General features: G+C 71.3%; 50 protein-coding genes and 6 pseudogenes (2 of these 56 only partly in view). 28 read left to right on the top strand and 28 right to left on the bottom strand.

What is annotated here, in order from left to right:
* The 3 genes in view from ACMTAK_RS04415 to ACMTAK_RS04425 are tightly spaced (each overlapping or abutting the next) and all read left to right on the top strand, a layout consistent with a single transcriptional unit that may run on beyond the window.
* A protein-coding gene (locus ACMTAK_RS04415; protein ID WP_413804906.1) for an MBL fold metallo-hydrolase crosses the window boundary here: on the top strand, positions 1–82 show its 3' portion. The gene continues 1,022 nt to the left of window position 1, outside the view; only the last 82 of its 1,104 coding nucleotides appear in the window; the start codon falls outside the window, past its left edge; the stop codon is at positions 80–82.
* The gene (locus ACMTAK_RS04420) at positions 79–642 is read left to right on the top strand and encodes an ester cyclase (RefSeq protein ID WP_413804907.1); all 564 of its coding nucleotides are present in this window, start codon (positions 79–81) and stop codon (positions 640–642) included. Before ACMTAK_RS04415 ends, ACMTAK_RS04420 begins: the two co-directional genes overlap by 4 nt.
* Positions 639–1,427, top strand: coding sequence for an MBL fold metallo-hydrolase (locus ACMTAK_RS04425; protein WP_413804908.1), 789 nt, complete (start codon positions 639–641; stop codon positions 1,425–1,427). The genes ACMTAK_RS04420 and ACMTAK_RS04425 overlap by 4 nt, the downstream gene beginning before the upstream one ends.
* 65 nt (positions 1,428–1,492) lie before the next feature.
* Here the strand turns inward: ACMTAK_RS04425 and ACMTAK_RS04430 are convergent, their stop codons facing one another.
* Positions 1,493–2,185 carry an SDR family NAD(P)-dependent oxidoreductase gene (locus ACMTAK_RS04430; RefSeq protein WP_413804909.1) on the bottom strand — a complete coding sequence of 231 codons (693 nt, stop codon included), beginning with the start codon at positions 2,183–2,185 and terminating at the stop codon, positions 1,493–1,495.
* Positions 2,182–3,078 (bottom strand): NAD(P)H-binding protein, encoded by an 897-nt coding sequence (locus tag ACMTAK_RS04435; RefSeq protein ID WP_413804910.1) that lies wholly within the window; start codon positions 3,076–3,078, stop codon positions 2,182–2,184. Before ACMTAK_RS04435 ends, ACMTAK_RS04430 begins: the two co-directional genes overlap by 4 nt.
* Positions 3,079–3,146: 68 nt before the next feature.
* Here ACMTAK_RS04435 and ACMTAK_RS04440 point away from each other — a divergent pair, with 68 nt between their 5' ends.
* Entirely contained in the window at positions 3,147–3,959 is an 813-nt protein-coding gene (locus ACMTAK_RS04440) for a LysR family transcriptional regulator (RefSeq protein ID WP_413804911.1), read from the top strand.
* Positions 3,960–4,000: 41 nt separating this feature from the next.
* Here the strand turns inward: ACMTAK_RS04440 and ACMTAK_RS04445 are convergent, their stop codons facing one another.
* The 5 genes from ACMTAK_RS04445 to ACMTAK_RS04465 form a co-directional block, all read right to left on the bottom strand.
* Positions 4,001–4,777: an FAD binding domain-containing protein gene (locus ACMTAK_RS04445; protein WP_413804912.1), complete on the bottom strand. Its 777-nt coding sequence runs from the start codon at positions 4,775–4,777 to the stop codon at positions 4,001–4,003.
* A gap of 124 nt (positions 4,778–4,901) precedes the next feature.
* Complete coding sequence (locus tag ACMTAK_RS04450) at positions 4,902–6,329, bottom strand: Nramp family divalent metal transporter (RefSeq protein WP_413804913.1); 1,428 nt, start codon at positions 6,327–6,329, stop codon at positions 4,902–4,904.
* Positions 6,330–6,452: 123 nt separating this feature from the next.
* Complete coding sequence (locus ACMTAK_RS04455) at positions 6,453–7,406, bottom strand: phosphoglycerate dehydrogenase (protein WP_413804914.1); 954 nt, start codon at positions 7,404–7,406, stop codon at positions 6,453–6,455.
* Complete coding sequence (locus tag ACMTAK_RS04460; protein WP_413804915.1) at positions 7,406–8,191, bottom strand: HpcH/HpaI aldolase family protein; 786 nt, start codon at positions 8,189–8,191, stop codon at positions 7,406–7,408. Before ACMTAK_RS04460 ends, ACMTAK_RS04455 begins: the two co-directional genes overlap by 1 nt.
* 40 nt (positions 8,192–8,231) lie before the next feature.
* On the bottom strand, positions 8,232–9,212 hold the full coding sequence (locus ACMTAK_RS04465; RefSeq protein ID WP_413812797.1) for an aldo/keto reductase: 981 nt from the start codon (positions 9,210–9,212) through the stop codon (positions 8,232–8,234).
* Positions 9,213–9,709: 497 nt separating this feature from the next.
* On the opposite strand from ACMTAK_RS04465, the gene pdxA reads away from it, so the two are divergent.
* Positions 9,710–10,723 carry a 4-hydroxythreonine-4-phosphate dehydrogenase PdxA gene (gene pdxA / locus ACMTAK_RS04470; RefSeq protein WP_413804916.1) on the top strand — a complete coding sequence of 338 codons (1,014 nt, stop codon included), beginning with the start codon at positions 9,710–9,712 and terminating at the stop codon, positions 10,721–10,723.
* 52 nt (positions 10,724–10,775) lie between these two features.
* Here pdxA and ACMTAK_RS04475 read toward each other — a convergent pair whose 3' ends face one another.
* Positions 10,776–11,513 carry an SDR family oxidoreductase gene (locus tag ACMTAK_RS04475; RefSeq protein WP_413804917.1) on the bottom strand — a complete coding sequence of 246 codons (738 nt, stop codon included), beginning with the start codon at positions 11,511–11,513 and terminating at the stop codon, positions 10,776–10,778.
* A gap of 143 nt (positions 11,514–11,656) precedes the next feature.
* On the opposite strand from ACMTAK_RS04475, the gene ACMTAK_RS04480 reads away from it, so the two are divergent.
* Entirely contained in the window at positions 11,657–12,229 is a 573-nt protein-coding gene (locus tag ACMTAK_RS04480; protein ID WP_413804918.1) for a TetR/AcrR family transcriptional regulator, read from the top strand.
* Between the two features lie 83 nt (positions 12,230–12,312).
* Here the strand turns inward: ACMTAK_RS04480 and ACMTAK_RS04485 are convergent, their stop codons facing one another.
* The 4 genes from ACMTAK_RS04485 to ACMTAK_RS04500 form a co-directional block, all read right to left on the bottom strand.
* Entirely contained in the window at positions 12,313–12,528 is a 216-nt protein-coding gene (locus tag ACMTAK_RS04485; protein ID WP_413804919.1) for a hypothetical protein, read from the bottom strand.
* Positions 12,529–12,680: 152 nt separating this feature from the next.
* Positions 12,681–14,975, bottom strand: a complete 2,295-nt coding sequence (gene secD / locus ACMTAK_RS04490; RefSeq protein ID WP_413812798.1) for a protein translocase subunit SecD — start codon at positions 14,973–14,975, stop codon at positions 12,681–12,683.
* 613 nt (positions 14,976–15,588) lie between these two features.
* On the bottom strand, positions 15,589–16,308 hold the full coding sequence (locus ACMTAK_RS04495; protein ID WP_413804920.1) for a response regulator: 720 nt from the start codon (positions 16,306–16,308) through the stop codon (positions 15,589–15,591).
* Between the two features lie 2 nt (positions 16,309–16,310).
* Positions 16,311–17,273 carry a HAMP domain-containing sensor histidine kinase gene (locus ACMTAK_RS04500; protein WP_413804921.1) on the bottom strand — a complete coding sequence of 321 codons (963 nt, stop codon included), beginning with the start codon at positions 17,271–17,273 and terminating at the stop codon, positions 16,311–16,313.
* A 376-nt stretch (positions 17,274–17,649) separates the two neighbouring features.
* Between ACMTAK_RS04500 and ACMTAK_RS04505 the strand changes: the two genes are divergently transcribed.
* The 4 genes from ACMTAK_RS04505 (at position 17,650) to ACMTAK_RS04520 (ending at position 19,792) form a co-directional block, all read left to right on the top strand.
* The gene (locus tag ACMTAK_RS04505) at positions 17,650–17,979 is read left to right on the top strand and encodes a TraR/DksA family transcriptional regulator (protein WP_413804922.1); all 330 of its coding nucleotides are present in this window, start codon (positions 17,650–17,652) and stop codon (positions 17,977–17,979) included.
* A gap of 49 nt (positions 17,980–18,028) precedes the next feature.
* The gene (locus ACMTAK_RS04510) at positions 18,029–18,397 is read left to right on the top strand and encodes a TraR/DksA family transcriptional regulator (protein WP_413804923.1); all 369 of its coding nucleotides are present in this window, start codon (positions 18,029–18,031) and stop codon (positions 18,395–18,397) included.
* Complete coding sequence (locus tag ACMTAK_RS04515) at positions 18,394–19,068, top strand: rod shape-determining protein (protein WP_413804924.1); 675 nt, start codon at positions 18,394–18,396, stop codon at positions 19,066–19,068. Before ACMTAK_RS04510 ends, ACMTAK_RS04515 begins: the two co-directional genes overlap by 4 nt.
* A gap of 85 nt (positions 19,069–19,153) precedes the next feature.
* Positions 19,154–19,792, top strand: a complete 639-nt coding sequence (locus ACMTAK_RS04520; RefSeq protein WP_413804925.1) for an Rv1733c family protein — start codon at positions 19,154–19,156, stop codon at positions 19,790–19,792.
* An 81-nt stretch (positions 19,793–19,873) separates the two neighbouring features.
* On the opposite strand, the gene ACMTAK_RS04525 is transcribed toward ACMTAK_RS04520, so the two are convergent.
* A complete protein-coding gene (locus tag ACMTAK_RS04525) occupies positions 19,874–22,225 on the bottom strand; it encodes a collagenase (protein WP_413804926.1) in 2,352 nt (783 codons plus the stop codon).
* Positions 22,226–22,407: 182 nt separating this feature from the next.
* On the opposite strand from ACMTAK_RS04525, the pseudogene ACMTAK_RS04530 reads away from it, so the two are divergent.
* Positions 22,408–22,805: pseudogene (locus tag ACMTAK_RS04530) on the top strand (hypothetical protein); the annotation flags it as partial.
* A 145-nt stretch (positions 22,806–22,950) separates the two neighbouring features.
* Positions 22,951–23,637: a GntR family transcriptional regulator gene (locus ACMTAK_RS04535; protein ID WP_413812799.1), complete on the top strand. Its 687-nt coding sequence runs from the start codon at positions 22,951–22,953 to the stop codon at positions 23,635–23,637.
* 75 nt (positions 23,638–23,712) lie between these two features.
* Here the strand turns inward: ACMTAK_RS04535 and ACMTAK_RS04540 are convergent, their stop codons facing one another.
* Together ACMTAK_RS04540 and ACMTAK_RS04545 are read right to left on the bottom strand one after the other, a co-directional pair.
* Positions 23,713–25,338, bottom strand: a complete 1,626-nt coding sequence (locus tag ACMTAK_RS04540; RefSeq protein WP_413804927.1) for a DHA2 family efflux MFS transporter permease subunit — start codon at positions 25,336–25,338, stop codon at positions 23,713–23,715.
* A 351-nt stretch (positions 25,339–25,689) separates the two neighbouring features.
* On the bottom strand, positions 25,690–26,613 hold the full coding sequence (locus tag ACMTAK_RS04545; protein WP_413804928.1) for an SDR family oxidoreductase: 924 nt from the start codon (positions 26,611–26,613) through the stop codon (positions 25,690–25,692).
* Positions 26,614–26,700: 87 nt separating this feature from the next.
* On the opposite strand from ACMTAK_RS04545, the gene ACMTAK_RS04550 reads away from it, so the two are divergent.
* From ACMTAK_RS04550 to ACMTAK_RS04575, 6 genes and pseudogenes are all read left to right on the top strand, one after another.
* Positions 26,701–27,267: a TetR/AcrR family transcriptional regulator gene (locus tag ACMTAK_RS04550; protein ID WP_413804929.1), complete on the top strand. Its 567-nt coding sequence runs from the start codon at positions 26,701–26,703 to the stop codon at positions 27,265–27,267.
* Positions 27,268–27,768: 501 nt separating this feature from the next.
* Positions 27,769–31,542: pseudogene (locus ACMTAK_RS04555) on the top strand (condensation domain-containing protein); the annotation flags it as partial.
* Positions 31,543–31,699: 157 nt separating this feature from the next.
* Positions 31,700–33,436 (top strand): alpha/beta fold hydrolase, encoded by a 1,737-nt coding sequence (locus tag ACMTAK_RS04560; RefSeq protein WP_413804930.1) that lies wholly within the window; start codon positions 31,700–31,702, stop codon positions 33,434–33,436.
* Positions 33,433–34,611 carry an FAD-dependent monooxygenase gene (locus ACMTAK_RS04565; RefSeq protein ID WP_413804931.1) on the top strand — a complete coding sequence of 393 codons (1,179 nt, stop codon included), beginning with the start codon at positions 33,433–33,435 and terminating at the stop codon, positions 34,609–34,611. The genes ACMTAK_RS04560 and ACMTAK_RS04565 overlap by 4 nt, the downstream gene beginning before the upstream one ends.
* Entirely contained in the window at positions 34,604–36,403 is a 1,800-nt protein-coding gene (locus ACMTAK_RS04570; protein WP_413804932.1) for an amino acid adenylation domain-containing protein, read from the top strand. The genes ACMTAK_RS04565 and ACMTAK_RS04570 overlap by 8 nt, the downstream gene beginning before the upstream one ends.
* Positions 36,404–36,471: 68 nt before the next feature.
* Positions 36,472–37,179 carry a thioesterase II family protein gene (locus ACMTAK_RS04575; protein WP_413804933.1) on the top strand — a complete coding sequence of 236 codons (708 nt, stop codon included), beginning with the start codon at positions 36,472–36,474 and terminating at the stop codon, positions 37,177–37,179.
* Between the two features lie 390 nt (positions 37,180–37,569).
* Here the strand turns inward: ACMTAK_RS04575 and ACMTAK_RS04580 are convergent.
* Positions 37,570–37,677 (bottom strand): annotated as a pseudogene (locus ACMTAK_RS04580) (helix-turn-helix domain-containing protein); the annotation flags it as partial.
* A 154-nt stretch (positions 37,678–37,831) separates the two neighbouring features.
* Here ACMTAK_RS04580 and ACMTAK_RS04585 point away from each other — a divergent pair.
* The 3 genes from ACMTAK_RS04585 to ACMTAK_RS04595 all read left to right on the top strand — a co-directional run bounded on the left by ACMTAK_RS04585 (position 37,832) and on the right by ACMTAK_RS04595 (position 41,107).
* Positions 37,832–39,184 (top strand): PucR family transcriptional regulator, encoded by a 1,353-nt coding sequence (locus ACMTAK_RS04585; RefSeq protein WP_413804934.1) that lies wholly within the window; start codon positions 37,832–37,834, stop codon positions 39,182–39,184.
* A gap of 175 nt (positions 39,185–39,359) precedes the next feature.
* Positions 39,360–39,854 (top strand): flavin reductase family protein, encoded by a 495-nt coding sequence (locus tag ACMTAK_RS04590; protein ID WP_413804935.1) that lies wholly within the window; start codon positions 39,360–39,362, stop codon positions 39,852–39,854.
* Positions 39,855–39,898: 44 nt separating this feature from the next.
* Positions 39,899–41,107 carry an acyl-CoA dehydrogenase family protein gene (locus ACMTAK_RS04595; RefSeq protein WP_413804936.1) on the top strand — a complete coding sequence of 403 codons (1,209 nt, stop codon included), beginning with the start codon at positions 39,899–39,901 and terminating at the stop codon, positions 41,105–41,107.
* 87 nt (positions 41,108–41,194) lie between these two features.
* On the opposite strand, the gene ACMTAK_RS04600 is transcribed toward ACMTAK_RS04595, so the two are convergent.
* From ACMTAK_RS04600 to ACMTAK_RS04620, 5 genes are read right to left on the bottom strand one after another with little or no spacing between them, the layout of a single operon-like run.
* Positions 41,195–42,433 (bottom strand): DUF3500 domain-containing protein, encoded by a 1,239-nt coding sequence (locus ACMTAK_RS04600; protein WP_413804937.1) that lies wholly within the window; start codon positions 42,431–42,433, stop codon positions 41,195–41,197.
* 8 nt (positions 42,434–42,441) lie between these two features.
* Positions 42,442–42,933, bottom strand: coding sequence for a nuclear transport factor 2 family protein (locus ACMTAK_RS04605; protein WP_413804938.1), 492 nt, complete (start codon positions 42,931–42,933; stop codon positions 42,442–42,444).
* On the bottom strand, positions 42,930–43,682 hold the full coding sequence (locus tag ACMTAK_RS04610) for an HpcH/HpaI aldolase family protein (protein WP_413804939.1): 753 nt from the start codon (positions 43,680–43,682) through the stop codon (positions 42,930–42,932). Before ACMTAK_RS04610 ends, ACMTAK_RS04605 begins: the two co-directional genes overlap by 4 nt.
* Entirely contained in the window at positions 43,679–44,527 is an 849-nt protein-coding gene (locus ACMTAK_RS04615; RefSeq protein WP_413804940.1) for a cupin domain-containing protein, read from the bottom strand. The genes ACMTAK_RS04610 and ACMTAK_RS04615 overlap by 4 nt, the downstream gene beginning before the upstream one ends.
* A complete protein-coding gene (locus ACMTAK_RS04620; RefSeq protein ID WP_413804941.1) occupies positions 44,524–45,003 on the bottom strand; it encodes a MarR family winged helix-turn-helix transcriptional regulator in 480 nt (159 codons plus the stop codon). The genes ACMTAK_RS04615 and ACMTAK_RS04620 overlap by 4 nt, the downstream gene beginning before the upstream one ends.
* A 140-nt stretch (positions 45,004–45,143) precedes the next feature.
* On the opposite strand from ACMTAK_RS04620, the gene ACMTAK_RS04625 reads away from it, so the two are divergent.
* On the top strand, positions 45,144–46,079 hold the full coding sequence (locus ACMTAK_RS04625) for an NADP-dependent oxidoreductase (RefSeq protein ID WP_413804942.1): 936 nt from the start codon (positions 45,144–45,146) through the stop codon (positions 46,077–46,079).
* Between the two features lie 58 nt (positions 46,080–46,137).
* Here ACMTAK_RS04625 and ACMTAK_RS04630 read toward each other — a convergent pair.
* The 7 genes and pseudogenes from ACMTAK_RS04630 to ACMTAK_RS04660 all read right to left on the bottom strand — a co-directional run.
* Positions 46,138–46,498: pseudogene (locus tag ACMTAK_RS04630) on the bottom strand (LLM class flavin-dependent oxidoreductase); the annotation flags it as partial.
* A pseudogene (locus ACMTAK_RS04635) lies at positions 46,468–46,937 on the bottom strand (LLM class flavin-dependent oxidoreductase); the annotation flags it as partial. The pseudogenes ACMTAK_RS04630 and ACMTAK_RS04635, both read right to left, overlap by 31 nt.
* Positions 46,934–48,310, bottom strand: a complete 1,377-nt coding sequence (locus tag ACMTAK_RS04640; protein ID WP_413804943.1) for an NtaA/DmoA family FMN-dependent monooxygenase — start codon at positions 48,308–48,310, stop codon at positions 46,934–46,936. The gene ACMTAK_RS04640 and the pseudogene ACMTAK_RS04635, both read right to left, overlap by 4 nt.
* 19 nt (positions 48,311–48,329) lie before the next feature.
* Positions 48,330–49,538, bottom strand: coding sequence for an LLM class flavin-dependent oxidoreductase (locus tag ACMTAK_RS04645; RefSeq protein WP_413804944.1), 1,209 nt, complete (start codon positions 49,536–49,538; stop codon positions 48,330–48,332).
* A 77-nt stretch (positions 49,539–49,615) separates the two neighbouring features.
* A complete protein-coding gene (locus ACMTAK_RS04650; protein ID WP_317259499.1) occupies positions 49,616–49,723 on the bottom strand; it encodes a putative leader peptide in 108 nt (35 codons plus the stop codon).
* Between the two features lie 236 nt (positions 49,724–49,959).
* Positions 49,960–50,405: pseudogene (locus ACMTAK_RS04655) on the bottom strand (ATP-binding cassette domain-containing protein); the annotation flags it as partial.
* A gap of 673 nt (positions 50,406–51,078) precedes the next feature.
* Positions 51,079–51,963, bottom strand: a complete 885-nt coding sequence (locus ACMTAK_RS04660; RefSeq protein ID WP_413804945.1) for a LysR family transcriptional regulator — start codon at positions 51,961–51,963, stop codon at positions 51,079–51,081.
* Between the two features lie 97 nt (positions 51,964–52,060).
* Here ACMTAK_RS04660 and ACMTAK_RS04665 point away from each other — a divergent pair, with 97 nt between their 5' ends.
* The 6 genes from ACMTAK_RS04665 to ACMTAK_RS04690 form a co-directional block, all read left to right on the top strand.
* Positions 52,061–52,222, top strand: a complete 162-nt coding sequence (locus ACMTAK_RS04665) for a hypothetical protein (protein ID WP_413804946.1) — start codon at positions 52,061–52,063, stop codon at positions 52,220–52,222.
* 183 nt (positions 52,223–52,405) lie between these two features.
* Entirely contained in the window at positions 52,406–53,149 is a 744-nt protein-coding gene (locus ACMTAK_RS04670; RefSeq protein WP_413804947.1) for an alpha/beta hydrolase, read from the top strand.
* Positions 53,146–53,997: a sulfurtransferase gene (locus tag ACMTAK_RS04675; protein ID WP_413804948.1), complete on the top strand. Its 852-nt coding sequence runs from the start codon at positions 53,146–53,148 to the stop codon at positions 53,995–53,997. The genes ACMTAK_RS04670 and ACMTAK_RS04675 overlap by 4 nt, the downstream gene beginning before the upstream one ends.
* A 50-nt stretch (positions 53,998–54,047) precedes the next feature.
* A complete protein-coding gene (locus tag ACMTAK_RS04680; protein ID WP_413804949.1) occupies positions 54,048–54,983 on the top strand; it encodes an ABC transporter permease in 936 nt (311 codons plus the stop codon).
* On the top strand, positions 54,980–55,726 hold the full coding sequence (locus tag ACMTAK_RS04685; protein WP_413804950.1) for an ABC transporter ATP-binding protein: 747 nt from the start codon (positions 54,980–54,982) through the stop codon (positions 55,724–55,726). The genes ACMTAK_RS04680 and ACMTAK_RS04685 overlap by 4 nt, the downstream gene beginning before the upstream one ends.
* Positions 55,723–55,989, top strand: the start of a protein-coding gene (locus tag ACMTAK_RS04690) for an ABC transporter substrate-binding protein (protein WP_413804951.1). The gene runs 762 nt beyond the window's last position; only the first 267 of its 1,029 coding nucleotides appear in the window; the start codon lies at positions 55,723–55,725; its stop codon lies off the right edge, out of view. The genes ACMTAK_RS04685 and ACMTAK_RS04690 overlap by 4 nt, the downstream gene beginning before the upstream one ends.

Raw genomic sequence — 55,989 nt, forward strand, 5'->3', positions numbered from 1 at the left:
CCCCTCCAGCGAACTGACCGCCGCCTGGACCAACCCCGGCACCAGGCCCACCTTCACCCACAAGGCAGTGACCCACCGATGACCACCGTGATCAGCGACGAGATCCTCGCGGCCCGCCAGAAGCTGGTCCTGGACCACTTCCACGACGAGGTCCGCCAGGAGTGGGACGACGTCCTGGCCACCTTCCCGCATCCGCGCTACGAACTCATCCCCACGATGACGGTCCACGACGGCGACGCGGCCGTGCGCGGCTACTACCGCGACAGCCGCCGCGCCTTCCCCGACCAGGACCACGAGATCATCGCCCTGCGCCACAGCGGCGACGCCGTGATCGTCGAATTCTGGCTGCTGGGCACGCACCTCGGCCCGCTCGGCGCGATCCCGGCCACCGGAAACCGCTTCCGTGTCCGCATGACCGCGTACTTCATCTTCGGCGACGGCGGGGACGGGGCTGAGAACCTCGTCTGCGAGCGGATCTACTTCGACAGCCTCACACTGCTGAAACAGCTGATCGGCGGCCTGAACCCGCGCAACCCGCGCAACTGGCTCCTGGCCGTCCGCTGTCTGCGCGGACTCCTCAAGGAAACCGGCGGCGCCCCACACCCCGCCCTCGTCAACACGCCGAAGGCCGACCTGTCGTGAAGGTCCACCACCTCAACTGCGGCACCATGCGTCTGCGCGGCGGACCGCGGCTGGTCTGCCACGTCCTCCTTCTCGAGACGGACGCACAGGGACTCGTGCTCGTCGACTCCGGCTTCGGTCTCATGGACATCGCCAGCCATGGCCGCCGCGTGGGCCCGGCCCGCCACTACGTCAAACCGGCCCTGGACCCCGAAGAAACCGCCGCCCACCAGGTCGAACGGCTCGGCTTCCGCCGCGACGACGTCCGCCACATCGTCCTCACCCACTTCGACGCCGACCATATCGGTGGCCTCGCCGACTTTCCGCACGCCGGCGTCCACGTCACCGCGGCCGAGGCACACGGCGCCATCCACGCCCCCTCCTGGCGCGAACGCCTCCGCTTCCGCCCCGCCCAGTGGGCCCACGGCCCGAGCATCGTCGAACACAGCCCGGACGGCGAGGCGTGGCGCGGGTTCGCCGCCGCCAAGGAGCTCGACTCCGTGGCGCCCGGCGTCGTCCTGGTCTCCCTCCCCGGCCACACCCGCGGCCACGCCTGCGTCGCGGTCGACACCGGCACCCACTGGATCCTGCACGCCGGCGACGCCTTCTACCACCCCGGCACCCTCGACGGCCGCGCCCCCGTGCCCGCTGCCCTCCGCGCCATGGAAGCGGCCGTCGCGTACGACCTGAAACAGGTCCGCGCCAACCACGCCCGCCTCGGCGAACTGCACCGGCGCGCGGAACCCGACCTGACGATCATCTGCGCCCACGACCCGGCCCTGTACGAGAGGATGCGGGCCGGTTGAGGGAAGAGCCCGGGTGCCGCCGCACCCCGGGTGCGGCGGCTACTACCCGGAGGCTACTACCCGGGCTACCAGGGCACGAGCTGGTCCTGGTGGTTGAGGAATTTCAGGCCCGGTTCGCCGCTGTGGCGGTCGATCGTGTCCACCACGCCCGGGATGGACTGGTCGATGGTCAGCGGTGCGTCCGGCCCGCCGAGTTCGGTGCGGACGTGGCCGGGGCACATCAGCAGCAGCGTGTGCGCGGCTTCGGCGTACCGGGCGGCGTAGCTGCGCATCAGCTGGTTCAGGGCGGACTTGCTGGCGCGGTAGACGTCCTGGCCGCCCTTGGTGTTCAGGCCGAGGCTGCCCTGGCGCGAGGACATGACGCCGATGGTCCCGGTCGGGGCGACCAGCGAGCGGAGGGATTCGACCACGCGCATCGGGCTGAGTGCGTTGGTGACCATGACCTCGGTGAACATCTCCGTCGGTACGTCGCCGATCGGTACGTTGCCCCGGGTGATGGCGGCGTTGACGAACAGCAGGTCCAGCGTGCGCTCCGCCAGGCGCTCGCGCAGCGCGGCGACCTCGTCCGGCTTCGTCATGTCCACCGACTCGACCGTGACCCGGCCCCCGGATGCCTCGGCCAGGTCGTGGAGTCCGGTGCGCCGCTCGCCCCGGACCGTACCGATGACGTTCCAGCCGCGGTGCGCGTACTCGGTGGCGAGGCCGAGTCCGAGGGTGCGGGACGCGCCGACGATGAGAGCGGTCTTGGGGGCGCTCACGCCTGGACCGCCGGCTTGAGGACCTCTTCGCACCACTGGCGGAAGGTCGTCGGACTGGCGGTCCGAGGGGTGCGCCGCACGCCCGCGTCGATGCCCTCGTCCTTGGAGCGCATCATGTCGACGTAGCCCTGCACGAGCGCCTCCCCCATGCCGCGTCCGGTGAGTGCGGCGCGCAGGTCCTCCAGCGACTGCCGCCGGTAGCGGATCGAGCGGCCGAGCACCTCGGACATGATGCGCGCCATGTCGTTCGCCGAAAGGTCCTCGGGGCCCAGCACCGGGACCTCGCCCGTGCCCGACCACGAGCGGTCGAGCAGCAGCCCGGCGGCGGCCGCGGCGATGTCTCCGGTGGCGGCCGTCGGTGCCCCGCGGTCGGCGGCGGCGGTGTCGGTGAACACGCCGTCGTCGCGGATCGAGGCCACCTGCCGCAGCAGGTTGTCCATGAAGCTGGGGCAGGCGAGCGCCCGGTAGGCCACGCCCGTCCCCGCGATGAGGTCGTCCATGGCCAGCGAGGCCGTCACATGCCCGGCGCGGCCGGCGGCGGGTGTGCCGCGGCCGAGCGCCGAGACGCCGACGACGTGTCCGACCCCGTGGACCGTGAACGCCTTCGCGGCGGCGCGTGTGAACCCGGAGTAGACGGCGTCCAGACTCGGCGCCCGCGGGTGTGGCGGGGCCAGCCAGAAGACGGCGTCCGCACCGGCGAAGGCCCGGTCGACGACCTCGGCGTCACCGTGCGAGCCGGTGACGACGTCGACGCGGTCGCGGACGGCGTCGGGGAGCTTCCCCGGGTCGCGCACGATGACCCGCAGCTCTTCGCCGCGCTTGGGGGCCTCGTTGAGCAGGATTCCCATGACCCGGCTGCCGATCTGGCCGGTGGGAGCGGTAATAACGATCATGTTATGAGTCTCGGGGCGGGCGCCCCGTAGCGTCCAATACCTTCTCCGGCAATTGATACCTTAAGGGCATGGATCTCGATCTGCGCAAGCTCCGCTATTTCGCCGCGGTGGCCGAGCACCGGCACTTCGGCCGGGCCGCGGAGCAGCTCTTCATCGCCCAACCGGTCCTCAGCCGCCAAATCAAGGCTTTCGAGCAGGAGTTGGAGTGCGCCCTGCTCGTACGGACCACTCGCAGCGTGGAGCTGACCCCCGCCGGGAAACAGCTCCACGAGGAGGCGCAGCGGATCCTCGGGACGGTCGCCGCGGCGGTGCGGCGCGTACACGACGCCGAACGGGGTGCCCAGCGCCTCGTTGTCGCCTTCTCCCCCGGGCTGCGTGTGTCGGCCGCGATCCGGGCCTTCACATCGCGCCACCCGGACGTCGAGACCGACGTCGTCCCCGCCCACTGGTGGCAACCGGACGCGCCGCTCCGGGACGGCCGGGCCCAGGTCGCATACCTGCGACAGCCCTTCGACGACTCGGGGTTGCGTACCATCCCCATCGGGCACGAGCCCAGGGTCGCCTGCATGCCCGCGACGCATCCGCTGGCGCGCCGCGAGAAGCTCATCTGCGCCGACCTCGACGGCGAGAAGATGATCACCGCGACGACACGGCCGATGTCCTCGATCGAGGAGAAGTTCGAGCTCATCGCCGCCGGGCACGGTATCGCGCTCGTCTCCATGAGCGCCGCGCGCTCCTACTCCCGCCCCGACCTCGTCCACCTCCCCGTCACGGACGCCCCAGGGGCCGAGACCTGCCTGGCCGTCGCCGCGGACGGGCGCGAGAAGCAACCGCTGCGCGACTTCCTGGAGATCGCCACCGCGACGCTGCGGCGCGCCTGAGCGGACTTCGTCTCACCCGCCCCGGCGCCGGAACTCGGTCATCAGCTGATCCGCCACCACACGCGGCGGCAGGTCCAGGGCCTGGGCGGCCGATTCCCATCGGAGGCCGCCGTGGTCGGGCCCACGCCGCTCATCACCACGACCATGGCCATCTTGCGGCCTCTGCGGTCGGCCACTTCGCCGAAGAGCGCGCCACCGGCGGGACGCATGACCACGGTGACGGCGAACGAGCCGAACACCGCGGCCATCCCGAGTGTCGGATTGGACGTGCTCAGGGCTCTGGGGGTCTTCACCGGCCCGGACGGCGCCTGCCCGGATGTCGGCTTCGGTGACGGCGTCCGCGGCAGCTCCGGGGGGACACCCGCGCCGAGCGGGTCCCGCTCCACACGGCGCTGCGTCACGGTCGCGCCGATGTGCAGGGCCGGCCCGGACCGGTTCAGCGCGCCGAGCTCTTCGACGGAGTTGATGTCGATCAGCGTGTCGGGGCGGGCGAGCCGCAGGGCGAGCACCGGTGTCAGCGACTGCCCGCCCGCGATGACCTTGCCGCCCCCGCGGGTCTCCGCCAGTTCGGCGATCGCGTCGGAGAGGCGCGAGGGACGAACGTAGCCGCACCATCGCGTACGCCTTGCGGCCAGCTCGATCCCCGGGCAGAGCGGTGCGTCCCGGACTCTGCCGTCGGCGAGTTCCACCTCGTCCGGGCGGACGTCCAGCAAGGTGGCATCGGCGGCCTTGACGGTCTCGGCGGGCTTCTCACCGGCTTCGACCAGCGCGCTGGTCCAGGACCCTGTTTGCCTCGGCGTGGGAAAGCGGCAGTTCACCACCGACGCCCCGCCATGTCCGCCCGGTGTCGCCGCCTCCGTGGACAGGCGGGCACCGGCATGGCGGGGCGCAGGGGACGGCGATGTGCGGTGCCGGGCGGCACGAGCACATCCCGCCGCCGGTTCAGCTCCCGGGCGTGAGCTCGAGCGTGTCGAGCACCCCGTACACCCCGAGGAAGGCGATCGCCACACTGCTCATGACGAGGGCGGCGGTCAGCCAGGGGTTGGCGCGGAAGCGGGGCGGGACACCGGTGTAGCGCAGGCGCCAGACCGCGACGACGACCGCGAGCAGGAAGATGCCACCACCGATGCCGCCGATCTGCACCATCAGGACCGGGGACTGGACCCACAGGAAGATGCACATCCACACCGGGGGCAGACAGCAGGTGAGGATGCGGATGGTGCGCGTGCGCGAGCGCATGTCGTGCCAGTCGACCACCCCGAGCAGCCCGAGGGTGTTGGTCCACAGGCGGGGAACGCTGGCCGACGAGGCGACGGTGACCGAGAAGAGGACGGCGATCGCGCCGCCCAGGAACAGGTACTCCGCCCAGGGGCCCAGCGTGTCGGTGTAGATGTGCGACAGCGTGGTGATCATGTCGTTGCCCTCGGGCACCAGGCCCTGCGGATGGAGCACCGAGGCGCCGATCACGTAGAAGGACAGGGTGCAGATGGTGCACACGACCCAGGAGACGCCCACGTCGAGCCGCATGACCTTGAGCCAGCCCTCGGCCCGCCGGGCGCGCTGCTCGCTGCCGTCGTCGGGCCCGGTCCAGCGGGCGTAGCCCTTCTCCAGACACCAGTAGGTGTACGTCGTCATCTCGTCGGCGCCGACGCCGGTGATACCGAACATGGCGAGCGCGATGCCGACCGTGCCCGCGGGGATCTGGAAGCTCAGCCCGTCGGCGAACTGCTCGGGGCCGTACCCGAAGGCCGTGAACGGCAGGGCGAGGGCCAGGCCGAAGGTGATGATCGTCTTGAGGGTGATGCCGACGATCTCGACCCGCTCGACGACGGGATACTTGCCCGTCTGCAGGATGAGGATGGCGGCACCGGTCACGATGAGGGCCCAGATCGTCAGCGACGATGTGCTCAGCGAGGCCCCGTGGATCGGCAGCAGGATCGAGCAGGCGGCCGCGGTGCCGCCGATGATGCCGCCGCGCTGGAACATCTTGGCGAAGTCCATGCCGATCCAGAGCCAGTTGATCCAGCTCAGCGGGCCGATCCGGGGGCCCACGTCGCGGAACCCGTCGAGCGCGGGCCGGCCGTTGAGGATGGTCCAGCGGGCCAGCTCCATCTGCACCCACACCTTGACCGCGGTCGAGACGATCACCAGCCACAGCAGGGCGAACCCGGCCTTCGCACCGAGCGAGGTGGTGGTGATCAGCTCACCGGAGCCGACGACGGCGGCGGACAGCACGAGCCCGGGGCCGAGGTGGCGCAGTCGGCCGCGGAAGGTCTCGGGGGCCGGGCGGGCGTCTTCGGCGCGCAGCGCGTACGGGTCGGTCTGCGCGGGTGGCGGCGCCGCCGTGGCGCCGTCGGTCGTGGTGGACATAGCGGGTCCTTAGAGGATCTTCCGGCGCCGTCGCCGGTATCCGGAATAGGGACAGGGGTCGTGTGGGGGCGTGTTGTGGTGCGGTGTGCCGCCGCGTGTCGTGGTGCCGTGTGCCGCCGCGTCTCAGCGCGCCGGGTGGTGCGGCTCCGCACCCGCCAGTACGCGGACGACGTCCTCGGCCACCATCGCGCCCATGGCCTGGTTGGCCTCGGGCGTGCAGGCGGCCATGTGCGAGGTGAGGACGGTGCGCGGGGCCTCGCGCAGCGGATGGCCGGCGGGCAGCGGCTCGGTGCTGAACGCGTCGAGGGCCGCGGCTCCCAGGTGCCCGGAGCCGAGCAGATCGGCGAGCGCGCGTTCGTCGATGAGGCCGCCGCGCGCGGCGTTGACCAGGATCGCGCCCGGCTTCATCGCCGCCAGGCGGGAGCGGTCGAGCAGCGGGGTGCCCGACGGGTCGGGCGGAGTGTGCAGGCTGATGGCGTCGGCGCGCGCCAGCAGGGCGTCGAGCGCGGCCGGTTCGGCGCCGTGCGCGCGGATGTCGGCCTCGGAGACGTACGGGTCGTGGGCGAGCAGGTCCATCCCGAAGGCACGGGCGTAGCCCGCCAGCAGGCGGCCGATGCGGCCGAAGCCGACGATGCCCAGCGTCTTGCCGTGCAGTTCGGGGCCGAACAGCTTCGGCCACCCGCCCGCCGCCACCGCGGTGTGCGAGGCGGTCAGGGAGCGGGTCGCGGACAGCAGCAGACCGAAGGTGTACTCCGCCACCGCACGCGAGTTGCTGCCCGGCGCGCACACCACCGGGATCGCGCGCGCGTGGGCGGCGGCCACGTCGATGGTGTCGACGCCGACACCGTGCTTGGCGATCACCTTGAGGCGGGGTGCGGCGTCCATCACCTCGGCGGTGATGGGGTCCATGCCGACGATCAGCGCATCGGCTTCGGCCGCGTGCGACAGGAGTTCGGCGGTGGGCAGCGCCGCGTCCTCGCGGGGGCGCAGGGGACCCGCTCCGGCCTCCTCCAGGATCTGCCAGGGGCGCGCCGCATGCCGGGCGAAGGTGGGAGTGGTGATGAGCGTGGTCGGCATCAGCGGGCCTCGCCGCGTGCCGCCCGGAGGTGGGACGTCGCGATCTGCTGGAGGTGCACGACGTCGGCCGCGACCGTCGCGAACGTGAAGCCCTCGGCGAGCCGACGGGCGGCGCTCTCGCCGTCGGCGTTGTGGATGCCGGCCGCGATGCCCACCGCCTCGGCCGCCTTGCGGACGCGGGCGAGGGCCTGCTCGAACTCGTCCTGTACGGCGGGGTCGGTGGACGTCGCTCCGCCGATGGCCAGGCGCAGATCGGACGGGCCGACGTAGACACCGTCCAGGCCGGGGGTCGCGCAGATCTCCTCGAGGTTGGCCAGGCCGTCGGCCGTCTCGATCATCGCGAGGACGGCGGTCTGGTCGTGGGTGTCGGCCGGGTTCGGGCCGATGCGCAGCTGGGCGCGCATCGGACCGTACGAGCGGCGGCCCAGCGGCGGGTAGCGGACGGCGGCCACGGCGTCGGCGGCGTCCTGGGCGTTGTCGATCATCGGGACGATCACGGCGCTCGCGCCCGCGTCGAGCGCCTTGCCGATGTAGGTGAGGTCATTGGCCTCGACGCGCACCATGCCGACGGCGGTGCTGCCCTTGGTGTCGGTGGCGAGGAGGTTGTTCAGCATGCCCTGGTAGCCGAAGAGGCCGTGCTGGGCGTCGAAGGCCAGGTAGTCGTAGCCGACGCGGGCGAGGCGCTCGGCGGCGACCGGCGAATCGAGCAGGGACCAGTAGCCGATGAGCTGCTCACGAGCGCGCAGTGCGGCGATGAACTGGGCGGAGGTGCGGCCGGTGGCCATGTGTGTCTCCCTTGCGACGTTGCGAGGTGGGCGGGCAGGGTCAGCGGTTGTAGGCGGGCATCGGGCCGCGCAGCCGGGCGCCGACCTCGTCGCAGGCGGTCAGGACGTCCGCGGGCAGCGGGCCCGCGGACGCGGCGGCGATGTTGGCCTTCAGGTGCTCGACCTTGGAGCCGCCCAGCAGCAGCGCGTCGGTGGAGGGCCGGGACAGCAGCCAGCGCAGGGCCAGGTCGGTCAGCGGCAGGCCCGCCTCGGAGGCGATGCGGGTGAGGTCGGTGACGGCGTGGAACACCTCTTCGTTCCAGTACCGCTCGCGGTACATCGCGGCCACCTTGGAGTCGCCGAAGCGTCCGCCCTCCGGGAGCTGATCGAAGCGGTGGCGACCGGTGAGCAGCCCGCCGCCGAGCGGGTTGTAGACCACCGTGCGCAGTCCGGTACTGGCGGCGAATTCGACGTACTCCTCCTCGATGCGGCGCGCGAGGAGGTTGTGGAGCTGCTGGGCGACGACGGGGCAGGGGGCGCCGACCTCGTCGGCCACGCGGTTCAGCTCGGCGATCTGCCAGGCGGCGAAGTTGGAGACGCCGAGGGCGAGGACCTTGCCCTCCCGTACGAACTCGGCGACGGTCGCCAGGGTCGCGCCGAGCGGTGTCGCGCGGTCCGGCTGGTGCAGATAGAAGAGGTCGACGTGGTCGGTGCCCAGGCGCCTGAGGCTCCCGTCGAGCGCGGCACGCAGGCCCTCGGGGGAGAGCGGCGCGTGCTCGCCCTGGTCGGGGTGCGGGATACCGGCCTTGGTGGCGAGGACCACCCGGTCACGGCGGCCCGGCAGCAGCTCGGCCAGGATGCGCTCGCTCTCACCGCCCGCGTAGCCGTTGGCGGTGTCCACGCCGGTGATGCCCGCGTCGAGTGCGGCGTCCACCATCGCCGCGGCCGTCGCGCGGTCGGCGGTGTCGCCGAAGGTCATCGTCCCGAGGACGAGAGGGGACAACGTAACGGGCACATGCGGGAGTGCGAGACCGACGGTCACGGGCGGGTTCCTTCCGAGGCGGTGGTGCGTGGTGCGGGTGAGACGGGTGGTGCGGTCGTACTGGTAGGCGATCACATGCGTGATGTGCGCATCGCCCATGGCGCCGTGCGGCTCCGTGGCCCCGACCGGTCGCCGCGGTGGCTGCCGGCGACGCACCGCGCGGCGGCCGAGTGCGGTACGAGGCGATCTGCTGGGTAAGCCGGTCCGCGCCGCGTCCATGACGGCGACACGGCCCATGGGTGGCGGCCGTCGGCGCCATGGGAACGCTCGCATGGTTGCGTAAATCACGCAAGATGTATCGCGCAGTTCACGCAGCTTATGCCATGATCCTCACTGGGCCCGACCGTGTTGTCCATCGACGGTGCCGGGTACTCGCCGCCGCGCCGCGGCCCCGTCCGGCTGCCACCACGGCAGCCGCCCGAACCTCACCGTCCGCCTCCTGCCGCCCGCCCCCGCCTCGCCTCCCGCCTCCCGCCTCCCGCCTAGGAGTTGCCCTCATGCCCACCCCCCTCCCCCTCATCGCCGTCACCATGGGCGACGGTGCCGGTATCGGTCCCGAGGTCGTCGTCGCGGCCCTGCTCGACGACGCCGTCCTGACCCGCTGCCGCCCCGTCGTCATCGGTGACGCGCGGCGGCTGCGCGAGGCCGCCCGCGTCCTCGGCCTGGACTGCGAGATCGCCGCCGTCGACCATCCGCGCGACGCGGAGTTCACACCCGGCCGCGTCAACGTGGTCGACCTCGGGCTGCTCCCCGCCGATCTGCCCTGGGGCAGGCTGTCGCCGGTCGCGGGGGACGCCGCGTACGCGTTCATCAGGCGCGCCGCCGAACTCGCCGTGGCGGGCGAGGTGCACGCCATCTGCACCGCACCGCTCAACAAGGAGGCCCTGCACGCCGCGGGCCACCTCTACCCCGGCCACACCGAACTCCTCGCCCATCTGACCGGGACCGAGGAGGTCTCGATGATGCTCTCCACCGAGAAGGTGAAGGTCATCCACGTCACCACGCACATCGGCCTGATCGACGCCGTCCACCGCATCGAGCCCGGCCTCGTCGAGCGCACCGTGCGCCGCGGCCACGAGGCGATGGTCCGTGCCGGCACCCCGAACCCCGTCATCGGCGTCTGCGGCATCAACCCGCACGCGGGTGAGAACGGCCTGTTCGGCTACGGCGAGGAGGACGAGAAGATCGTTCCGGCCCTGGACAAGCTGCGCGCCGACGGCGTCGACGCCCGGGGTCCGCTCCCCGCCGACACCGCCTTCTTCCTCGCGTCACGCGGCGACTACGACCTGATCGTGGCGATGTACCACGATCAGGGCCACGGCCCGGTCAAGGTCCTGGGCATCGAGGCGGGTGTCAACCTCACCGTGGGTCTGCCCGTCATCCGTACCTCCGTCGACCACGGCACCGCCTTCGACATCGCCGGAACGGGCACGGCGGAAGCGGGCAGCATGGTCGAGGCGCTGCGCCAGGCGGCCGGGATGGCCACGGTGCCGGTCGCCCCGGCGGCCTGAACCGCCACCTCCGGCGGGGGGACGGGTCAGACGTGGTTGTCTCCCCCGGTTGTCAGGCTTGCGCGGTGGGCCGGACGACGACCTCGCTGACGTCGATGCCGGCGGGCTGCTCGATCGCGTAACCGATCGCGGACGCGATGGCGGAGGGCGGGATGGCGATCTCGTCGCGCTGCCGGGCTGCCGCCGCCGCTGCCTCGGGACTCGCCCCCTTGCCCACGCCCTCGGTGTTGGTGAATCCGGGTGAGACCAGAGTGACGCGCAGATGGGGTCCCGACTCCTGCCGCAGCCCCTCGGTCAGCACCTTCACCGCCGTCTTGGTGGCCGCGTAGACGGCCTGCGGGGATTTCACGACGTAGGCCGCGGTGGAGGCGATGTTGACGAACTGGCCGGAGCGCTGCCGCCGGAAGATGGGAAGTGCCGCCCCGATACCGTTCAGCAGGCCGGTGATATGCGTCGCGACCATCGCGTCCCAGTCGTCCTGGCGCAGTTCGTCGAACGGTGACACCGCCATCGTGCCGGCGTTGGAGACCAGGACATCGAGCCGACCGAACCGGTCGACCGCCACGTCCGTCAGCCGCTTGAGGTCCTCGCGGCGCGTCACGTCGATGACGGCCCCGACGGCCGAGCCGCCCCGCGCCGTGATCCGGTCCACCACCGCGTGCAACCGGTCTTCCCGCCGGGCCCCGAGCACAAGCCGGGCGCCCCTCTCGGCGAGGTGGGTCGCCGTCGCCGCTCCGATGCCGCTGCTGGCACCTGTGATCGCCACGACCTTGCCTTCGACACCTGACATGGCCAATGTCCTTCCAAGGGGATATACGCAGGTCAGAAATGACCTACAGTGGAACTGGGGGCGCCACCACTTACGGCAGACTAAATGGGCGCGTCTCCGGTCAGCAAGGTGAAGGGGATCCGGAGAGAGAATGGCGACCGCTGATGGCCGACAGTGCACAGCGCCCGTTGCGAGCTGACGCGCGGCGCAACAGAGACAAGATCCTCGCGGCCGCGGTGCGTGTGTTCGCCGAGGAGGGGCTGGACGCGCACCTGGAACGCATCGCCAAGGAGGCGGGCGTGGGCAGCGCGACGCTGTACCGAAACTTCGCCACCCGCGAGGCCCTGATCGAGGCGGTCTACCGCAACGAGGTGGCTCAGCTGTGCGACGCCGTCCCCGGTCTGCTCGACGAGCAGCCGCCCTACGAGGCCCTGCGCGCCTGGACACGTCTCTTCCTGGACTACGTCACCGCGAAATTCGGCATGGCCGACGCCCTGCGTGCCATCGCCGCCGCGGGAAACAACCCCTACGGCCACAGCCGGGACATGATCCAGGCTGCCATCACCGTCCTGATGGACGCGTGTGCGGCCGCCGGGACGATTCGCACCGACATCAGCCCCACCGACATGGGTGCCGCCCTCGAAGGCATCGCCCTCACTTCACCCAAGCCCGAACACCGGGCACGGGCCAAACGCCTGCTCGACCTCACCCTGGACGGTCTGAAGGCTCCTGCGTGACGCCGTGAGCGGGCCGGGCGGCCGGGGCTGACAGAAGGAAAGGCGGGCGCTTCCGGTCCGGAAGCGCCCCTGGTGCGGTCATGTCAGCACGTGTTGTCGGCGCGCCAGGTGACCTTGTGCACGGTCGTCGGGTTGTAGAAGAACTGCCTGCTCGCCTTGTCTCTCGTGACGCACACCGTGCCGTCCACCGGGACGGTCCCGTCGTTCATGTAAGTGGTGTACTCCACGTCGACGGCGCGGGACCCCGTGTTCTGGAACACCAACCCGTCGGCGTCTCCGGACCAGTCACCACTCGTCACCAGGACCGGGGTTTTTTGCGCATGACGCTGTCCTTTCGTCGGTGTGTCACGGGGACGGGCCCGCCGTTCTCGATGAGCGACCGGGCGAGTGGCAAGTGGCAGGCGCGGCGGGCGCCGTGGGGAAGGACGTGAGCTCGGAAACGAAGGTGACCCTATCGAGGGGCTCCGTCGGAAGTCGACACCGCGTTCTGCCCCGAGGAGGAGTGTCGCCGGCCGAACCGCGGCGGCCGTGGCGCCTTCCGGTGCGGGTGCAGTTCGATGGTGAGTGAGGCGGCGGTGAAGACGGAGGAGTAGGTGCCGACGGCCAGGCCGATGAGCAGGGCGAGGGCGAAGTCGGCGAGGGTGTCGTCGGCGAGGACGGCGAGGGCGGTGAGGATGAATGCCGCACCCGTGCCGGTGTTGACGGTACGGGGCAGGGTCTGCAGGATCGCCCGGTTGGTCAGGCGGGGAAGCGGTGTGGTGCGGTCGCGGCCGAGCAGTTCGCGGACGCGGTCGAAGAGGACGACGGAGTCGTTGACCGAGTAGCCGATGACGGTCAGCAGGGCGGCCAGGAAGACCCCGTCGATGGGCTTGCCCAGCCAGGCGAAGGCGCCGATGAGGATCACCACGTCGTGGACGAGCGCGACGACGGCCGCCGTCCCGAAGAACCAGCGGAAGCGGACCGCGAGATACAGCAGTTGGGCGCCCAGTGCGAGGGAGAGGGCGATGAGGGCGTCGCGGCGCAGTTCGTCGCCCATGCTGGGGCCGATCAGCTCGTCACGGATCTTCTTTGTCTCACCGCCGAGGGCGCTGACGGTTTCGGTGACGGTGGCCTCGTCGGTGTTGGTCAGGTTCTCCGCGCGCACCGTGAGCCCGGTGTCGCCGGAGGACTGCACGACCGCGCGGGGGAATCCGGCGTCGGTGAGGGCGGTGCGGGCCCGGTCGGGGTCGACGGGCGTGCTGGTGGCGTACTCGATCAGCCGGCCGCCGGTGAACTCGATGCCGAAGTCCAGGCCGCGCACGAGGATGCCGGACGCGGCCACGACGGCGAGTGCGGCGGAGGCGGCCAGCCAGCGGCGGGGACGCCGCATCAGGAACGGGTCGCGGCGCAGCAGCAGGCCGCGGACCCAGCCGGTGCTCGCGATGCCGGTGACGCGGGGCCGGCGGCAGACCGCGGGGCGGTTGGCCGCGTACTCGGCGAGCATCCGGCTGATCACCAGGGCGCTGACCATCGAGGCGAGGACGCCGATGGCGAGGGTGATGCCGAAGCCGCGTACCGGGCCGGAGGCGAAGGCGAACATGAGGCCCGCGGCGATCAGTGTCGTGATGTTGGAGTCGGCGATCGCGCTGAGGGCACCGCGGAACCCGGCCGTCAGTGCCGAGCGGGCGCTGGGGCGGCTGCGGGCCGCGTACTCTTCGCGGGCCCGCTCGAAGACCAGGACGTTGGCGTCCACGGCCATGCCGATCGCCAGGACGAACCCGGCGAGGCCCGGCAGGGTCAATGTGGCTCCGAGCGCGGCCAGGGCGGCGTAGGAGATGAGGCCGTAGCAGGCCAGCGCCGCGGTCGCGAGCAGGCCCAGGAGCCGGTAGACGGCGATGATGAACAGTGTGGTCAGGGCGGTGCCGATGACGGCGGCCCAGGCCGCGGCCTCGATCGCCGCATCGCCGAGCGTGGCGCCGACGGTGCGCTGTTCGACGGTCTCGACCGGTACGGGCAGGGCGCCGCCGGAGATGAGCAGGGCCAGTTCGCGGGCTTCGGTGTCGTCGAAGGAGCCGGTGATCTGGGTGGTGCCGCCCGGGATGCCGGTCCCGCACGGTACGGAGGGATCGACCTGCGGCGCGGAGATGATCTTGTTGTCGAGGACGATGGCGACCCGGCGCCGCGGGTCGCCGGCCGGGTGACAGGCGGCCCGTGCGGTGACCTGCCGCCATCGGTCCTGACCGGTCTTGGAGAAGTCGACCGTGACATGCCATCCGGCACCGCCCTGCTGGTCGAAGCGGGCGTCGGCGCCTTCGACGTCCCGTCCGGTCAGATCGGCGGCACGCAGTCGCAGGGGCTGTCCGGACTCGTCCGGCAGAACGCGCTCCTTGGCCGGATCGGCCGGCGGGGAGGCGGCGCCGTCAGCGGTCCCGGCCGGGCCGAGGACCGCGTGGACGGTGAGCTGCGCGGTGCGGCCCAGCACATCGGCGGCCTTCTTCGGGTCGGACACGCCGGGCAGCTCGACGAGGATGCGGTGGTCGCCGGAGCGGACGAGGGTCGGTTCGGCGACGCCGAGCGCGTCGACGCGGCCCCGCAGCACTTCCACGGTGCGGTCGGTGGCCGCGGCGTCGGCGTCGGTGGTGGGGGTGGAGCCGGTTTCCAGCGTCATCTGGGTGCCGCCGCGCAGGTCGAGGCCGAGGCGGACCGGCGTGGTGAGGGCGATGGCCAGCGATCCGGCGATCACGGCGAGGGCGAGCAGCGCACGCATGCGCAGGGACTTCTGACGTTTGTTCCGCTTGTTCCGCTTGTTGCGGCGCTTCAACACGAGCCTCCGGCAGGCACGTCGCGGCAGCGGCACGCGCGGCCGCGACGGAGGAAAGGGTGATGGATGGCGTCAGGTACCCGCGGCCGCCGGAGGGGCCCGGCCGCGGTCGTGGGCCGATCGGCCGGGAGAGACGGGTACGCATGCGGAAGGCGCGGAAGTACGTGGACCGACAGCCGGATCGGCATCCGTATCGCGGGGGTCGGTGGCGTGGTGATCCGGTGGGCACGGACGCTCACCGAGGTGGTCGTGGCGGACCCTGGCCTGGGCCGCCCAGCCGGCGGCGCACGGGTCATCCGCGCGGGGACCGGTGTCCGGGCGCTCGGCGCCCGTGGCCGCCGGGGCCGGATGGGCCGCCACGGCCGGATGGGGTACCGGGCCGGAAACGGCGCGCGGGGTATCGGCGGGAACCAACGCCAGCAGGACGGCGAGGAGCGCGATGAGCGTTCCCGCGAGCCGGTGACCGGCGGCCGGGATGGTGCGGGGTGCTGGGCGCATGCACCGTCCCTTTCCTGCTGGGTGCTCGATTTCCCACTGGCTGTTCGACGCGGGGCGGGCGTCAGGGTTCGACGAGACCGGCGCGGATGGCGTAGCGGGTCAGCTCCAGCCGGTCGTGCAGACCGAGTTTGTGCAGGAGGTTGGCCCGGTGACGGTGCACGGTCTTGACGCTGATGAACAGGATCTCGGCGATCTCCTTGGAGGAGTGCCCTTCGGCGACGAGTTTGAGGACTTCCTCCTCGCGGGGGGTGAGGAGCTGGTCGGGGTCCTCCTCCCCGTGGCGGACGCGGTCCAGATAGTTGCGGATGAGGGCGGTGACCGCGCCGGGGTAGAGGAACGGCTCGTTGCGCATCGCGGCCCGGCAGGCGGCGACCAGATCGCGGTCGGCGACCGACTTCAGCACATAGCCGCAGGCCCCGGCCTTGAGTGCCTGGAACAGGTATTGCTCGTTGTCGTGCATCGTCAGCATCAGGATGCGCAGGCCCGGCTTGAGCGCCACCAGCTCGCGGGTGGCCTGGAGGCCGGTCAGGCGCGGCATGGCGATGTCGAGCACGGCCAGGTCGATCTCCTGGCTCCGGGCCGCCTCGATGGCCTCGGCACCGTCCCCGGCCTCGGCGACGACCTCCAGGTCGGGTTCCCTGTCGAGGATCAGTCGTACGCCGCGGCGTACGAGAGCGTGGTCGTCGGCGAGCAGGATGCGGATCGGCGTCGCGGTCGTGGGAGAGGTCGTGGGAGACGGTGCCGAGGCCGTGCTGGGTCCGGGCGGGGTCGGATCGGGCATGGTCAGAGCTGCTTCCTGGGGGCGGGTGTGATGAGGCGGATCCGGGTGCCGGCGCCGGGCGTCGAGGTGATGTCCAGGGTGGCCCCGGCGAGCAGCGCCCGTTCGCGCATGCCACGGATCCCGGCGCCTTCGCAGGCGGCCTCGATACCGCGGCCGTCGTCGGCGATCTCCAGCGCCACCGCCTCGCCGACGCGGTGCAGGCTCACCTCGACCTGCCGCGCGTCCGCATGGCGGGCCGCGTTGGTCAGGCTCTCCTGAGCCACCCGGTACAGCACGAGCTCGCTCTCCTGGTCGAGGGTGGGCAAGTCGGCGTCGAGGCGGCGCACGACACGCAGCCCGGTGTGGGTGGCGAAGTCCTGCGTGAGCGAGGTCAGCGCGCTGACCAGGCCCAGGTCGTCCAGGACTCCGGGCCGCAGGCGGCGCACCAGACGGCGGACCTCGTCCAGGCTCTCCCGGGTGATCTCCTGGGCCTGCTGAAGATCCTCGCGCAGCGGCTCGGTGGCATCGTCCGCGGCGCGCTTGAGCACCAGCAGGATCGCGGTCATGCTCTGCCCGACCTCGTCGTGCAGTTCCTGGGCGATGCGGCGGCGCTCCGCCTCCTGGGCCAGCAGCGCGCGGGCGCTGGACGTGGCGCGTTCGTGCTCCAGCCGGTCGAGCATGGCGTTGAAGGTGCGGATCAGTTCGGACACCTCGCTGCCGCCGCCGGCGCCGGGTACGGGCAGCCGCTGGCCCGGACGCAGCAGGTCGACGGTGGTCATCAGCCTGGTCAGCCGGTCCAGCGGGGCCAGGCCCCAGCGCAGCAGGGTGCCGTTGGCGACCAGCATGACGGCGAGACCGCCGACCAGGATGATCGCCTCGGTCAGCAGCACCGGCACGGATACGGTCACCGGCGCCCACAGCAGCAGCGCCGTGGCGGTGCCCAGCACCAGGGCGTTGAGCCCGAAGATCCGCCAGAACAGCGACACCGGGGAAACTCCTCCTTCCGTGCTCCGCGTGTGATCATCTCTGCTGTCGCTCATCGCCCTCGGGCGGAGCCGCAGCCACTGATCACGACCGAGCCTGACACAGCCTGCCTCCCGCACCGCGCGCGGTCGATGGGGTCCGTTCCCCATATCCGAGGTCATCGGATACCCATGCGCCGTCCCCCGCCATCGCGCCGTGGTCACCGCTGTCCCGGGCAAATGGGGTCCGCGCCCGATGGGCTTCCGACGCCGAGTCGAGCAGAGTCGAAGAGGATCGAGCCGTCCGGTACGGCCAGTGCTCGCGGTCGTGGAGACCGCGGCCGGTGCGACCGGGCGGCCGCTGCTGCGCGTAGCGCGCTTTTCGAGAAAGGACCTCACCGTGCCGCTCGACACCGCCCAGACCGGTCCCCGCCCCGGGCGACTGACCTCTCATGAGGCCCGCCAGCGCCTGGAACACGCCCGCAACAGCCGCCTGGCTCAGCTGCGCGCCCTCGACGAGGGCGTGCAGAGCACGGACGCGCATCTGGTGTCCGCGCAGACGGAGGCGATCCAGCGGGTCCTCACCGAGATCGACGAGGCGTTCGCCCGCGTCGACGACGGCGCCTACGGCACCTGCCAGGGCTGCGCCAAGCCCGTCCCCGCCGAACGCCTGGAGATCCTCCCCTACACCCGGTACTGCGTCGCCTGCCAGGGCCGTGCCACCGCCTGACCCGCCCCATCCGACCCGTCTTCGTCTCCGCCCTGCTCAAAGGGGTGAAGTGGTGAACCACCAGACCATCGGCGACCGTGCCACGCACCTGTCGCCAGAGGATCTCGCCGCGCTGCGGGAGAACCTGCACGAACAGCGCCTGTTCCGCCGGGAACAGCTGCGGCAGATCGCCGCGCCGCCGCGCGCCGAGGATCTGCTCCGGCGCCGCTCCGCGGCACAGGCCGAAGTGCACGTCAAGGTCGCCGCCTCCGCGCGCATGGTCCTCGCCGACGTGGAGGAGGCGCTGCGGCGCATCGCCGAGGGCCGCTACGGCACCTGCCACCTGTGCCGCCGCCCCGTCGAACGCGAACGACTGATGGTCGTTCCGCAGGCCCGTTACCGCGCACGCTGCCAGCAGGTGCGAGAGGCCGGACGATGACCGTCCTCCGCCACTTCCGGTCCGGCTCCCCCACCGGGCACCGGCACCGGCACCGGCCCTGGCTGTCGTGCCGGCACTGCTGCGGCCTCGCCCTCGACCTGGGCAGCGCCCGCACCCGCGCCTGGATCGCCGGCCGCGGCCTGATCCTCGACGTACCCACCATCACCTTCCCCGGGGCCGGGGCGGTGTACCCGATCCAGCGCGGCGCCATCGTCGACGTCCCGGGAACGGCCCGGCTGCTCGACCGGCTGCTCAGCCATCGGCTGCCCCGCCTCACCCGCCCGCTGGTGGTGGTCACCGCGCCCGTGCTGGGCGGCCCCGCCCACCGGGAACGGGCTCGCACCGCCGTGGAGGTGCTGCGCCCGCGCGCGGTCCTGACCGTCCCCACCGCACGCGCCATCGCCCTGGCCGCGGACGCCGACCTCTCCCTGCCGCTGCTCGTGGTGGACATCGGCGCCCACCTCACCGAAGTGGTGCTCCTCCTCGACGGCCTGGTCTTCGACGCCCGCCGCACCGCCCTGCGCCCCGACCTCACTCACCGGCTCATCGGCGGTACGCACGCGCCTCTGCGGGCGGTTCCCGCACCGCACACCGCGGCGATCCGCGGCGCCGCCACGTTCCTTCGGGCCGCGCACGGACATCCGTCGGCCAGTGGTACGTCCCCGCCCTGACCTGTCCCGCTCTTCCGCCGACCCCTCCGCCCCACCGGCCGGGGTCTCCGGTACGCCATCCCCCGACCCCGGAAGGAGAACCACCGTGTCCGGCGTGATACCCCCCGCACAGCCGCCACCCGACCCCCCGCACCACGGGCTCGTGCATCCCCTGTCGCTGTGGCGCCGGCGGCACAATCCGCTGTACCGGTGCACCGACCGGCTTCAGGGCCGGATCGCCCTGGCGTTGTTGCTGCTCGTGCCGATCCTGGGGCTCGGTGCCACGTTCGCCGTCGGTGACGCCGCCCACCGCCACTACCGCGCGGCCGCCGAGCACCAGCGACAGGCCCTGCACCGCACCACCGCCGTCCTCACCCACGACGCCCCGGATCACCCGGAGCCCGGATCGGCGGAGGCGAGGGAGAACCGCTACCCGGCCACGGTCCGCTTCACCGACCCGAATGGACGGACCCGCACTGCCGAGGCCGACGTCCTGCCCGGGCTGAACGCGGGCAGCTCCGTCCACGTGTGGGTCGACGCGGACGGAGCGATCGCCGAGCCGCCCATGACGGCCGAACAGATCCGCAGCCGCACCATGGGCTGGGCGCTTGTCGCCTTCCTGACCGTGATCCTCGCCGGTGCCGCCGCCTACCGCTGCGCCGCCGTGGTCCTGCGCCGGCGCAATCTCGCCGAGTGGGACACCGAGTGGGCCGAGACCGCGCCACGCTGGACCACGTCCCCCTGAGCCATGGCCGACAGCAGCCGCGCCCCGGCCCGAGAAGCCTTGACCATGAGCCAGGGGCGCGGCTTCGATGCTGGTGACACGTCAGCCGCGGAGGGGGCCCTCGCAGGTGTAGTCCGACGTGCCCGCGCGCTGGTTGGACCAGATGTCCACCTCGCCGAACCAGCAGTTCATATCGGTCAAGTTGTTGTCGCCGCCCGCGGCGCGGTCGAGGATGAAGTAGTCGACCGTCTCGGACATGTCGTCGAAGACCGCGTCCGTGTCCCCGGCATCGGTCAGGTTCGCGGTGATCCGGCCGGTGCAGACGAACCGGGGACGCTCCGGCGCGCCGGTGGCACGGCAGTTCGGGTCGGACGCGGTCATCGCGGTGAAGGAAGAACGAATCTGGTCGGCCGTGGTGTCACGGAGCTCGCCCGGGGACGTGTAGGTGGTGTGGGGCACGTACAGGTCACCGATGTGGGCGATCTGTTGGTCGAGGAAGCGGTCGTACGCGCTCTGCAGCCCCGCGTCCCCGCCGAGCCGGCCGCGCCAGGCGTCGAAGGCCGCCGGGTCGTCGGAGCGCAGGTCGCGGTACATCTCCCGCAAGAGGGAGGGGTGTTCGATCCACAGGAACTCGAAGAACGTGCCCGCGTAGTCGTAGAAGCGGAAGCCGTCGCCGTCGTACGTCGCGTGCAGGAGCTGGTTCACGGTCATGCGCGCCCCGCCGCCGGACGTGTCGTCGACGATCCCCTGAACCAGGGACTTGCGGACCCGGATGCCGTCGTCGCGGGTGGCGCCGTCGAAGAACTCGGCAGTGCCCTCGTCCATCGCGGTGGTCCGGTCGCCCTCGTACCAGGGTCCCTCGCCGAACAGTCCGGGCACCGCCCAGCGACCGTTGAGGTAGTGGGTGTACTCGTGGCGGAACAACTCCTCCAGGGTCAGTGAGGAGTCCTGCGGGACGCGACGCTGGTACGTGTAGAAGGTCGCCCCCCTCTCGATGTAGACGCCGCCGTTGTTGGTGTCCATACCGGTGAGGAGCGGGTGGAAGTTCTCGTAGTCGGCGCGGGAGCCGTACAGGACGACGCGCAGCGTGGTGTTGGTGTCGTCCGCGAGGGGCGCATCCGTGCCGAGCACGCGGTGGAACTGCGCCTTCACCTGCTTGCTCGCGTAGTACAGCTGGTCGACGGTGTCCCGGTCGAGGGCGGTGCGGACCTGGATGCCGTCGGTGCCGCCTGTGCCGTAGGTGTACGTGTACGGGAAGAGACGCCTCTCGATGTCGTCCTTGCACACGTGGTACGGGGCGCAGGCTTCGAACACCCCCAGCCAGGTGGCGACCTTCGCCCAGGGCGCGCTGCTGTCCCCGAAGTTGCGGGCGGTGGTGTCCAGAAGGGTGCCGAGGCCGGAGACGATCTCGTCGCGGAGCCCTTCGATCTGGCCGAAGCGGCCGTACTCGCTGAGTGCGTCGCGTATCACCCAGGCGTTGGGCCCGTCCTTGAGGTGGGTGTGGCCGGCGAAGGAGCCGAAGGTCGCCCGGTATGAGGGGTCGGCCGTCACCGCGGCGTGGAAGGCGGTGTCCTCGTTGCCGGGATACACGCCGAGGTAGTTCACGGTGAGCGCCGCGAGGGCGGCACCGGCCCAGGAGGTGTCCTGGGCGGTTTCGGGGTGCTGGGCGTCCATGGTGGCCAGCACCCGCTTGATCAGGGGCAGTTGGTGCTGACGCAGGCCCGGGGCGGAGGCCGCGTCCAGAGCTTCGCGCAGGGTCTCGGCGTTGGGTCGGGTGATGTCGAAGGTGTGGACGGCCGAGCCGAAGGCGTCGATCGCCCCGCGCATGGCGTTGACGGTCGGCGCGTCGGTGATGTCGATCTCGTCGTGCGAGAAGTCCTGGTACGCCACCGCGTGCAGATAGGTGAACATCTCCAGCAGATGGCTGCCGTCCTTGCCGTCGTGGGAGGCGGCGAGTTGGGTGATGCGGCGGGAGACGGCCTGGACATGCCCGTCCGACATGACGGGGACGAGTCGCTGGTCCCAGGTCCACAGGATGGAGCGCAGACAGCCGTCGGCGGTGACGGCGGGGTCGGCCAGGAAGTCGGCGAACAGCTCCGGGGGCAGGCCGGTGACGCCGTCGAGCGTGCAGGGCACGGATGCCTTGCCGAGTGTGGCGTGCGGGGTGACGGCACTGCCCCGGCTCTTCGGCTCGGGCGTTCGGGTCCCGGGGACACCGCCACCGGTGAGGCCGCCGGGGGCGGGGACCTTACGTACCCGGCCGGGGGCCTTGGCCAGGCGGTCGACCCTGTCGAAGGGGTCGGGCGAGGCGGCCGGCCCTAACGCCGAAGGGCGCGCGGGCGCGGGGACGGCCGCGTGAACGGACGGGGTCGCCGTCACGCAGAGCGTCACCGCCACCAAGGCCGTGAGCAGACTTCCGCGCGTGGATCCGCGCAGGTTTCTCGACTGGAACACCGTTGGCTCCTGTGAGGGAGGTGGCGAGGGCTATGGGGCAGCGGTGCCGCAGGGCCTGAATTGCCCTGTGCGGGGCTGCACATGAGAGCGCGTGGTGCCATGTGATGCGTAACGTAATAATGTGAAATTGCACAGGGTGCAAGGGCCTCGACGCGACGGATCGCGGAAAGCCTGTCAAGGCTCGCCGCGCCCGGCTGTCCGCCCGCTTCCCTGGCGAGCGCCTGATCATCCCCGCGGGAGAGCTGAAGGTCCGCTCGTCGGCCGGCGCCCCGACCTCGACGAGACCGCGCGCATGACCGGCATCCACTGTGCCGTCATCGGCGACCGGGCGGGGCTGCCGCCGGGCCGTGACGCCACAGTCGACGCCGAACTGTCCGCGGCCTTGGGCGAGTTGAGGCTGATCAGGGATGCCTGGGAAGTGGGGCAGCTGCAGCTCGCCGTGGACCATACGGCCGCCGGCTTCGAGGACGTGGTACGCGCCCTGCCGAGCGCCCTCGCCCACCCACGCGGGGAGCGCTGGATCGAGGGTGTCTTCGGTCTGGCATCGAGGGCGTCTTCGGTCTCGCGTGGATGGGAGAGCTGATCGAGAGTCGCTGAACGGTGGCGCCAGCCGCATCCGCACACGGGCACCCGCGAGAACAACACCCGCGAGAACAACATGACATTATACTCTGGTGATCCTCTCGGCCGTGAAGGCACGGGACACGAAGGGAACACCAACCGTCATGGGCCACCTCAAGCAGCGCAACCTCATCACCGCCAGGGAGCGGCTGCGCGACCAGGTGGCCCATGCCCTGCGCGCCGCGCTGATCTCCGGCGAACTGCGCCCCGGCGAGGTCTACTCGGCACCCGGCCTGGCCGAGGACTTCGGCATCTCCGCGACGCCGGTGCGCGAGGCGATGCTCGACCTGGCCCGCGAGGGCCTTGTAGAGCCGGTACGCAACAAGGGCTTCCGCGTCACCGAGGTCAACGAACGCGACCTCGACCAGTACACCGAGATCCGCGCCCTGATCGAGGTCCCCATGATCGGCCGGATCACCCGCGGCGCCGCCCGGGAGGATCTGGAAGCGCTGCGCCCGGTGGCGGAGGACATCGTGCGCGCCGCCCGCGAGCACGACCTCATCGGCTATCTGGAGGCCGACCGTCAATTCCATCTCTCCCTGCTCGCGCTGGCCGGAAACGACCGGCTCGTCGAAACCGTCGGCGACCTGCGGAAGCGCTCACGCCTGTACGGACTGACCACGCTGGACGAGCGCGACCAGCTGATCCCGTCCGCGGAAGAGCACATCGAGCTCCTCGATCTGATGGTCTCGGGTGACGTGACGGGCGCCGAGGCGTGCATGGCCCGCCACCTCGGCCATGTGCGCTCGCTGTGGGCCAGACCAAGTCGTCCCCAGCCGCAGGGCGGATGACCGAAGGCACCCCCGCCGAGCCGCTGAGGCGACAACGGTCGCGGCCACCGGGCCGCGACCGTTGTCATCGCCGGGTCAGTCGTGCCGTGTGCTTTCGGCTCGCTGCCCGGGAGCGGGCGTGGCCGTCGGCTTCTTGTGCGGGCTGAACAGGAAACAGCACAGGGCGGCGGCCACCAGGACCACGGCGCATGCCATGAGGGCGGTCTGCATGGCGTTGACGAAGCCGGTGGCGAACGTGTCGGCGGTGACGCGTTCGTACAGGCCGGCCGTGACGGGGTTCAGGCCGTCGGGCGGCGTGGGCGGACGGTAGTCATGTGCGGCGGCGGTGGTGTGGTCGATGAACTGGGCTCGCAGATCCTCCGGTAGCCGACCGGCCCGTTTCCCGGCCTCGTCGCGCAGGGTCGAGGAGAGGCGGGCCGACAGCAGGGCGCCCAGTACGGCCGTGCCGAGGACACCGCCGATCTGCCGGGTGGTGCTGGAGACTCCGGAGGCCGCCCCGGCCAGCCGGGGATCGACACCGTCCATGGTGGCCTGCTGCAGTGGTGCGAACGTGGCGCCGCTGGCGATCCCGATGATGGTCAGACCGGGCAGCAGGCTCCATGCGCCGCTGCCGGGGCCGACCATGGCGACCAGCACCAGCAGGCCGACGGCCAGCAGCGTCATCCCCGTCAGCAGGATGTACTTACCGCCGAACGTGTCCGACAGCCGCCCGGCGTACATCGAACCGATCGCGGTGAGCACGGCGTTCGGCAGCACCACCAGGCCGGTCTCCAGCGCCGAGTACCCGCATGCCATCTGCAGGTACAGCACCAGCACGAACATGATGCCGATCATGCCCAGTTGGAAGACGAACCCGACCCAGTTGCCGACCGCGAAGTTGCGCGCGCGGAACAGGGCCAGTGGCATCAGGGGCTCGTCCCGCCGCCGGTGCTGCCGGAGGACGAACACCGCCAGCAGCGCGACGCCGGCGACGATGACCGAGGTGATGCTGATCGGCCCGGTGATGGTGCCCCAGCCGTAGCGTTCTCCCTCGATCAGGCCGAACACGATGCCGCTCAGCCCGGCGGTGGCCAGCGCGACGCCGGCCAGGTCGAGTCGGTGTCGGCGTTCCGAGCGCATGGGCGGGGCGAACGTCCAAGCCAGTACGGCGGTGGCGATCCCGATCGGTACGTTGATGAAGAAGATCCAGCGCCAGCTGAGGTGGGCGAGCAGGAAACCACCGAGGACCGGGCCGACGATCGGGGCGAAGCCGACGATCGCCCCGAACAGGCCGAACGCCCTGCCACGCAGTTGCGGCGGGAAGATCGTCAGGATCGACGAGATGACCTGCGGGAACAGCAGCGCGCCGCCCACTCCCTGCACCAGCCGGGCGGCCAGCAGCTGGGGCGGTGAACCGGCCAGCCCGCACAGCGCCGAGGCGATGGTGAAGACGGTGATGCCGATCACGTACAGCCGCCGGTATCCGAAGATGTCGCCCAGCCGCCCGGTGGTGACCAGCAGCACCGAGAAGAGGAGCAGATAGCCGTCGATGACCCACAGCACCTGGTCGTAGGAGGCGTCCATGCTGTGGATCAGCGTGGGGATGGCCACGTTGACGATGGATCCGTCGAGCAACGACATGAAGAAGCCGATGCACATGATCGCGAGAACCAGCCACGGACGCCGCGTGGTGGGTTGCTCGGGGGATTTGACTTCCGGCACTCCGGAGACCTCCCTGAGGGGAACCGTCTGCGGGGCGGTGACACGGACCAGGCCGCTGATGCCGGAATGGCGATATGGCTGGAACACGGTCCCGGCGAAGAGATCCCCCGGGGCTCGGAAGGAACCAGAAGGGCCGACACGCGTCGCCACCATCACAGAACACCCTTTTCCAGGATGTGATGAGTGACTTCCACCTTCCCCGTGTCATCGGAACCCGGGTGAAGCTGGTTGGCGAGGCGGAATGCCCAACGGTGAGAAGCCGGTTCGGAGCCTAACACACCGTATTCGGCCCGCACGCACGGGAGATGACCCGGACGGCGACGCGCTCGAACCCTTCGTGGCGGCTATGGATCAGGAGGGGGTGGCGGGGACTCGGAAGTAATGGCCCTTGTCGAGGTCTTCGAGGAGGCCGGGGTGGGTAGGCCGCCAATCCAGCAGTTCTCGGGTCAGGGCGTTCGACGCCGCGATGTCCTGGCCGAGGAAGCCGCCGAGCCAGGTGAAGTGCTCGGCCGCGGCCTCGGGGGCCACGGGTGTCACCGGTACCTCGAGGTGACGGCCGATCACCTCGGCGATGTCCCGAATCGGGACACCTTCCTCCGCGACGCCGTGCAGCACCGATCCCGCCGGGGCCTTCTCGACCGCCAGGCGGAACAGCTGGGCGGCATCGCGGCGGTGGACGGCCGGCCAGCGGTTGGCGCCGTCGCCGATGTGGCCGGAGACACCCCTGGCTCGGGCGATGGCGACCAGGGCCGCCATGAAGCCGTTGTCCCCCTCACCGTGGCAGGTCGGGGACAGTCGCACTACGGACGAGCGCACGCCGCGCGAGGCGAGTGCGAGCACCGCCTGGGCGGTGGCCGACCGGACCGAGACCGGCGAACCGTCGATCGTGGGCGTGTCCCGCTCGGTCGCCACCCGCCCGGGTGCGAGGCCGACCAGGCCGGAGGCGAGGACGAAGGGGCGGCCGGTGCCGGAGAGCGCGTCGCCGAAGGTGTCAACGGCGCGGCGGTCGGCCTCGGCAGCACCCTGGAAGTCGCCGGTGAAGGCGATGTCGTGCTTGAAGGCGAGATGGATCACGCCGTCCGACGCGGCGGCGGTGCTCCCCAGGACGTCCAGGTCGTCAATGGTGCCGCGGACCACTTCCGCCCCGGCGGCGGTGAGGGCGGCGGCGGAGGCGTCGGAGCGGGCGAGCCCGACAACCTGGTGCCCCGAGCCGATGAGCTCGGGAACGACGGCGGAGCCGATCCAACCGGACGCACCGGTCATGAAGACGCGCATGAGGGATACCCCGAATCATCGATGTCAGTGACTGTCATCAGAGCCTAGCACCTGATGTCAGTCACTGCCATCGCGTAGGATCTGAGCATGGGTAGATGGGAGCCGAACGCGCGCGGACGCCTGGCGAAGGCGGCGTTGGAGCTCTATGGCGAGCTCGGCTACGAACAGACCACGGTGGCGGAGATCGCCAAACGGGCCGGCCTCACCGAGCGGACCTTCTTCCGGCACTACGCCGACAAGCGCGAGGTGTTGTTCGACGGATCGAGTGCGCTGCAGGAGCTGTTTGTGACCGCGGTCGCCGAGGCGCCGAAGTCCGTGGCGCCGATCGACGCGATAACGGCGGGGCTCGACGCGGTCTCCACGGTGTTCGAGGGTCGGCGCGAGCACGCCCGGCAGCGCCAGGCCGTCATCGTGGCGAACACGGAACTCCAGGAGCGCGAGCTGATCAAGCTCGCCTCGATGTCAACCGCGCTCGCCGACGCCCTGCGCCGACGCGGTGTCGCGGAACCGGCCGCGAGCCTGACCGCTGAGGCGGCGGTCGCCGTCTTCAAGGTCGGCTTCGAGCTCTGGCTCACGGCACCGGAGGAACGTGAGATGTCACGGTTGATGCGGGAATCGCTGGACGAACTCAAGGCCGTGACCGCGCGCGGCTAGGCCGCGGCAGGATTCTCATCGACCACACGGGCTTCTGGCTCGAAGGGGGAGGGCTCCAGAGGGTCCTCCCCTGGAATACCGTCGCCGGAGTCGCCCGCTACACATCGGCCCCCCGACATCAGGGGACACCGGCAACGTACGCGGGGCCGTACCCCCTGAACCCACCACAATGACGCCGACGCGCCGCGTCACGCTCTGTCAATAGTGCTTCCACTAGTTGTGTCCACCGAACATCATCTTTTCCCCTCCGCGTTGCTAGCCTGCTTGCCCATGGGGGGCTTCCGCACGCTCACACCATGGTTCGCAGTAGGCCCCGCGGCCTGATCCGGATTCCCGAACTGCGACCACTGGCGGACCCCGAAACCGTGGCCGGCCGGGACCCGTACGCCCCGCCGGACCGGACCTCGTCATGCCCGTTCCTGAAACCACGTCACCCCGAACGACTCCCGTACGCACGACGACAAGACGCACACTCTCTCGACCCAGCCGAGGAAGGGCCATATGAGTGATCGCTCGCTGTACCCGCTCACTGCCTACCAACGGGACATCTGGTTCTCGGACGCCCTTTCACCGGGGTCACCACAATTCTCTATCACACTGCGCGAAAAGTTCTCCGGGGACATCGACCTCAAGGCTTTGAAGGCCGCGGTCGAGCACGTACTGGCGCGCCACGACGCGTTCCGGATCCGCTTCGGAAGCGCCGACGGCGAGCCCTACCAGTGGCTGGAGCCGGAGGAGCCACGGCTGACGGTGGTGGACTTCCGGGCCGGGACCGACGCGGAGGCGGCCCGTGCGGCCGGGGCGGACGAGCGCGGGACGGTACGGCTGCCGGTCCTGGGCGAGCGGCTGTACGACGCGGTGCTGCTGCGCACGAGCGACACCGAGGCGCACTTCCACCTCACGGCGCACCACCTGATCTCGGACGGCTGGTCACTGCACGAGGTCAGGAAGCAGATCCGAGTCCGCTACGCGGAGATGCGACGGGGCGAGGAGACCACGGAATTCACCGCGCCGTCCTTCGTGGACTTCATAGCCGAGGACACCCGCTATCGCGCTTCCGAGTCCCACTCGCGGGACCGCCGGTTCCTCAACTCCACCCTGTCCGGAGCCGAACCCCGGCTCTTCGCCCGGAAGAACGCCGCCCCGTCGCTCGGCCGCCGCACCTCCTTCGTCGTCGAAGCAGAAGTCGTCGACCGGATCCTGGCGGGCGGGAACTCGCCGTTCTCCGTCATCGCGGTTGCCTTCGGCACCTGCCTGGCGAGGATGCACCGGACGGACGAGGCGATCCTCGGCATCCCCATGCTCAACCGGCACTCGGCCGAGGAGCGGCAGGTGCTGGGCCTGTTCACCAATGTGCTGCCGCTACGCGTCGCGGCCGACAGCGACCGGTCGATGACCGAACTGGCCCAGCGGGTGCGGGCCCGCGTTCGCGAGCTCCAGGAACATCAGCGCGTTCCGCTCGCGGATGTGCTGCGCGACCGGGCCCCGGCGGACGTCGGTCCGCTCTTCGACGTGACGATCAGCTATCTGAACTTCCCGGCCCCGCCGAGTGTGCCCGGTCTGTCGGTGCACACCAGCATGGAGCTGGAACTCCTGGAAGGCAATGCGCTCGCGATCGTCGTCCAGGCCCACGGAAACAGCAGCGAGCTGGGCGTCGATCTGGTGTACGCCGCCGATGTCTTTGACGACGACCTTCCCATCACGGAGGTCGTCCAGGCGGTACGTACGCTGATCCGGCAGGGGCTCGACCAGCCGGACCGCCCCGTCGGCGCACTCCCCGCGCTGGCCACCGTACGGAGCCTGCCGAGCGTGAGCGCGCGGCAGGCCGACGACCGGTCACGCTCCGAGGAGGCCCTGCCGGAGTCCGGTGACGGCACCCCCCGCACCGCAATGGAGTCCGAGCTCGCCGCCATCTGGGCCGAGGTGCTGAACGTGCCCTCGGTCGGCGTCCACGACAACTACTTCGTGCTCGGCGGCGACTCGATCACGATGCTGAAGGTACGTGCCGCGGGCGAGCGGAAGGGTATCCGCTTCTCCGTCACCGACGTCATCAAGAACCCCACGGTCGCGAAGCTGGCCACCCGGGCGGTCCGGACTTTCGGAAGCGAGCCGAAGTCCTCCACTCTGGCGCCCCTGGAGCTGGTTCCCGCCGTGGACCGGGGACGGCTCACGGCGTTCGAGGACGCCTTCCCGCTGGCCCGGGTGCAGCTCGGGCTGCTGTACCACAGCCGCCGACACGAGAACTCCGCGGTGTACAACGACGTGTTCCAGTACTCGGTCGCCGCGGCCTGGCACGAGAGGGAGTTCCGGGCGGCCTTCGCCGGACTCGTCCGGCGTCACCCGGTGCTGCGTTCCTCCTTCGACCTGGCCTCCTACTCGCAGCCGCTGCAGCTCGTGCACCACGAGGTGCGGGGCGGGCTGAACATCGTGGATCTGCGGGCCCTGCCGAAGGCCGAGGCCGACGCCGCGCTCCTGGCGCATATCGAGGAGCGGCGCTTCTTCCGGTACGAGTTCGAACAGGCACCCCTCTACCTGTTCCAGGTCCACCTCCGCGAGGGCGCCCTGGAACTGGTGTTCAGCTTCCACCACGCGATCCTCGACGGGGGCAGCGTGGCAAACCTGATCGCCGAGCTGTTCCAGGACTACGCGCATGGTATCGGCGCGGACATCGCCGCGGTCCCTGATGGCGAACTGCCCTCACCGGCCCACCACGTCCGCGAGGAACTGCTCGCCCTGGACTCCGCGGACAGCCGCGAGTACTGGCGGAAGGCACTGAGCGGCGCGGCACCGCCGCAGCTGGACGGATTCCGCCTCTCCCGGTCCCCCGGCGGCACGGGGCAGGTCGTGCACCACGCCGAGCTGCCCGCGCCCCTCCAGGAATCGGTGCGCCACTTCGCCGCCGAGCACGAACTCCCCGTCAAGTCCGTCCTGTTCGCCGCCCACTGCCTCACGCTGGGCACGCACTTCTCCGCGGAGGACTTCATCACCGGTCTGGTCACGCACGGCCGGCCCGAGGTTCCCGAGGCGGAGCGGATCCTCGGCCTGTTCCTCAACAGCATGCCGGTCCGGGTGAACACCTCGGGACTGACCTGGCTGGAGACGGTGCGCACGCTGTTCGCACGGGAACAGGAGAGCCACCCCCACCGGCGCTATCCGCTGAGCGCCATCCAGGATGACGACGACGGGGGCTTCGTCCTGGAGTCCGCCTTCAACTACGTTCACTTCAACCAGCTGGCCTCCGCGCTGCGGCTGCCCCAGGTACGGCTGCTGGACTTCCGCACCTGGGAGGAGACCAACTTCAAGATCCTGGTAAACGCCTATGTCGACCCGGTCGACGACGGCATCCGATTACGTGCCGACTTCGACGGGACCGTCTTCACCCCCGACCACGCCGAGCTGTTCGTCAACACCTATATCCACGTACTGCGGCGGCTGACCGAACATCCCCGGGAGCGCGTGGACTTCGGATTCCTCTCGCCGGAACCGGCCCGAGCACCTCGGGCCGCGGCACTCCCCGATGTGGTCACCCTCTTCGCCGAGCAGGCCGCGCGCACACCGGACGCGATCGCGGTGGCCTTCGACGGCGGCCGGTGGACCTATCGGGAACTGCGGCAGACCGCCGACCGGATCGCCGGACATCTGCGTGCCGCCGGAGTCGGTGCCGGGGACCTGGTGGCCATCGCACTGGACAGATCGCCGGAGCTGATAGCGGTGGTCCTGGGCATCGCCCGGGCCGGTGCGGCCGGCGTCCCGCTGGACACGAGCTACCCGGCACGGCGGCTGCGCCTGATGCTGGAGCAGGCGCGGCCCGTCCGCGTCATCAGCGACCACACGCACGCCCACCTCGCCGCCGACCCGGGTAACGTGCTGCTGCTCGAGACCGTCACCGGCCGGAGCCACCTCGGCGCCCAGCACCTGCCCGGGACGGCCGTCTCCCCCGAGGACACCGCCTACGTGCTGTTCACCTCCGGTTCCACCGGAGAGCCCAAGGGTGTGCGGATGCCGCACCGCTCACTGGCGAACCTGATCGCCTGGCAGAACAGCGCGCCCAGCGGGGCACCCGGCGGCACCACCCTGCAGTTCGCGCCGCTGAGCTTCGACGTCGCCTTCCAGGAGATCTTCTCCACCCTGACCTCCGGCGGTACCCTGCGGCTGATCTCCGAGACGCAGCGCCGGGACGCCCGGGTCCTGCTCGAACTCATCGACACCGCCCAGGTGGAGCGGGTCTTCCTGCCCTACGTCGCGCTCCAGCAGCTCGCCGAGGTCTCGCACGCGCTCGGCCTGGTGCCCGGCCGTCTGCGAGTCATCGTCTCCTCTGGTGAGCAACTGCGGGTGACGAAGGAGATCCGGCAGCTGTGTGCGGCGCTGCCCGGCGTAGTGCTTGGAGAACCAGTACGGCCCCACCGAGTCACACGTGGTCACGAGCTTCACCATGACCGGACCGACGAGCGCGTTCCCCGCCCTTCCTCCCATCGGCTCGCCGATCTCGGGCTGCGCGGTGCATGTGCTGGACGAGCGGCTGCGGCCGACGCCGACGGGGAGCCGGGGCGAGATCTACCTGGACGGGGCCTGCCTGGCCGACGGCTACATCGGCAGGCCGCGGCTGACCGCCGAGCGCTTCCCGCCGCACCCGTTCACCGGCAAGGGCCGGCTGTACCGCACCGGTGACCTCGGCCGGGTGCTGCCCGGCGGCGACATCCTCTGTCTCGGCCGGGCGGACTCGCAGGTGAAGGTGCGTGGCTTCCGCGTCGAGCCGGCCGAGGTCGAGCTCACGATCACCGGCCACCCGGACCGCTTCCCCGGCATCAGCGAGGTCGCGGTGGTGACCCGTCAGCGGGAGGGCACGGATGCCTTTCTCGCCGCCTTCCTGGTCGGTGACGCCGACGGGAACGCCCAGGCCGGTCTGGAGCGGATCCGCGCCGAACTGCGCCGGACCCTGCCCGAGCACATGGTCCCCTCGCACATCCAGTGGCTGCCGAGCCTCCCGCTCACACCGAGCGGCAAGCGGGACGACGCGGCGCTGCGCCGCATCCCCTTGCGGACCGACACGCCCGACGAGAGCACCGCGCCGCGCGACGCGTACGAGCGGACACTTGCGGAGATCCTGGCCGAGCTGCTCCAGGTGCCCCAGGTCGGGGTGCACAGTGACTTCTTCGACCTGGGCGGCACCTCCCTGACCGCGATGCGCCTGATCGTCCTGATCAAGCAGCGGTACGGGACGGACATCCCCATGTCGCGGTTCGTCACCACTCCCACCGTCGCGGGTCTTGCCGGACTCCTGCGCTCCGGCGGGGCGTTTTCCACGTTCGATCCGCTCGTTCCCTTCCGCACCAACGGCGCACGCCCCCCACTGTTCTTCGTGCACCCGGCGGGCGGCAACGTGCTGTGCTTCACCCAGCTGAACCGGCATCTCCCGGCCGACCAGCCGTTCTACGGCCTCCAGGCGCCCGGTACCGAACTGGGCAGCGAGCCGCTGCGATCGGCGCAGGAACTGGCGAGCGGCTATCTCACGGCCATCCGGAAGGTGCAGCCGGAGGGCCCCTACACCCTCGGCGGCTGGTCCTTCGGCGGCTTCGTGGCCCTGGAGATGGCACGGCAACTCCAGCAGGAGGGTGAGCGGACCTCGAACGTGTTCCTGCTGGACACGGTCGCGCTGGAGCCCGGCAAGCTCACCAGCATCGACGACGACGCCCTGCTGACCTGGTTCTTCTGGGAGCTGCTGTTCCTGGAGCTGGGCGGCGAGTCGCCCGCGGCGCACATCCCGCGGGACATGGACACCCTGGCGGAGAAGTTCGAGTTCATCGCGCAGCGCGGTGTGGACCTGGGCGTGCTGCCGCCGGGCAGTTCCGCGGCGATCGTGCGCCGACTGTTCGGTGTGTACGCGGCGAACTGGCGTGCCGCCCTGGACTACCGCAAGGAGACGTTCGACCTGGACTTCACCCTGATGCGGGCCACGCAGCCGCTGCCGCGGGTCCTGCTGGACATGCACACCACCGCGGGCACCCTGCACCGGGAACCCGACAACGGCTGGGGCCGACGCACCACCGGTGAACTGACCGTGGTCGAGGTGCCCGGCGACCACCTGCTGATCATGGAAGAGCCGTACGTACCCGTGATGGCCGCGAAGATCATGCGGATGGTCGACGAGACCGCCGGAGGTGCCCGGTGAGCCGAGGACCGCTCAAGGCGATCGTCGTGGGCGCGGGCATCGGCGGTCTGACCGCCGCCATCGCCCTGCGCCGGGTCGGCATCGAGGTCGAGGTCTACGAGCGGGCCACCGAGCTGCGGGCCATGGGATCCGCGCTCTCGGTGATGACCAACGCGGTCAACGCGCTGGCGACCCTCGGCATCGACCTGCACCTCGGGAAGTACGGCCGGCAGATCGAACTGTTCCAGATCAGGACCGGCCGCGGCCGGCTCATCAAGACCAGGCCCTTCCCCGACGTCTGCCGCGAGCTGGGCGCGCCGAGCTTCTGCATCAGCCGCCCCGACCTCCAGCAGGCACTGCTCGCCCAGGCGGACGACTGCCGGATCGAACTGGGCGCCACCGCCACCGGATTCCGGCACTCCGGCTCCGGCGCCGAGGTCGTCTTCGACGACGGGCGCGTGGCGCGCGGCGATGTGCTGATCGGCGCGGACGGTTTCCACTCCGCCGTCCGGGGCCAGCTGGCCGAGCTCGACGACGCCCGCGACGGCGGTTACGTCTGCTGGCTGGGCATCGTCCCCTTCGCGCACAGCCGGTTCACCGGTGGCTACGTCGGTCACTACTGGGGTAGCGGCCAACGATTCGGACTGATCGACATCGGCCACGGCCGCGCCTACTGGTGGGGCACCAAGAACATGCCCGCCCAGGACTCGCACCGCTGGCGCGGCGGCAAGGAGGAGATCCTGCGTACCTACACCGGCTGGGCCGACGAGGTGCGGGAAGTCATCCGGGTCACGCCGGAGGAGGACATCCTCGCGGTCCCCGCACAGGACCGGCCGTTCCTGGAGCGCTGGGGTCGGGGGCCGGTCACCCTGCTCGGCGACGCCGCGCACCCGATGCTGACCAGCCTCGGCCAGGGCGCCGCCGTGGCGATGGAGGACGCCGTCGTACTCGCCACGTGTCTGAAAGCGGCCGGTGACCCGGTCCAGGGCCTGCGCCGGTACGAGGACCTGCGCCGCGAGCGGACCCGCCTTCTGGTGACGGCCTCGCGGGCGGCCAGCGACGCCCAGCACCTGGAGAACCCCTGGCGCCGCACCCTCCGGGACCTCCGGCTCCGCTGCGCGCCGCGCCGCAGGCTGGTGGCCGAGGACACCGCTGTACTCGCCTTCCCGCCGGTCCCGGCGGTGGACCTTGTCTGAGAAGCCGGACACAACGGCCCGGAGCACACCCGCCGGGGGCGCAGCCGCCGCGGCCGACGCCACGATCCCCGGACTGTTCGCGCGACAGGCGCGCCGCATCCCTGACCGGCCCGCGGTGACCTGCGGCGAAGAGACGATCAGCTACGCCGGGCTGGACACCCGCTCCACCGGTCTCGCCGCCGCGCTCCGCGACCACGGTGTGCGGCCGGGCGACCGGGTCGGCGTGTGTCTGGCCCGCGGTATCGACCTGGTCGTCGCCCTGCTCGCCGTACTCAAGGCAGGCGCCGCCTATGTGCCGCTCGACCCCGACTACCCGCCGCAGCGGCTGGCGTTCATAGCTGAGGACACCGGGCTGGAGGTGGCGGTCACCGATACACACATTCCGGGCCTGAAGCCGATTCCCGTGACGGCCGTCGCCACGCACCCGGCCGGACCGCTGCCACTGCCGGGGCCCGACACCGTGGCGTACGTCATCCACACGTCGGGCTCCACCGGGCGGCCCAAGGGCGTCCTGGTGCCGCACCGCAACGTGGCGGCACTGCTGGCCGCCACGGCCGGGGAGTTCGCCTTCGGCCAGGACGACGTGTGGACCCTGTTCCACTCCTTCGCGTTCGACTTCTCGGTATGGGAGATCTGGGGCTGCCTGCTCACCGGCGGACGGCTGGTGGTCGTGGAGCACTGGACCGCTCGCGACCCGCGGGAGTTCCACGCCCTGCTGGCCGCCGAGCGGGTGACCGTACTGAACCAGACACCGTCGGCTTTCACGCCGCTGCTGCGCACGGCGGGGTTCGGCGACGGCGGACTCCGGGTGCGGCTGCTGGTCTTCGGCGGAGAACCGCTCGACACCCGGGTGCTGATTCCCTGGTTCGAGCGCTACCCGGACACGCGAGTGGAGAACATGTACGGCATCACCGAGACCACCGTGCACTGCACCCGGCGCACGCTCACCCCGCGGGACGCCCGGCAGGGCACCCGCTCGGTCGGGCACGCGCTGCCCGGCTGGACCCTGCACGTCCTGGACGAACGGGGGCGGCAGGCCGGTCCTGGGGCGGTCGGCGAGATTTACGTCGGCGGCGCCGGGGTGGCCGCCGGCTACCTGAACAGGCCCGAACTCACCGCGCAACGGTTCGTCCCCGACCGGATCACCGGCGGTGGCGGACCGCTGTACCGCAGCGGTGACCGCGGGCGCCTGCTGGACAACGGCGAACTGGAGTACCTCGGCAGGCTCGACGACCAGGTCAAGATCCGCGGCCACCGGATCGAGCTCGGCGAGATCCGCGGCGTATTGCTGGAGCATCCGCACGTCCAGGACGCCACCGCGGTGGTGCGGGCCACCGCCGACCCGGCGAACGCCTGTGTGGACGCCTATGTGGTGGCCACCCGGCCCGACCGGGTGAGCACGCTCCGCGAGCTGCTGACCCAGCGGCTTCCCGCGTACCTGGTGCCCGCCACCATCACCACGCTCGACGCGTTCCCGCTCACCCCCAACGGCAAGATCGACACCAGTCGGCTTCCGGCCCCCCGGGCCCGCGAATCCACCGACGCGGCACACGCACAAGCGGCCGATCCGGTGACCGAGCGGCTGACCGGCCTATGGCAACGCCTGCTGGAGACACCTGTCGGCCCGGACGACAACTTCTTCGAGCTGGGAGGCAACTCGCTGCTCTTCGCGCTCCTCGCCACCGAAATCCGGGAATCGGGCCTGGGCAGCGTGGAGCTGCGGGACCTGTACCTCACCACCACCTTGCGGGACATGGCAAGGCTCGTCCATTCACTCGCCGACGAGACCTGAACAGGCCGATGGCGGGCCGCCACGCTGTCGGCGGCCCGCTCACTCTCACCTCGGAAAGGTAAGCCCCCATGCCTGTCGCACTCTTGTGCATCCCCTATGCCGGAGCCGGCGCCAGCCTCTTCCGCCAGTGGAAACGTCACTCCCTCCAGCAGGTGGAAGTGGACCCGGTGCAACTTCCCGGCCGGGAAGAACTCTTCGCCGCGGAACCCCGTACCAGCATGGCCGAAGTCGTCGACCTGTGCGTGGACCGGATCCGGAAGATGCCCCAGGACGCACCGTTCGCCCTCTTCGGACACAGCTTCGGCGCGCTCGTCGCCTATGAGACGGCACAGCGCCTGGCCGCCGAAGGACCACGCCTGCCGGAACGCCTGATCGTGAGCGGCGCGGCCGCACCCTGGCTGCCCAGGCCGGTCACGGGAAGCGGCTCGCTGACCGACGACGAGTTCGTCGCGCGAGTCCGCGAAGTCGTGGGATACGACCACCCCGCGTTCCACGACGCCGAGTTGCGCGGACTGCTGCTGCCGTCACTACGGGCGGACCTGGGCATCAACGACCGGTACACACCCAGCTCCACCGATCTGCTGCCGATCCCCCTCACCGTGCTGCGCGGGGCCGACGACCAATTGGTGTCCCGGCAGGACGCGGAACTCTGGTCGAAGGCCACCTCGCAGCCCACCGAACTGATCGAGCTGTCCGGCGACCACATGTACTTCTCGCTGGACCCGAAGCCGCTGCTCGCCGAACTCGACGCGCTCTTCGCCCCTCCCGCCGACTGAGCGACGCCGGCGGGGCGCCGCTTCCAGCGTCGCCCCGTCGATCCCGGGTTGCTCGGGGACCGACCAGCACAGGCCCACGTCCACCTCGCCGTCCGCCACGGCGGCGAGCTGCTCGGGGGTGTGCATGGGGACCGGACGCCAGCGGCCCCGGGCCTCGTCGTCAGCGGTGGCACCGGGCCACGCGTCGACCAGTCCTGGCAGGATCAGCTGCCCCAGCTCCGGGGTGTGGGCGACGACGAGGTCACGATGGCGCGCCGAGCGCGGGCGGGCGGCCCGGTGGACCTGGTGAAGCGCCTCGATGGGCTGCCGGATCGCGGCGGCGAACTCGGCGCCGTAGGGCGTCAGTCGGACCCGCCGGCTCGTACGCTCGACGAGTCGGCTGCCGAGGCTGCGTTCCAGACCGGCGACGGCCTCGCTGACACTGGGCGGAGCCAGCCGCAGACGGTCGGCGGCCCGCCGGAAGTGCAGTTCGTCCGCGACGGCGAGGAAGCACTCCATCGGGCGCGGGTTCACTGCCGTTCTCCCGTCACTCCATAGCGTAAGAACCACGACGAGCAGCCGGACTCTTCTGCCACATCGTTCGGTTTTGCCGAACGGTGGCTTCGGGGATCCCCAGTTGATCAGCCCCTCGGGTCGGACCGAGTATGGCGGTGTGAGCGAGAGCGGTGGGTGGCTGCGGCGGGCCTGGATCGCGCGGCTGAGCCCGCGGGGTGAGGTCGGCCTCGACCGGGCGGCAAGCCCGCGCGCGATCGTCGAGGACGCCGTCGCGCGTGTCGGCGCGGACCCCGTGCGCTGGGCCATCGAGCTGAATTCCGTGGTCTTGCGGCGGATCCTCGGCGAGGTGCCGGTCCTCGGCGGCAGTCCGGCCGCGGTCGAGCTGCTCCGCCGGGGCAATGAAGCGACCACCCTGCGGGCGCTGTTCACTCTGGCGGAAGGCCCGGCGGCCGCCCCGCCCACCGCGGAAGCGATCCTGGCGGGCATCCGCGAGTTCGTGCACCGGGCCATACCGCTCGAGCGGGTGCTGCACGGCGTACGGGTCGGGCACGCGGCGACGACCGAGGCGTTCCTGCGGGCCTGTGCCGAGCTGGTCGACCCGGAGGAGGCGGTCGACGAGGTCACGGCGATCTCCCGCGAGCTGTTCTCCTGCGTCGATGAGCTTTCCGACACCATGATCCGCACCTACCTCGTGGAGCACGAGGTGTGGAGCACCAGCGCCGCCGCGGCACGGGCCGACCTCGTGCGTTCCCTGCTGAGTGATGCCGCGGCGGCGGACGTCGGCGAGGCGTCGGGGGTCCTCGGCTACAACCTGCGGCGGACCCACGAGGCGGTGGTGGTGTGGTCGGACTCGCCGAAGGGCGGCGCCACGCTGCAGGCGGCGGCGGTCGAGGTGCTACGGGCCCGTGGCGCCACCACGACGCTGGTCATACCCGTGGCCTCGGGGCGGTTGTGGGCGTGGGGCACCGTACCTGCGGCCGGGGCGGAAGGGACGCACCGACCCGGTTCATGGGAGACCATCACGGAGGCACTGTCCCGGCAGCGGATGCGGGCGGCCTTCGGCACCCCGGGTTCCGGCGTCGCGGGCTTCCGCCGCTCCCACCGCGAGGCCGAGCGCGGGGAGAGGGTCGAGCGACTGCGGCACGAGGCCGGACGGGCTCCGAGGTACGCGACCGCCTACGCCGACGTCGCCGCCATCGCGCTGCTGGCCACCGATCTCGACGCGGCCGGTGACTTCGTACGACGTGAACTCGGCGGGCTCGCCGCCCGCGGCGCGCCCATGGAGGCGCTGCGGACCACGCTCTACCACTACATCGGTGCCGAGCGCAGCCTCGTGGATGTCGCCCGGCGTCTGCACGTGGCCAGGGGGACCGTGACCTACCGCGTGAAGCGGGCCCAGGAGGTGCTGGGACACGACCTCGACGACCGCCGGTTCGCCCTCCACACCGCCCTGGCCCTCGCCGAGGAGTTGGGGGACGCGGTGCTCCTGCCCCGCGACGACGAGCGGTGAGCCCGATGAACCGGTCGCGGCCCTCGGCCCGGCAGACCAACGGGAGACCGGAATCCTGAGCCGGCGGACCAAGCGGCCACCCAGGGAGCCGGAGTCTACTTCCTGATGTCGGACGCGGTGCTGCACGAGGCAGCGCATCCCGACAGACGGATTCCAGCCCAACGGGAGGCCCACGATGATCGACCGAGAGACCTTTACCGAGCTGATGAGCGGGGTGTGCGCCCCGGTCACCGTGGTCACGGCGACGACCGCCGACGGGCGACCGCGCGGCAGCACCGTGTCGAGCTTCGCCTCGCTCTCGCTCGACCCTCCGCTGGTGAGCCTCGCCCTCGACCGCGCCTCGGGACTGCTGGCCCACCTCCAGCCGGGTGACCGGGTGGGGGTGAACATCCTCGGCGCCCACCAGCAGGAACTGGCGTCCGCGTTCGCCCGTCGACGCCAGGGGCCGGGCTCGAAGTTCGACGGCGTCACCTGGACCGTCCGCGCCGGACTCCCCTACCTGCCCGAGTCCGCCGGCTGGACGGCGGGACGCGTCGAACGCCACGTGGACGGCGGTGACCATGTCCTGCTCGTCGTGTGCCTCGAGGAGGCCGAGCCGACCGCCGCGGCCCCGCTGATCTACGCGCGCCGGATCTTCGGCACCCACGCCCCGCTCGCTGTCGCGAGCTGACCCGTACCCCCGATGATCCCTGACACGAAGTGACGACGATGAACATGACCATGGACGTTCCCCGCACCACCGACGCCGCGCACAAGCTGCGGGCCGACCTCGTCGAGCGCGCCGCCACACTGCGGCCGCTGCTCTCCGGCAACGCCGATCCGGCCGACCGCGGGCGCGGAGTGCCCGCCGAGAACATCGGCGCCCTGGCCGAGGCCGGTCTGCTCTCGCTGATGCGGCCCGTCCGCTACGGCGGTCTGCAGACCGACCACCGCACCCTGCTGGAGGTCAGCCGCGAGGTCGGGCGCGCCTGTGGCTCCACCGCCTGGGTGACCTCACTGCTCAACGCCAACGCGTGGTTCGTCGGGCTCTTCCCCGCCCGGGCCCAGGACGACGTCTGGGCCCACACCCCGCACGCCCGGGTCGCCGGTGTCGTGACGCCCTCGGGAACCGCGCGCGCGGCCGAGGGCGGGTACCGGGTCAGCGGGCGCTGGGCCCCCGCGTCCGGGTGCGCCCACGCCGACTGGGCGGTCCTCGGAGTCACCCGGCCGGACGCCGAGGGCACGTCGGACGCCGTCGGCATCGTGCTCGCGCCGATGTCGGAGCTGACGATCGAGGACACCTGGTTCGTGGCGGGCATGCGCGGGACCGCGTCGAACACCCTCGTCGGCGAGGATCTCTTCGTGCCCGCACACCGCTTCCACTCCGTCCCCGATGCCATCGAGGGCCGCTACGCCACACCCTTCACCGACGAGGCGCTCTACCGGGCGCCGTTCGTGCCGACCGCCGCGCTCGTGCTGACCGGGCCCCAGCTAGGGCTGGCCTCGGCCGCCGTCGAGCTCCTGGTGGAGACGGCTCCGCGGCGGGCGTTGACCCTGACGAGCTACACCTCCCAGGCCGAGGCACCCACCGTCCAGCTCGCCGCCGCGCACGCGGCGTCGCTCGCCGACTCCGCCCGACTGCACGCCTACCGTGCGGCGGCTGACATCGACGAAGCCGCACGGGCGGGGGTGTTCCCCGATTACGACGCCCGGGCGCGGATGCGGATGGACGCGGGAATGGCGGCGGTCCACGCGCGTGAGGCGGTCCGCATCGTGTGCTCGGCCCTGGGGGCTTCGAGCTTCGGCGAGTCCAACCCGCTGCAGCGCATCTGGCGCGACATCGAGGCCGGGAGCCGACACGCCGTCCTCAACCCCGAAGTGGCCGCCGAGATCTACGGGAAGTCGCTGTTCGGCATCCGGGGCACGGTGTCCGTGATGGTGTAGGACGAAGTTCGCCGACGGCACGCCGACGTCGAGGCGGTGCCCCGGGAGCGTCCCCGCTTCCGGGGCACCGCCTCGTCGTGCGACAGGTCAGCCGGCTCCATGACCTCCGTGGTGGAGCCGGTAGTGCTGGGCGAGGAGATCACGTCCGTAGTCGTTGCCGTTGGGCGCCCGCACGATGGTGTGGACGTGGAAGCGGGCGGGCTCGGGATTGGCGAGGAAGACACCCGGATGGTTGTCGTACTCGACCAGGAGCACGGGTGAGTGGATCCGGTAGTAGAAGGCGCACGCGTCGTCGTGGCCGCCGCGCCAGGCGAACCGCGTCTCGTCGAAGTGCTCACGGACGAGCGCCAGGGTGCGCTCGGCCTGTGCCGGCGGGAGCCGGTCGAGGTAGACCCGGATCAGCTCCACCAGACCGTCACGCTGGTCGGCCGGCAGACTCGCCGCGACGATCCCCTCGGGGGGCAGCACGAGGTTGTCACTGCCCGCACCGGCGAGATGCCGTCCGTTCCACGGTCCGGCGAGCTCGGGCGGAAGGTCCTCCGCGCGCAGCGACGGCCCCATCAGGAACTCGCCCTCCCGGTTGGGGTCCAGCGTGCGGCGGAACGCCAGGGCGACCTCGGTCTCGTCGCCGAGGGCGTGGACGCCCTCGAATCGCCCCGTCCCGGTCGTCGGCTCGGCACCGAGGAACACGGGGGCGAGAACCACCTGCCCTCCGACGAAGACACAGTGCAGGTCCACGTGATGGCCCATCAGCTGCCATCCCCACGGGGAGTCGCCCGAGGGAGTACCGAAGACGGTGAACCAGTAGGCGAACTCCGTGAGGGTGTCCCGGTAGTCGTCGATGAGCTCGCCCAGGTTCTCGTTGAGCGCCATCACCGCTCGCACCTGGGCGTAGCCGGCGGGGCTGAGGCTCGCCTCGATGACGGCGAGTGCGCGGTCGCGGTCGCGGTCGGCGAGCCGTTCCAGGCGCATGCCCTTCGGGTGCCAGGTCGGGATCGCGTTCGTCCACAACCGCCACTCCGGGGCGTCCATGGGCAGGGCCGCGACCACCCTCTGGTGGGGCGCCAGCCCGTCGAGGTAGGCCCGGGCCGCCACGACGGCGGCGTTCGGCGAGGTTCCCGCACCGTCAAGGCGGTAGAGGCCCTGGCGCGGCGTCCCGTTGTCGGTGATGCCGACGTAGGGCTCGCGATGACGGCGCAGGCCGGCGGTCAGCTCGTGGGCCGCCTCCGGGGGGAGCAGGTCGTCGAACAGATGGGAGTCGACGATCGGCAGATCGCCCCGCGTGGTCGGCAGAGGGAAGTCTCCCGGGTACCGCTGGTGGGACATCGGTCTCCTTACTCGGTGGGAACGGCGAGGACGTCACCCGGCATGAGGAAGCGGTTCTCGATCCGCCGGGAGGCGATGAGCCACCGGCGGGCCTCCCCGTCCGGCTCGCCGACCCGGACGAAGCGGTCGAACACGTCGGCGACCAGCACCGGAACGGTCGTCGGGATGGGTGGCTCTCCGTCCTGCGCGTAGAGCACCAGCGCGGAAATGGCCTCGACGAGGTCGGTCTCATGCCGCAGGACGTGGAAGTTGGACATCAGGTGACGCGAGACCCGTGGTCCCCGTGCGGCGCGGTCGCCGTACACGCCGTTGATCGCGTCGGTGCCGCGGAAGGTCCGGCGCGAGAACGTCAGCTCGGCGTCGGCGGTGAAGAAGCCGGAGGCCGCCGAGCCATCGCCGTGGTCGATCTCGAACCACAGCGCCGTCACCAGCATCGACAGATCGGTGTGCACGACGGCGAGGGCCGGACCGCCGACGGCCGGAGTGTCGCCGGCGGTCATCGGCCGACCGCCGTCGCGGCGTTGCGTGCACCGCTCACCAACGTGTGCGCGCCCTGGCGCAGCATCGTGGTGTCGGCTCCCAGGACGAGGAAGTCGTACCCACGGCGGTCCAGCAATTCCGGCGCGTTGCCCGCGGCCGTGGTCCCCAGGGTGATGCGGTGGTCGGCACAGCGCCGTTCGGCCGCCGCGAGGAGGTCTGCCAGCCTGCCGTCACCCTCGCGGAACCGGCCGGAGACCGCGAGATCGGTCGGGCCGATGAAGACCGCGTCGACGCCGGCGACCTCACCGATCTCGACGATCGCCGAGAGAGCTCCGACGCTCTCGGCCTGGACAACGAGGCGGACCTCGTCATTGCCGGAGCGCAGATAGTCGCCGAGGGCCTCCAGCCCCCACCGGCCGGCTCGTCCGGAGGTGCTGGCCCCGCGTCGTCCGAGCGGCGGGAACCGAGTCGCTCGCACGGCGTCCCGCGCCCGGGCGGCGTCATCGACCTGCGGGACGAACAGCCCGGCCGCACCCGCGTCGAGCGGGACCTGGACGTCGCGTGGTGCGGTGCCGGCGACCCGGACGAAGGGTGCGAGCCCGCAGCCACGGGCCAGCGCGATCATGGTCGATGTCGTGCGGCTGTCGATCGCGCCGTGCTCGGCGTCGATCACGGCGAAGTCGAACCCGGCGAGTGCGAGCAGTTCGACGCTCTCCGGGGCCGGGAGCTTGACCCAGGCTCCGAGCCGGGGAAACGCATCGCCCGTCATCGCTGGGCTCCCTGGTATTCGTCGGCGTTGAGCACCCAGCCCTTCGCGAGGAAGTCCTCGCGCGGCGGGGCGAAGACGTCGATGAGCGTATGCGGGCCCGCGCCCACGGCCCGGGTGGTGTGCACGACGGTCGGCGGGATCAGTGTCATCGAGGGGCTGCCGACCCGGATGTGCTCATCGTCGCGCCACTCACTCATCCGGCCGGTCCACGGAACCCGGAGGTGATGGGCGTAGCTTCCGACGAGGGTCACCGACATCTGCTCGAAGTCCTCGTGCGAATGCGGCGAGAGCCGTTCGGTGTCGCGGGGCCCCTCGTGCACCGGAAACCAGTTCACCATCAGCGACCCCGTCCGGAAGATCCGGCCGAGGCGTCCCTCCTCCTCGGGTATGTCACGCAGTCGATGTATCCGGATCCCGTCACCGCCGGCGTCGGTGGACCGCGGTAGCGGTGCGGCCCGCGGGTCGGCCCCGGCGGCATGGTTGACGGCCCGCCTCATCTGCTCGTCGCAGCGGGCGGTGAACACCCGCGCCACCGTCGTCGGCGACGCCGCGTGGACAGTGCTCGTACCGGCCGGTACGACGACGAGGGCGGGCTCGGACACGGACACACATGCCCGGCCGTCGTGCTCCACGCCCACCACCGCGTCGTCCTGGACGAGCAGCATGTACTCGTCGGGCAGGTCGTGTTCGGTGAGGCGGTCATCCGCTTCGAGCTCGGTGATCGCCACCACGAAGTTCCGGCCGCACACCGACCAGGTTCGGCTGCCGCCGGCGGAGACCAGGTCCGGATCTCGCTCCGAGATCTCGTCGACGACGGAGGTTCCCGCGGTTGCGGCGATGGTCATCGGCCTTCTCCTTCGAGTTCCCGGCGCACGGTGGCGGCGATGCGGGTGAGCGCTGCGCCGAGGTGGCGGCGCTGAGCGGCGCTGAGCGGGTCGAACACGAGTCGCCTCACCTGGGCGACGTGTTCCGGTGCGCTCGCGACGACCTTCTGCCGCCCGGCGTCGGTCAGGGTGGCGAGGGTGTATCGGCCGTCGGTGGGATCGGGCCGGCGGACGACCCAGTCGCGGGCCTCGAAGCGGTCCATCACCTTCGACAGGCGAGGCTGGGTGCTGTCGCATTCCCGGGCCAGGTCGCTGAGTCGCATCGTGGCCTCGTCGGTCATGGACAGCCGGGCCAGAACGCCGTACTCGAAGTTGGAGATGCCCGCATCTCGTTGCAGCTGACGGTCGAGGGCCGCCGGAAGTGCGATGACGACGGTGAGCAGCGCCTGCCACACGTCTTGCTGATCGTCGTCGAGCCAGGGTGATGGAGTGTCCATGAGACCCATCGTACTTGCCTGGGCAACTCGAATGACTTGCCCAGGCAACTCTCGCCGGGTACTTTCTGAGTTGCCGAGGCAAGTGAAAATGGTTGGGGCCCCTTGCGTTGACATACGCATACACACTGGAGGAAAGTGCCATGAAGGCAGTGCGTTACCACGGCTTCGGCGGCAGCGAGGTCCTGCGCTACGAGGACATCGAGCGTCCGGTCCCCGGCACCGGACAGGTGCTGGTGCGGGTGGCGGCCACGTCGTTCAACCCAGTCGACGATCACATCCGCGCCGGTGTGCTGACCGAGATGATCCCGGTCGCCCTCCCCCATGTGCCCGGGATCGATCTGGCGGGCACCGTCGCCGAACTCGGCGCGGAGGTGACGGGGCTGGAGGTCGGTGACCGGGTCGTGGCGATGCTGCCCCTCAACGCCGCCGGTGCGGCCGCCGAGTACGCGCTCGCCCCGGCCGAGGCCCTGGTCGCGGCGCCCCGGACGATCGAGCTGGTCGACGCCGCGGCGCTGCCCCTGACCGGCCTGGCGGCCTGGCAGGCGCTGTTCGAGCTCGCCGAGCTGAAGCCCGGGCAGACCGTCCTGGTCAACGGGGCGGGGGGTGCGGTGGGTGGCCTCGCGGTGCAGCTCGCCGCCGACGCGGGAGCGCATGTGACCGCGGCGGCCGGTCCGCTCCACGCCCAGCGCCTGCGGAGCTACGGCGCGGCCCGGGTCGTCGGCCACCTCGATCCCGCCGAGGGCCCGGCCGTCGTGGGTGGTCCGTTCCATGTCCTGCTGAACCTGGTGCGCGTCACGCCGGACGATGCCGCGCGGCTGTCGCGCTACGTCGCCGACGGCGGGGTCGCCGCGAGCGCGGCCGGCCCGATTCCCGAGGAACCCGCCCGGTCGGTGCGTGCCGCGAACCTGTTCGTCCGCGGCGACGCCGCCCAGCTGACCGAGCTGGTCGCCAGGGTCGATGACGGTCGGCTCCGGATCCACATCGCCGCCCGCCGCCCGGTGGCCGAGTCACGCGCGGTGCATGAGGACGCCGCCACCGGGCGACTGCCCGGTAAGACGGTCCTGACCGCTCCCTGAGCACCCGGCCGGGCCGCGCTCATGGATGAACGCCATTCGCCGCGACGCTCGGCCCGTGCGCTTCCGCGCCCGGCTGCTGGAGGAGCCGCCGCTGGAGGGCGATGCGGGGCGATCCGAGCAGTCGGTGGGTGCAGGGCGTCGATCAGACCGAACTCCTCGACCGTGGACAGCGCGGTGCGGTGGCCGAGCTGTACGGCCCCGGAGCCCAGGCGGATCGTGGAAGTGGCGGAGACGGTCAGGGCCAGGACGACGGCGGGCGAGGTCCCGGCCACGCCCGGGTTGAGGTGGTGTTCGGCGAACCAGTAGCGCGCATAGCCGAACCGCTCCGTCTGCTGGGCGAGGTCGACGCTGTTGCGCAGTGCCTCGGTGGCGGTGGAACCGGAGGAGACTCGACGAAGTCCTCCAGGGTCGAGAACACCGGTTCCATGCCGAGCTGCTTCTGGAAGGCGAGGCGGCCTTCGAACACCGGGCGGTGGGCGGCGATGGCCTCCTGTGAGGTGCGGGCCGCGTAGTAGCCCGCTGTCCCGGCGCCGACCACGGCGCGCGCGGGGTCGTGACCGTATGCCTCCCAGCACTGGTCCTCGGGGGTGACCTGGAACAGCTCGCGCTGGGCGGTGCCGTTGCCCTTGCCGATGATCAGTTCGAGGCGACCGGCGGAGAGGTGGTCCAGGGTGGCGTAGTCCTCGTGGGCGCGCACCGGATCGAGCAGGCCGAGGGTGGTCACCGCGGTGAACAGCCGGATCCGGGAGGGAGTGCGGCGAGATGGCTGAGCACGACCGGTGGTGAGGAGGAGATGAACGGCCGTTCGTTCACCGGGTCCGGGGCGTGCGCGATGAGGGTGATGGCCAGGACCTTCATGACGCGGCCCGGTCCTGGTGCGACTCGGTGCCGGGGTGGGCCAGGCCCAGGTGGTCGCGCAGGGTCGTGCCCTGGTATTCGGTGCGGAACACGCCGCGCTCCTGGAGCAGCGGGACGACGGTGTCCGCGAAGACGTCCAGCCCGCCGGGGGTGATGTGCGGTACGAGGATGAAGCCATCGCCGGCATCGGCCTGCACGAAGGAGTTGATGGTCTCGGCGACCGTGGCCGGGGAGCCGATGAACGACTGGCGGTTGCCGGTCTCGATGACCAGGTCACGGATGGACCACTTGTTCGCCGCCGCCAGCTCCCGCCACTCCCGGGCGACGGCCAGCGGATCGCGGTACATCCGTACCTGGGCGCGGCCGCGGGCGATGGTGTGCTCACCGGGGTCGGGGTCGATGTCGGGCAGCGGGCCGTCCGGGTCGTACGCGGACAGGTCGCGGTTCCAGACGAACTCCAGGTGTTTGATCGCGGTGGCGCCGCTGACCTGCTGGCGGCGTACCTCGTGGGCCAGCTCCCGCGCCTCGGCGTCGGTGTCGCCGAGGACGAAGGTGGCGGCGGGCAGGATCAGCAGCTGGTCGTGGGTGCGGCCGTGGCGGGCGAGGCGGCCTTTGACGTCCGTGTAGAACGCCTGCCCCTCCTTCAAGGTGCTGTACCGGCTGAAGATGGCGTCGGCGCCGGCCGCGGCGAACTCCCGGCCTTCCTCGGAGTCACCGGCCTGGAAGATCACCGGGCGGCCCTGCGGGCTGCGCGGGACGTTGAACTGCCCGGTGATGTCGAAGTGGTGTCCCTGATGGGCGAAGGCACCGGCCCGCGCGTCGCCCAGGAAGGTGCCGGACGCCTGGTCGGCGACGATCTCGTCGCCCCGCCAGGAGTCGAACAGCTCGGTGGCGGTGGCCAGGAACTCCTTGGCCCGGGAATACCGTTCGTCCTGCGGGAGGAAGCCGCCGCGGCGGAAGTTCTCCCCGGTGAAGGCGTCCCACGAGGTGACGACGTTCCACGCGGCGCGCCCGCCCGACAGGTGGTCGAGGCTGGCGAACTGGCGGGCCACCTCGTAGGGCTCGTTGAAGGTGGAGTTGATGGTACCGGTCAGGCCGAGGCGGTCGGTGACGGCGGCGAGCGCGGACAGGACGGTGAAGGTGTCCGGCCGCCCCACCACGTCCAAGTCGTAGATTTCGCCGCCCTGTTCGCGCAGCCGCAGCCCTTCGGCGAGGAACAGGAAGTCGAACTTGGCGCGCTCGGCGGTGCGCGCGAAGTGGGCGAACGAGCTGAACTCGATATGGCTGCCCGCCTCCGGATCACTCCACACCGTGGTGTTGTTGACGCCGGGGAAGTGGGCCGCCAGGTGGATCTGCTTGAGCGGTGTGCTCATGGTCGGTGGTCCCTCCGGCTCAGACGGTGGCGTAGCGGTTGGCGGGGCGGGCGAGGCCCAGCAGCCCGCGCAGGGTGTCGGCCTCGTAGGACCGGCGGAAGGCGCCGCGGCGCTGCAGTTCGGGCACCAGGCCACGGGTGATCGCCTCGAGGTCGTGGCCGATCACACCGGGGCGCAGCCGGAAGCCCGACAGTCCGGTCCGCTGCCAGGTCAGCAGCAGATCCGCGAGCTGTGCGGGGGTACCGGTGAACACCTTGGCGTCGCTGGTGTACGGGTAGCCCGCGAGGGCGTCCAGGCGCTCCAACCGGGCGGCCGCGGCGCCCGGTTCGTCGTCGAGGAACACCACCAGGTCGCCGAAGAGGTGCACGGGCTCCGCCGCGCGGCCCGCCGCCGCCTGGGCGGCGCGGACCTCGGCGACGGTGGCGCGGGCCTGGTCCGTGTCGTGCGGGGTGATGTAGCCGATGTCGGTGGAGGTTGCCACCAGTCGGTAGGGCACGCTCTGATGGGCCAAGGCGCTGACGACCGGCTGTCCCTGGGGCGGCCTGGGGGTGATCGAGGGGCCCTTGACGCTGAAGTGTCTGCCCTCGAAGTCGATGTAGTGCAGCTTGTCGCGGTCGATGAAGCGTCCGGTGGCGACGTCCCGGATCTCGGCGTCGTCCTCCCAGCTGTCCCAGAGGCGGCGTACCACCTCGATGTGGTCGGTGGCCTCCTCGAAGAGCTCCGCGGTCAGCTCCCGGACCACCGGGGTGTCCAGATCCTCCGGGCCGAAGCGGGGAATGGCGCGGCGGCCGAAGTGTTCCGCCTCGTGGCTCCGCCTGGACACCCGGATCCGCAGCCCGGCGCGGCCGGTGCTGACGTAGTCCAGGGTGGCGATCGCCTTGGAGGTGTGGAACGGCTCGGTGTGGGTGGCGACGACGGTCGGCACCAGCCCGATATGCCGGGTCAGCGGTGCCACCCGGGAGGCGATGAGCACCGCGTCCAGCCGCCCGCGCACCTGGTCGGTGCGGCCGTCGGGCTCGGTGCGGTGCGTGGACTGGAGCGAGAGCCCGTCCTCGAAGGTCACGAAGTCGAGCAGACCGCGTTCGGCCTCGGTGACGACATCGGTCCAGTACGCGGCGTCGAACAGCTCCCTGGGCCGGGCGTGCGGCTCGCGCCACGCGGCCGGATGCCAGCCCGCCCCGTCGAGGGCGACGGCGAGGTGCAAGGGGGTGGATGAGGACTCGGACACGAAGGGTGCCTCCCTGGTCGGCCATGGGTGATCACCGCGCCTCATCGGAAGGGCGCGGTGTCCTTGAGGTGATCAGGTCAGCGGCGACAGAGCGCGCCGGCCACGCGCAGCAGGTCGATGTGGTGCCGGGAGTACAGGCGGACACCCCTGCCCAGGGCCGGAGTCGGCGCGGGCGGGCTGGTCATCGGCCGCGACACCATCGCCTCCCGTTCCCGACGGGCCTTCGGGCCCTGGCTGATATCTCGGAACGCTACGTGAGGCCGGTGACCTCACGCAATCGTCAACTCGAACGGGGCCGCGGCATATTCCCCGGCGCCCATGGGTGACCCGACGAAAGTGTGGGCGACCTCGCTGACGCGCGGCACCCCGATAACGGGATCGGTGGAAATGTTCCGGACTGACGACACGTGGGCGTGGGTCCGAGCGCGTCGAGTGCGCCGAACGGCTCGTCCGCGAGCAGCAGTTCGGGCTCGCGCACCAGGGAGCGGGCCAGCGAGACCCGCTGCTGTTCGCCGCCTGACAGCTCCACCGGCCAGGCGTCCTCCCGCCCGGCCGGACCCACCTCGGCGAGCGCGGTGCGTGCCCGCTCCTCGGCGTCCCCGCCCGTGAGCCCCAGTGCCACATTGGCCAGCACCCGTTTCCACGGCAGGAGCCTGGCGTCCTGGAAGACGACCGGCACATGGGCGGGTGCGCTCAGTACGCCTTCGCCACCGGCGTCGTGGTCGACTCCGGCGAGCGCCCGCAGCACGGTGCTCTTGCCGGAGCCGCTGCGGCCGAGCATGGCCACGAACTCCCCGGCGCGCAGGCTCAGTTCGGGCCCGTCCAGCACGGGCTACGCCCGCCGAAGGCCCGCACGAGCCCCTCGATGCGGACGGCCGCCCCGGTCTCCGGGGCGGCTGCTTCACCAGGTACTCACCGTCCGCGTGGGTGAGGCCCTGGTCCTTGACGTAGTAGCCGTCGATCCACTGCTCGGGGTGCCGGTCGACCCAGACCTCCGACCGCGCCCAGAACCTGATGAACTCCCTGATCGCGGCGGCCTTCTGCGGATCGCTCACGGCGTCGGTCACTGCCCACAGATGTGCGGGCTGGGCAGCTCGACCAGCTGCACATCGTGCTTCGAGAGCCCCGCCTTGGCCAGGAGCCGCAGCACAAGCGCCCCCCTGGGCCTGCCCCGGGCCGTAGGCGATCTTCTTGCCGCGCAGGTCCGCCAGGGTGTCGACGTCCGCCCCGGGAGCGATTCCGAGTTCGTGGACGGGGTGCCGCAATGGGTCCTTGCGGAATTCCGACGCCACGAGCTTCGTATCGAGACCGGTCCAGTGGGCGTGTATCGACGGGATTTCCGCCGCCGAGCACAGATCCAGGGAATGCGCGCGGAAGGCCTCGGTGCACTGCGGACCGCCACTGATATTGGCCCACTTGACTTGAAGGGCAGCTTGTCGATCTGCCCCGAGAGCTTCAGCGCCACCTGAGTGTCCGGCGCACCGACCGTGATCGACGTATTCGGCGGAAATGACTACTTCGTATAGCTGCCATGTTCGCGTTACACAGCCCTCGGGGACATTTCGTGGAAGCCCAGCAAGGCACGTACCGCCTCGACGGTGGCTTCGGTCAGGGAGTGGTCGCAGCCGCTGCGGGCTCGGGCGCTGAGGCGGACCGGGGGGACTGCGGGGAGGTCGTGGCGTGGCGTGAGGCCGTCAGGGTACGGACCACCGGGGACGGCGAGCAGGGCGGCGCCGAGTCCGGCGCGGGCCGCGTCCAGGACTCCCGCGAGGTATCCGGCCTCGGCGACCACGGTGGCGGCCGTGTGACGGGAAGCGAGTGCGGTCAGGGCGCGGCGGCGGATCACGCAGGGATCGCTGATGGCCACCAGGGGCAAGGGGGCGGGTGCGGCGGGTGGTTCCCAGCCGGGAGCGGCGTACCAGCGCAGGGGGAGTTCACCCACCGGGGTACCCGGGGCGGACGCCGCCTCGGTGACGTAGACGGCGAGGTCGAGCTCACCACGCGCGACGGCGTCCGTCAGCCGCGCCGAGCGGTCGATGCGCACCCGGACCTCGGCGCCGGGCCGGGTGTCGCGTACGGCCGCGGTCAGGACGGGCAGGATCTGGTCGGCGCCGTGCTCGGTGGCGCCGATGATGACGGGTGCCGCACCGGCCGGGTCCTCCCCCATGAGCCGACGGAGGGCCGCGTCATGTGCGCCGACGATCTGCTGGGCCTCTTCCAGCAGTCGGGTGCCGTGGAGGGTGAACCGGGTCTTCCGGCCGTCACGTTCGACGATGGGGCGTCCGAGGGACTTCTCCAGCCGCCGGATGTGCTGACTGACGGTGGACTGGCTGAGGGCGAGTGCGCCCGCGGCGCGGTGGAAGCCTCCGTAGTCGGCGACGGCAATGAGACTGCGCAACGCCACGATGTCCAATACCGGTCGCATGTGCGCAGGCTAGCAACCGATCGATCGGAAATCACGATCGGTTTTGATGGCAAATCATCGTTGGACGGCCGACTCCGGCCTCGTGCATCCTGAGGTCATGCCGCGTACAGCGTCCGTGGCGGCCCGCGGGCCGCGCACCCACCGCACCGGATCCGGGCCATCGGCCACCGGACCGGCGGTGTGCCGTGCCACGGGCGCCCGGCTGACCCGGCGGCGCGTGGTCGACTTCGGCCGCACCGGCGCCATGCGCTGTCGCTGACTTCACGCATTCCCGGCGCGCTCGCGGTCGCCGCCCGTTCACCCCTCCGCGCTTCCGCGTCGGCAGGTGCTTCCCGCCTGCGTCTCTTCCTTTCCCCTCCGCACCTCCGCACCCGCACGGCCCCTCCATCTCGCTCGTGCGTGTGGGCGGGCGCGCCGCTGTCTGTCGATGAATCGAGTTCTCATGTCCTCTGCTCAGTCTGTCCACTCCTGGGACGAACCGGCGGGGATCGCCCCGCGCGGCACGCTCGTGCTCCTCCCCGGACGGGGTGAACACGGCGGTGTGTACGAGCGGTTCGGCCGCCGGATCTCCGCCGACGGCTATCGCGTCCGCGCCCTGGGAGATGCCTCCTCCGACCCGGAGGCCATCGCCGAAGCGGCCACCAAGCTGTTGCGCGACGAAGCGCTCCCGGGCCCCCGCGTACTGGTCGGATCCGACACCGGGGCCTCCCACGCGGCGCGGCTCGCCGCCCTCGACGGCTCCGCGCTGGACGGGCTCATCCTCGCCGGGCTGCCGACCGGGTCGCGCCCCGCCGAAACGGCCGCTCAGGACTGGGAGGAGGAGTTGGAGCTGCGCACCGCCTGCCCGACGCATCGGGGCAGGCTGACCGCCGACTCCGCGTTCCGGCGCGGCGCTCTGGCGGGCCCGTCGGCGCCGGAGTCGCCCACGCCGGACACGCTGGAGGGGATCTCCGTTCCGGTGCTCGGGCTGCACGGTGCCGAGGACACGGTCAGCCCCCTCGACGAGGTCCGCCGCGTGTTCCGCGGACTGCCCGGCGCGGAGCTGGTGAGTCTGGCCGGCACGCGGCACGACGTCCTCAACGACGTGACGCACCGCACCGCCGCCGCCACGGTGGTCCTCTTCCTGGAGCGGCTGCGGCTGGATCCCGGTCTCGCGCCCATCGCCGTACCGGAGGCCCTCGCATGACCGCCCCCGTCCTCACCACTCCGGCCGAGCTGTACTCCCGGCTGTTCCATGGCGGTCCGGCGCCCGTCGTCCTGGACGTACGGTGGCGGCTCGGCGATCCACACGGCCATGAGCACTACCGCGCCGGGCACATCCCGGGCGCGCGCTACGTCGACCTCGACACCGAACTGGCCGCCGCGCCCACTCCGGCCGACGGCCGCCATCCGCTGCCGGACCCCGCCACGTTGCAGCGGTCCGCGCGTCGCTGGGGACTCACCGCCGACCGGCCGGTGGTGGTGTACGACGACAACGGCAACACCGCCGCCGCTCGCGCCTGGTGGCTGCTGCGCTGGGCCGGGGTCGAACGGGTCTCGCTGCTGGACGGGGCGCTGCCCGCGTGGCGCGCGGCCGGACTGCCGGTTGAAACGGGCGAGCCCACCCCATCGGCGGAGGGGAATGTCGTCCTCGCCCCGGGGCAGCTGCCGGTGCTGGACGCCGATGCGGCGGCCGGGGTGGCGCGTACCGGCGTCCTGCTGGACGCGCGGGCGGCCGAGCGGTACCGGGGCGAGACCGAACCGATCGATCCGCGTGCCGGGCACATTCCCGGCGCCGTGTCCGCCCCGACGGGCGACAACCTGACGCCGGACGGCACGTTCCACAGCGTGGAGGAGCTCGCGCGGCGTTTCACCGCGCTGGGCGCCGACGGCACGACGGAGGTCGGTGTCTACTGCGGCTCCGGGGTCACGGCCGCCCACACGGTCGTGGCCCTGGCCCGCGTCGGCATCACGGCCGCGCTCTACCCCGGCTCCTGGTCCGCTTGGTCCGCAGACACCGCCCGCCCGGCGGCGGTGGGAGCGCGGCCGGACTGATCCGCCCCCCATCCACCCTCCCGAGCACGTCCCGACCGAGAGGCCGCACCATGCCCTCCTCGCACTCCCCCGTGTCCGGGGCCTCACCGCCCCCGGACGCCCCCGCACCATCCTCCCCCGGTGCGCCGAAGGATCCCACGCCGCCCGCCGGGTCCACCGTGGTACGGAAACCCCGCCCCACCGCCCCGCGCACCCGGCCCCGCACCCGGCCCCGCCTCCGGGTCCCGCGCGGGGTCCGGCGCGCCTCCGGGCCCGTCGGACTGCTGCTGATCTGGTACCTGGCCGGCGCCACGGGCGTGCTCCCCGAGACCGTGCTGGCCTCCCCCGTCGACGTCGTGCGGCGCGGGGCGGACCTCATCGGCACCGGAGAGCTGCCGCGGGCCATCGCCGCTTCCGGCCGCCGCGCGGCGATCGGCTTCCTCATCGGCGCGGCCGTGGCGCTCACCCTGTCGCTCACCGCTGGTCTGTTCCGGCTGGGCGAGGACGTCATCGACGCGTCCATGGGCATGTTCCGGGCGATTCCCTGGGTGGGCCTGATCCCGTTGTTCATCGTCTGGTTCGGCATCGACGAGACACCGAAGATCGCGCTGGTGGCGCTCGGTGTCACCTACCCGCTGTACTTCAACATCTACGGCGGCATCCGGTCCGCCGACGCACAGCTGATCGAGGCCGGGCGGATGGTGGGCCTGGGCCGCATCGGGCTGATCCGGTACGTGATCCTGCCGTCCGCGCTGCCCGGTGCGCTGGTGGGGCTGCGGTACGCGCTGTCCACCGCGTGGCTGGCCCTGGTCTTCGCCGAGCAGGTCAACGCGGACGCCGGTATCGGCTATCTGATGAGCAACGCCCAGCAGTACTTCCAGACGGACGTCATCGTCCTGTGCCTGGCCGTGTACGCGGTGCTGGGGCTGCTGTGCGACTTCGCCGTGCGGCTGCTGTCCCGGCGGCTGCTGGACTGGCGGGCGTCGTTCGACGGGGAGGGAGCATGACACCGGTGAACGGCACGAGCGGTGTGGAGGTCCGCGGGCTGAGCCGCGCCTTCGGCGACAAGACGGTGCTCGACGGGCTCGACATCACCATCCGCGAGGGTGAGTTCGTGGCCCTGCTCGGCCAGAGCGGCTGCGGAAAGTCGACGTTGCTGAGGATCCTCGCCGGGCTGGACAGCGAAACCGAGGGCGAGGTGGACGTACCGGAGCGGTGCTCGGTGGCATTCCAGTCGCCGCGGCTGATGCCGTGGCTGCGGGTGTGGCACAACGTCGTGCTCGGTCTGCCGGACGGGGACCGCGCGCTCGCCGGGCGCTATCTGGCCGAGGTCGGCATCGAGGAGTACGCGGGCGCCTGGCCCCGGACGCTCTCCGGCGGCCAGGCCCAACGCGTCTCCCTGGCCCGTGCCCTGGTGCGCGAGCCCGAACTGCTGCTGCTTGACGAGCCGTTCGGCGCGCTCGACGCGCTCACCCGCGGCAGGGCGCAGCGGCTGGTGGCCGATCTGTGGCAGCGGCACGGCTGCTCGATCCTCCTGGTCACGCACGACGTCGAGGAAGCGCTGCTGCTGGCCGACCGAGTGCTGGTGATGGACGGCGGGCGGATCGCCTACGAGGCGGAGGTGGGCCTCGCACGCCCGCGTGACCTCGGCTCGCCCGACTTCGTGGCGCTGCGCGGCGAACTCCTGCGACGACTGGGCGTCGACGACGCCTCGGCGCATTCGCGCCATCGAGAAGAGGTGACCGCATGAACCGCATGATCCATATGAACCGCCCGCACACCGGAAACCGCAGGGCCACGGCCGCGGCGCGCGCGCTCGGCGCCGCGCTGTCGCTGACCGCCCTCCTCGCCACCAGTGCCTGCGCGGGCGACAGCCAGGCGGCGTCCGAGACCGACCCGTCGAAGGTGACGCTGGCCCTCGGTGACCAGGCCAAGAACCTGAAGACGCTGTTCGACGCCTCCGGTGCCCTCGAGGGAACGCCGTACAAGGTGAAGTGGGCCGAGTTCGAGGGT

This window comes from Streptomyces lacaronensis, from assembly GCF_047337785.1.
GTDB lineage: Bacteria > Actinomycetota > Actinomycetes > Streptomycetales > Streptomycetaceae > Streptomyces > Streptomyces lycopersici.

What these genes read in the sequence shown, in the direction of transcription:
- ACMTAK_RS04420 (WP_413804907.1), top strand. Translation starts at nt 79, where the DNA reads ATGACCACCGTGATCAGCGACGAGATCCTCGCGGCCCGCCAGAAGCTG.
- ACMTAK_RS04435 (WP_413804910.1), bottom strand. Translation starts at nt 3,078, where the DNA reads ATGATCGTTATTACCGCTCCCACCGGCCAGATCGGCAGCCGGGTCATG.
- ACMTAK_RS04440 (WP_413804911.1), top strand. Translation starts at nt 3,147, where the DNA reads ATGGATCTCGATCTGCGCAAGCTCCGCTATTTCGCCGCGGTGGCCGAG.
- ACMTAK_RS04450 (WP_413804913.1), bottom strand. Translation starts at nt 6,329, where the DNA reads ATGTCCACCACGACCGACGGCGCCACGGCGGCGCCGCCACCCGCGCAG.
- ACMTAK_RS04455 (WP_413804914.1), bottom strand. Translation starts at nt 7,406, where the DNA reads ATGCCGACCACGCTCATCACCACTCCCACCTTCGCCCGGCATGCGGCG.
- ACMTAK_RS04460 (WP_413804915.1), bottom strand. Translation starts at nt 8,191, where the DNA reads ATGGCCACCGGCCGCACCTCCGCCCAGTTCATCGCCGCACTGCGCGCT.
- pdxA (WP_413804916.1), top strand. Translation starts at nt 9,710, where the DNA reads ATGCCCACCCCCCTCCCCCTCATCGCCGTCACCATGGGCGACGGTGCC.
- ACMTAK_RS04475 (WP_413804917.1), bottom strand. Translation starts at nt 11,513, where the DNA reads ATGTCAGGTGTCGAAGGCAAGGTCGTGGCGATCACAGGTGCCAGCAGC.
- ACMTAK_RS04480 (WP_413804918.1), top strand. Translation starts at nt 11,657, where the DNA reads ATGGCCGACAGTGCACAGCGCCCGTTGCGAGCTGACGCGCGGCGCAAC.
- secD (WP_413812798.1), bottom strand. Translation starts at nt 14,975, where the DNA reads ATGCGTGCGCTGCTCGCCCTCGCCGTGATCGCCGGATCGCTGGCCATC.
- ACMTAK_RS04495 (WP_413804920.1), bottom strand. Translation starts at nt 16,308, where the DNA reads ATGCCCGATCCGACCCCGCCCGGACCCAGCACGGCCTCGGCACCGTCT.
- ACMTAK_RS04515 (WP_413804924.1), top strand. Translation starts at nt 18,394, where the DNA reads ATGACCGTCCTCCGCCACTTCCGGTCCGGCTCCCCCACCGGGCACCGG.
- ACMTAK_RS04535 (WP_413812799.1), top strand. Translation starts at nt 22,951, where the DNA reads ATGGGCCACCTCAAGCAGCGCAACCTCATCACCGCCAGGGAGCGGCTG.
- ACMTAK_RS04545 (WP_413804928.1), bottom strand. Translation starts at nt 26,613, where the DNA reads ATGCGCGTCTTCATGACCGGTGCGTCCGGTTGGATCGGCTCCGCCGTC.
- ACMTAK_RS04550 (WP_413804929.1), top strand. Translation starts at nt 26,701, where the DNA reads ATGGGTAGATGGGAGCCGAACGCGCGCGGACGCCTGGCGAAGGCGGCG.
- ACMTAK_RS04560 (WP_413804930.1), top strand. Translation starts at nt 31,700, where the DNA reads ATGACCGGACCGACGAGCGCGTTCCCCGCCCTTCCTCCCATCGGCTCG.
- ACMTAK_RS04575 (WP_413804933.1), top strand. Translation starts at nt 36,472, where the DNA reads ATGCCTGTCGCACTCTTGTGCATCCCCTATGCCGGAGCCGGCGCCAGC.
- ACMTAK_RS04590 (WP_413804935.1), top strand. Translation starts at nt 39,360, where the DNA reads ATGATCGACCGAGAGACCTTTACCGAGCTGATGAGCGGGGTGTGCGCC.
- ACMTAK_RS04595 (WP_413804936.1), top strand. Translation starts at nt 39,899, where the DNA reads ATGACCATGGACGTTCCCCGCACCACCGACGCCGCGCACAAGCTGCGG.
- ACMTAK_RS04600 (WP_413804937.1), bottom strand. Translation starts at nt 42,433, where the DNA reads ATGTCCCACCAGCGGTACCCGGGAGACTTCCCTCTGCCGACCACGCGG.
- ACMTAK_RS04605 (WP_413804938.1), bottom strand. Translation starts at nt 42,933, where the DNA reads ATGACCGCCGGCGACACTCCGGCCGTCGGCGGTCCGGCCCTCGCCGTC.
- ACMTAK_RS04610 (WP_413804939.1), bottom strand. Translation starts at nt 43,682, where the DNA reads ATGACGGGCGATGCGTTTCCCCGGCTCGGAGCCTGGGTCAAGCTCCCG.
- ACMTAK_RS04615 (WP_413804940.1), bottom strand. Translation starts at nt 44,527, where the DNA reads ATGACCATCGCCGCAACCGCGGGAACCTCCGTCGTCGACGAGATCTCG.
- ACMTAK_RS04620 (WP_413804941.1), bottom strand. Translation starts at nt 45,003, where the DNA reads ATGGACACTCCATCACCCTGGCTCGACGACGATCAGCAAGACGTGTGG.
- ACMTAK_RS04625 (WP_413804942.1), top strand. Translation starts at nt 45,144, where the DNA reads ATGAAGGCAGTGCGTTACCACGGCTTCGGCGGCAGCGAGGTCCTGCGC.
- ACMTAK_RS04640 (WP_413804943.1), bottom strand. Translation starts at nt 48,310, where the DNA reads ATGAGCACACCGCTCAAGCAGATCCACCTGGCGGCCCACTTCCCCGGC.
- ACMTAK_RS04650 (WP_317259499.1), bottom strand. Translation starts at nt 49,723, where the DNA reads ATGACCAGCCCGCCCGCGCCGACTCCGGCCCTGGGCAGGGGTGTCCGC.
- ACMTAK_RS04660 (WP_413804945.1), bottom strand. Translation starts at nt 51,963, where the DNA reads ATGCGACCGGTATTGGACATCGTGGCGTTGCGCAGTCTCATTGCCGTC.
- ACMTAK_RS04665 (WP_413804946.1), top strand. Translation starts at nt 52,061, where the DNA reads ATGCCGCGTACAGCGTCCGTGGCGGCCCGCGGGCCGCGCACCCACCGC.
- ACMTAK_RS04670 (WP_413804947.1), top strand. Translation starts at nt 52,406, where the DNA reads ATGTCCTCTGCTCAGTCTGTCCACTCCTGGGACGAACCGGCGGGGATC.
- ACMTAK_RS04675 (WP_413804948.1), top strand. Translation starts at nt 53,146, where the DNA reads ATGACCGCCCCCGTCCTCACCACTCCGGCCGAGCTGTACTCCCGGCTG.
- ACMTAK_RS04680 (WP_413804949.1), top strand. Translation starts at nt 54,048, where the DNA reads ATGCCCTCCTCGCACTCCCCCGTGTCCGGGGCCTCACCGCCCCCGGAC.
- ACMTAK_RS04685 (WP_413804950.1), top strand. Translation starts at nt 54,980, where the DNA reads ATGACACCGGTGAACGGCACGAGCGGTGTGGAGGTCCGCGGGCTGAGC.